At 62.0% G+C, this 54837-nt stretch carries 57 protein-coding genes and 1 tRNA gene (2 of these 58 running past the window's edge); 35 read left to right on the forward strand and 23 right to left on the reverse strand.

Going from position 1 to position 54837, the window contains the following annotated elements:
- Nucleotides 1-912: the 3' portion of a deoxyguanosinetriphosphate triphosphohydrolase gene (locus ACQ4MM_RS17580; protein ID WP_431478545.1), read on the forward strand. The gene continues 219 nt to the left of window position 1, outside the view; only the last 912 of its 1131 coding nucleotides appear in the window; its start codon lies off the left edge, out of view; its stop codon occupies nt 910-912.
- A gap of 60 nt (nt 913-972) precedes the next feature.
- Complete coding sequence (locus ACQ4MM_RS17585; RefSeq protein ID WP_431478546.1) at nt 973-1602, forward strand: TMEM175 family protein; 630 nt, start codon at nt 973-975, stop codon at nt 1600-1602.
- Between the two features lie 84 nt (nt 1603-1686).
- Here the strand turns inward: ACQ4MM_RS17585 and mutY are convergent, their stop codons facing one another.
- Genes mutY through mutM form a run of 3 tightly spaced genes read right to left on the reverse strand, consistent with a single transcriptional unit; the run spans nt 1687 to nt 5554 of the window.
- Nucleotides 1687-2781, reverse strand: a complete 1095-nt coding sequence (gene mutY, locus ACQ4MM_RS17590) for an A/G-specific adenine glycosylase (protein ID WP_431478547.1) — start codon at nt 2779-2781, stop codon at nt 1687-1689.
- Complete coding sequence (locus ACQ4MM_RS17595) at nt 2782-4710, reverse strand: dynamin family protein (RefSeq protein WP_431478548.1); 1929 nt, start codon at nt 4708-4710, stop codon at nt 2782-2784.
- Nucleotides 4711-4720: 10 nt separating this feature from the next.
- Complete coding sequence (mutM, locus tag ACQ4MM_RS17600) at nt 4721-5554, reverse strand: bifunctional DNA-formamidopyrimidine glycosylase/DNA-(apurinic or apyrimidinic site) lyase (RefSeq protein WP_431478549.1); 834 nt, start codon at nt 5552-5554, stop codon at nt 4721-4723.
- 63 nt (nt 5555-5617) lie between these two features.
- Between mutM and ACQ4MM_RS17605 the strand changes: the two genes are divergently transcribed.
- From ACQ4MM_RS17605 to ACQ4MM_RS17630, 6 genes are all read left to right on the forward strand, one after another.
- Nucleotides 5618-7399 (forward strand): tetratricopeptide repeat protein, encoded by a 1782-nt coding sequence (locus ACQ4MM_RS17605; protein ID WP_431478550.1) that lies wholly within the window; start codon nt 5618-5620, stop codon nt 7397-7399.
- Entirely contained in the window at nt 7399-7992 is a 594-nt protein-coding gene (locus ACQ4MM_RS17610; protein WP_431478551.1) for a lipoprotein insertase outer membrane protein LolB, read from the forward strand. Before ACQ4MM_RS17605 ends, ACQ4MM_RS17610 begins: the two co-directional genes overlap by 1 nt.
- Before the next feature lies 1 nt (nt 7993).
- Nucleotides 7994-8872 carry a 4-(cytidine 5'-diphospho)-2-C-methyl-D-erythritol kinase gene (gene ispE, locus ACQ4MM_RS17615; RefSeq protein WP_431478552.1) on the forward strand — a complete coding sequence of 293 codons (879 nt, stop codon included), beginning with the start codon at nt 7994-7996 and terminating at the stop codon, nt 8870-8872.
- 77 nt (nt 8873-8949) lie between these two features.
- A tRNA-Gln gene (locus ACQ4MM_RS17620) sits at nt 8950-9026 on the forward strand.
- A gap of 109 nt (nt 9027-9135) precedes the next feature.
- Complete coding sequence (locus ACQ4MM_RS17625) at nt 9136-10086, forward strand: ribose-phosphate pyrophosphokinase (protein ID WP_431478553.1); 951 nt, start codon at nt 9136-9138, stop codon at nt 10084-10086.
- A gap of 113 nt (nt 10087-10199) precedes the next feature.
- Nucleotides 10200-10793, forward strand: a complete 594-nt coding sequence (locus ACQ4MM_RS17630) for a 50S ribosomal protein L25/general stress protein Ctc (protein WP_431478554.1) — start codon at nt 10200-10202, stop codon at nt 10791-10793.
- A gap of 50 nt (nt 10794-10843) precedes the next feature.
- On the opposite strand, the gene ACQ4MM_RS17635 is transcribed toward ACQ4MM_RS17630, so the two are convergent.
- The 5 genes from ACQ4MM_RS17635 to ACQ4MM_RS17655 are packed head-to-tail and all read right to left on the reverse strand — an operon-like array spanning nt 10844 to nt 13295.
- Nucleotides 10844-11680 carry an N-acetylmuramoyl-L-alanine amidase-like domain-containing protein gene (locus ACQ4MM_RS17635; RefSeq protein ID WP_431478555.1) on the reverse strand — a complete coding sequence of 279 codons (837 nt, stop codon included), beginning with the start codon at nt 11678-11680 and terminating at the stop codon, nt 10844-10846.
- Nucleotides 11681-11682: 2 nt separating this feature from the next.
- On the reverse strand, nt 11683-12123 hold the full coding sequence (locus ACQ4MM_RS17640; RefSeq protein WP_431478556.1) for a hypothetical protein: 441 nt from the start codon (nt 12121-12123) through the stop codon (nt 11683-11685).
- Complete coding sequence (locus ACQ4MM_RS17645; protein ID WP_431478557.1) at nt 12123-12380, reverse strand: hypothetical protein; 258 nt, start codon at nt 12378-12380, stop codon at nt 12123-12125. The genes ACQ4MM_RS17640 and ACQ4MM_RS17645 overlap by 1 nt, the downstream gene beginning before the upstream one ends.
- A gap of 4 nt (nt 12381-12384) precedes the next feature.
- A complete protein-coding gene (locus ACQ4MM_RS17650; protein WP_431478558.1) occupies nt 12385-12687 on the reverse strand; it encodes an ArsR/SmtB family transcription factor in 303 nt (100 codons plus the stop codon).
- A 5-nt stretch (nt 12688-12692) separates the two neighbouring features.
- Complete coding sequence (locus ACQ4MM_RS17655; RefSeq protein ID WP_431478559.1) at nt 12693-13295, reverse strand: hypothetical protein; 603 nt, start codon at nt 13293-13295, stop codon at nt 12693-12695.
- A 39-nt stretch (nt 13296-13334) separates the two neighbouring features.
- On the opposite strand from ACQ4MM_RS17655, the gene pth reads away from it, so the two are divergent.
- Entirely contained in the window at nt 13335-13919 is a 585-nt protein-coding gene (pth, locus tag ACQ4MM_RS17660; protein WP_431478560.1) for an aminoacyl-tRNA hydrolase, read from the forward strand.
- Here the strand turns inward: pth and ACQ4MM_RS17665 are convergent.
- The 3 genes from ACQ4MM_RS17665 to ACQ4MM_RS17675 form a co-directional block, all read right to left on the reverse strand.
- Nucleotides 13916-15307 (reverse strand): DUF3999 family protein, encoded by a 1392-nt coding sequence (locus ACQ4MM_RS17665; RefSeq protein WP_431478561.1) that lies wholly within the window; start codon nt 15305-15307, stop codon nt 13916-13918. The two genes, pth and ACQ4MM_RS17665, sit on opposite strands and share 4 nt — an antisense overlap.
- Nucleotides 15304-18513 carry a DUF2339 domain-containing protein gene (locus tag ACQ4MM_RS17670; RefSeq protein WP_431478562.1) on the reverse strand — a complete coding sequence of 1070 codons (3210 nt, stop codon included), beginning with the start codon at nt 18511-18513 and terminating at the stop codon, nt 15304-15306. Before ACQ4MM_RS17670 ends, ACQ4MM_RS17665 begins: the two co-directional genes overlap by 4 nt.
- 112 nt (nt 18514-18625) lie before the next feature.
- Nucleotides 18626-19165: a DinB family protein gene (locus ACQ4MM_RS17675; RefSeq protein WP_431478563.1), complete on the reverse strand. Its 540-nt coding sequence runs from the start codon at nt 19163-19165 to the stop codon at nt 18626-18628.
- Nucleotides 19166-19235: 70 nt separating this feature from the next.
- On the opposite strand from ACQ4MM_RS17675, the gene ychF reads away from it, so the two are divergent.
- Together ychF and ACQ4MM_RS17685 are read left to right on the forward strand one after the other, a co-directional pair.
- Nucleotides 19236-20327, forward strand: coding sequence for a redox-regulated ATPase YchF (gene ychF / locus ACQ4MM_RS17680; protein ID WP_431478564.1), 1092 nt, complete (start codon nt 19236-19238; stop codon nt 20325-20327).
- A 149-nt stretch (nt 20328-20476) separates the two neighbouring features.
- Nucleotides 20477-23047 carry a BACON domain-containing protein gene (locus tag ACQ4MM_RS17685; protein ID WP_431478565.1) on the forward strand — a complete coding sequence of 857 codons (2571 nt, stop codon included), beginning with the start codon at nt 20477-20479 and terminating at the stop codon, nt 23045-23047.
- Nucleotides 23048-23099: 52 nt separating this feature from the next.
- Here the strand turns inward: ACQ4MM_RS17685 and ACQ4MM_RS17690 are convergent, their stop codons facing one another.
- Nucleotides 23100-23585, reverse strand: a complete 486-nt coding sequence (locus ACQ4MM_RS17690) for a nuclear transport factor 2 family protein (protein ID WP_431478566.1) — start codon at nt 23583-23585, stop codon at nt 23100-23102.
- 72 nt (nt 23586-23657) lie between these two features.
- Between ACQ4MM_RS17690 and ACQ4MM_RS17695 the strand changes: the two genes are divergently transcribed.
- The 3 genes from ACQ4MM_RS17695 to ACQ4MM_RS17705 are packed head-to-tail and all read left to right on the forward strand — an operon-like array spanning nt 23658 to nt 27149.
- The gene (locus tag ACQ4MM_RS17695; RefSeq protein WP_431478567.1) at nt 23658-25079 is read left to right on the forward strand and encodes an NYN domain-containing protein; all 1422 of its coding nucleotides are present in this window, start codon (nt 23658-23660) and stop codon (nt 25077-25079) included.
- A 59-nt stretch (nt 25080-25138) separates the two neighbouring features.
- Complete coding sequence (locus ACQ4MM_RS17700; RefSeq protein WP_431478568.1) at nt 25139-25990, forward strand: MOSC domain-containing protein; 852 nt, start codon at nt 25139-25141, stop codon at nt 25988-25990.
- A 19-nt stretch (nt 25991-26009) separates the two neighbouring features.
- A complete protein-coding gene (locus ACQ4MM_RS17705; RefSeq protein WP_431478569.1) occupies nt 26010-27149 on the forward strand; it encodes a DUF484 family protein in 1140 nt (379 codons plus the stop codon).
- A 37-nt stretch (nt 27150-27186) separates the two neighbouring features.
- Here the strand turns inward: ACQ4MM_RS17705 and ACQ4MM_RS17710 are convergent, their stop codons facing one another.
- Nucleotides 27187-29166: a cation:proton antiporter gene (locus tag ACQ4MM_RS17710; protein WP_431478570.1), complete on the reverse strand. Its 1980-nt coding sequence runs from the start codon at nt 29164-29166 to the stop codon at nt 27187-27189.
- Between the two features lie 82 nt (nt 29167-29248).
- On the opposite strand from ACQ4MM_RS17710, the gene ACQ4MM_RS17715 reads away from it, so the two are divergent.
- From ACQ4MM_RS17715 to ACQ4MM_RS17755, 9 genes are all read left to right on the forward strand, one after another.
- On the forward strand, nt 29249-30247 hold the full coding sequence (locus ACQ4MM_RS17715) for a KpsF/GutQ family sugar-phosphate isomerase (RefSeq protein WP_431478571.1): 999 nt from the start codon (nt 29249-29251) through the stop codon (nt 30245-30247).
- A complete protein-coding gene (locus ACQ4MM_RS17720) occupies nt 30247-30783 on the forward strand; it encodes a KdsC family phosphatase (RefSeq protein ID WP_431478572.1) in 537 nt (178 codons plus the stop codon). The genes ACQ4MM_RS17715 and ACQ4MM_RS17720 overlap by 1 nt, the downstream gene beginning before the upstream one ends.
- A gap of 11 nt (nt 30784-30794) precedes the next feature.
- On the forward strand, nt 30795-31394 hold the full coding sequence (lptC, locus tag ACQ4MM_RS17725; protein ID WP_431478573.1) for an LPS export ABC transporter periplasmic protein LptC: 600 nt from the start codon (nt 30795-30797) through the stop codon (nt 31392-31394).
- Nucleotides 31395-31407: 13 nt separating this feature from the next.
- The gene (lptA, locus tag ACQ4MM_RS17730; RefSeq protein WP_431478574.1) at nt 31408-32001 is read left to right on the forward strand and encodes a lipopolysaccharide transport periplasmic protein LptA; all 594 of its coding nucleotides are present in this window, start codon (nt 31408-31410) and stop codon (nt 31999-32001) included.
- A gap of 2 nt (nt 32002-32003) precedes the next feature.
- Nucleotides 32004-32759: an LPS export ABC transporter ATP-binding protein gene (gene lptB / locus ACQ4MM_RS17735; RefSeq protein WP_431478575.1), complete on the forward strand. Its 756-nt coding sequence runs from the start codon at nt 32004-32006 to the stop codon at nt 32757-32759.
- A 9-nt stretch (nt 32760-32768) separates the two neighbouring features.
- Nucleotides 32769-34268 carry an RNA polymerase factor sigma-54 gene (locus tag ACQ4MM_RS17740; RefSeq protein WP_431478576.1) on the forward strand — a complete coding sequence of 500 codons (1500 nt, stop codon included), beginning with the start codon at nt 32769-32771 and terminating at the stop codon, nt 34266-34268.
- Between the two features lie 72 nt (nt 34269-34340).
- Nucleotides 34341-34700 carry a ribosome hibernation-promoting factor, HPF/YfiA family gene (hpf, locus tag ACQ4MM_RS17745; RefSeq protein WP_431478577.1) on the forward strand — a complete coding sequence of 120 codons (360 nt, stop codon included), beginning with the start codon at nt 34341-34343 and terminating at the stop codon, nt 34698-34700.
- 75 nt (nt 34701-34775) lie between these two features.
- A complete protein-coding gene (locus ACQ4MM_RS17750; protein ID WP_431478578.1) occupies nt 34776-35861 on the forward strand; it encodes an enoyl-CoA hydratase/isomerase family protein in 1086 nt (361 codons plus the stop codon).
- Nucleotides 35858-36319, forward strand: a complete 462-nt coding sequence (locus ACQ4MM_RS17755; RefSeq protein WP_431478579.1) for an Lrp/AsnC family transcriptional regulator — start codon at nt 35858-35860, stop codon at nt 36317-36319. The genes ACQ4MM_RS17750 and ACQ4MM_RS17755 overlap by 4 nt, the downstream gene beginning before the upstream one ends.
- A gap of 97 nt (nt 36320-36416) precedes the next feature.
- Here the strand turns inward: ACQ4MM_RS17755 and ACQ4MM_RS17760 are convergent, their stop codons facing one another.
- The 4 genes from ACQ4MM_RS17760 to ACQ4MM_RS17775 are packed head-to-tail and all read right to left on the reverse strand — an operon-like array spanning nt 36417 to nt 38184.
- Nucleotides 36417-36974 carry a metal-dependent hydrolase gene (locus tag ACQ4MM_RS17760; protein WP_431478580.1) on the reverse strand — a complete coding sequence of 186 codons (558 nt, stop codon included), beginning with the start codon at nt 36972-36974 and terminating at the stop codon, nt 36417-36419.
- A gap of 13 nt (nt 36975-36987) precedes the next feature.
- Complete coding sequence (locus tag ACQ4MM_RS17765) at nt 36988-37368, reverse strand: DUF7674 family protein (protein ID WP_431478581.1); 381 nt, start codon at nt 37366-37368, stop codon at nt 36988-36990.
- Nucleotides 37368-37697: a hypothetical protein gene (locus ACQ4MM_RS17770; protein ID WP_431478582.1), complete on the reverse strand. Its 330-nt coding sequence runs from the start codon at nt 37695-37697 to the stop codon at nt 37368-37370. Before ACQ4MM_RS17770 ends, ACQ4MM_RS17765 begins: the two co-directional genes overlap by 1 nt.
- A gap of 46 nt (nt 37698-37743) precedes the next feature.
- Nucleotides 37744-38184: a hypothetical protein gene (locus ACQ4MM_RS17775; RefSeq protein ID WP_431478583.1), complete on the reverse strand. Its 441-nt coding sequence runs from the start codon at nt 38182-38184 to the stop codon at nt 37744-37746.
- A gap of 113 nt (nt 38185-38297) precedes the next feature.
- Here ACQ4MM_RS17775 and ACQ4MM_RS17780 point away from each other — a divergent pair, with 113 nt between their 5' ends.
- The 4 genes from ACQ4MM_RS17780 to ACQ4MM_RS17795 all read left to right on the forward strand — a co-directional run bounded on the left by ACQ4MM_RS17780 (nt 38298) and on the right by ACQ4MM_RS17795 (nt 40134).
- Nucleotides 38298-38783 carry a hypothetical protein gene (locus ACQ4MM_RS17780; RefSeq protein WP_431478584.1) on the forward strand — a complete coding sequence of 162 codons (486 nt, stop codon included), beginning with the start codon at nt 38298-38300 and terminating at the stop codon, nt 38781-38783.
- Nucleotides 38784-38812: 29 nt separating this feature from the next.
- On the forward strand, nt 38813-39046 hold the full coding sequence (locus tag ACQ4MM_RS17785; RefSeq protein WP_431478585.1) for a hypothetical protein: 234 nt from the start codon (nt 38813-38815) through the stop codon (nt 39044-39046).
- Between the two features lie 140 nt (nt 39047-39186).
- Entirely contained in the window at nt 39187-39561 is a 375-nt protein-coding gene (locus ACQ4MM_RS17790; protein ID WP_431478586.1) for a VOC family protein, read from the forward strand.
- Between the two features lie 78 nt (nt 39562-39639).
- Nucleotides 39640-40134 (forward strand): arsinothricin resistance N-acetyltransferase ArsN1 family B, encoded by a 495-nt coding sequence (locus tag ACQ4MM_RS17795; RefSeq protein ID WP_431478587.1) that lies wholly within the window; start codon nt 39640-39642, stop codon nt 40132-40134.
- A 6-nt stretch (nt 40135-40140) separates the two neighbouring features.
- Here the strand turns inward: ACQ4MM_RS17795 and rapZ are convergent, their stop codons facing one another.
- The 5 genes from rapZ to ilvA form a co-directional block, all read right to left on the reverse strand.
- Nucleotides 40141-41004 (reverse strand): RNase adapter RapZ, encoded by an 864-nt coding sequence (rapZ, locus tag ACQ4MM_RS17800; protein ID WP_431478588.1) that lies wholly within the window; start codon nt 41002-41004, stop codon nt 40141-40143.
- Nucleotides 41005-41029: 25 nt separating this feature from the next.
- Nucleotides 41030-41965: an HPr(Ser) kinase/phosphatase gene (gene hprK, locus ACQ4MM_RS17805; protein ID WP_028101576.1), complete on the reverse strand. Its 936-nt coding sequence runs from the start codon at nt 41963-41965 to the stop codon at nt 41030-41032.
- A gap of 2 nt (nt 41966-41967) precedes the next feature.
- Nucleotides 41968-42450 carry a PTS sugar transporter subunit IIA gene (locus ACQ4MM_RS17810; RefSeq protein WP_028101575.1) on the reverse strand — a complete coding sequence of 161 codons (483 nt, stop codon included), beginning with the start codon at nt 42448-42450 and terminating at the stop codon, nt 41968-41970.
- Nucleotides 42451-42546: 96 nt separating this feature from the next.
- Nucleotides 42547-43380 carry an NADPH-dependent 7-cyano-7-deazaguanine reductase QueF gene (queF, locus tag ACQ4MM_RS17815; protein WP_431478589.1) on the reverse strand — a complete coding sequence of 278 codons (834 nt, stop codon included), beginning with the start codon at nt 43378-43380 and terminating at the stop codon, nt 42547-42549.
- A gap of 190 nt (nt 43381-43570) precedes the next feature.
- Entirely contained in the window at nt 43571-45103 is a 1533-nt protein-coding gene (gene ilvA / locus ACQ4MM_RS17820; RefSeq protein WP_431478590.1) for a threonine ammonia-lyase, biosynthetic, read from the reverse strand.
- A gap of 138 nt (nt 45104-45241) precedes the next feature.
- Here ilvA and ACQ4MM_RS17825 point away from each other — a divergent pair, with 138 nt between their 5' ends.
- From ACQ4MM_RS17825 to ACQ4MM_RS17840, 4 genes are all read left to right on the forward strand, one after another.
- The gene (locus ACQ4MM_RS17825) at nt 45242-45736 is read left to right on the forward strand and encodes a YqaA family protein (RefSeq protein WP_431478591.1); all 495 of its coding nucleotides are present in this window, start codon (nt 45242-45244) and stop codon (nt 45734-45736) included.
- Nucleotides 45737-45944: 208 nt separating this feature from the next.
- The gene (locus ACQ4MM_RS17830; protein ID WP_431478592.1) at nt 45945-49949 is read left to right on the forward strand and encodes a DUF3683 domain-containing protein; all 4005 of its coding nucleotides are present in this window, start codon (nt 45945-45947) and stop codon (nt 49947-49949) included.
- Entirely contained in the window at nt 49946-50380 is a 435-nt protein-coding gene (locus ACQ4MM_RS17835) for an HIT family protein (RefSeq protein WP_431478593.1), read from the forward strand. Before ACQ4MM_RS17830 ends, ACQ4MM_RS17835 begins: the two co-directional genes overlap by 4 nt.
- Complete coding sequence (locus tag ACQ4MM_RS17840) at nt 50377-50796, forward strand: gamma-butyrobetaine hydroxylase-like domain-containing protein (RefSeq protein ID WP_431478594.1); 420 nt, start codon at nt 50377-50379, stop codon at nt 50794-50796. The genes ACQ4MM_RS17835 and ACQ4MM_RS17840 overlap by 4 nt, the downstream gene beginning before the upstream one ends.
- Nucleotides 50797-50952: 156 nt before the next feature.
- On the opposite strand, the gene ACQ4MM_RS17845 is transcribed toward ACQ4MM_RS17840, so the two are convergent.
- A complete protein-coding gene (locus ACQ4MM_RS17845; protein WP_028101568.1) occupies nt 50953-51201 on the reverse strand; it encodes a hypothetical protein in 249 nt (82 codons plus the stop codon).
- Nucleotides 51202-51334: 133 nt separating this feature from the next.
- Between ACQ4MM_RS17845 and ubiE the strand changes: the two genes are divergently transcribed.
- The 4 genes from ubiE to ubiB all read left to right on the forward strand — a co-directional run.
- Complete coding sequence (gene ubiE, locus ACQ4MM_RS17850) at nt 51335-52069, forward strand: bifunctional demethylmenaquinone methyltransferase/2-methoxy-6-polyprenyl-1,4-benzoquinol methylase UbiE (RefSeq protein WP_090438156.1); 735 nt, start codon at nt 51335-51337, stop codon at nt 52067-52069.
- A gap of 11 nt (nt 52070-52080) precedes the next feature.
- Complete coding sequence (locus ACQ4MM_RS17855; RefSeq protein WP_431478595.1) at nt 52081-53022, forward strand: Tim44 domain-containing protein; 942 nt, start codon at nt 52081-52083, stop codon at nt 53020-53022.
- 77 nt (nt 53023-53099) lie between these two features.
- On the forward strand, nt 53100-53708 hold the full coding sequence (locus ACQ4MM_RS17860; RefSeq protein ID WP_431478596.1) for a ubiquinone biosynthesis accessory factor UbiJ: 609 nt from the start codon (nt 53100-53102) through the stop codon (nt 53706-53708).
- Nucleotides 53705-54837, forward strand: the 5' portion of a protein-coding gene (ubiB, locus tag ACQ4MM_RS17865) for a ubiquinone biosynthesis regulatory protein kinase UbiB (RefSeq protein WP_431478597.1). The gene runs 427 nt beyond the window's last position; only the first 1133 of its 1560 coding nucleotides appear in the window; its start codon is at nt 53705-53707; the stop codon falls past the right edge of the window. Before ACQ4MM_RS17860 ends, ubiB begins: the two co-directional genes overlap by 4 nt.

Raw genomic sequence — 54837 nt, forward strand, 5'->3', positions numbered from 1 at the left:
CAGATCGGCCGCTCGCTGGCGCGCAACCTGCGCCTGAACGAAGACCTGGTGGAAGCCATCGCGCTGGCGCACGATCTTGGCCATACGCCGTTCGGCCATGTGGGCCAGGACGTGCTGCACGAATGCATGAAGGAACACGGCGGCTTCGAGCACAACCTGCAAAGCCTGCGCGTGGTGGATGTGCTGGAAGAACAGTACGGCGCTTTCGATGGCCTGAACCTGATGTTTGAAACGCGCGAAGGCATCCTGAAGCACTGCTCGGTCAATAATGCCCGCCTGCTGGGCGATGTGGCGCAGCGCTTCCTCGACAAGACGCAGCCTTCGCTGGAAGCGCAGTTGACCAACCTGGCCGATGAAATCGCCTACAACAGCCACGATATCGACGATGGCCTGCGCTCCGGCCTGATCTCCATCGCGCAGCTGGAGCAGGTGGATTTCTTCGGCCGCCTGTGGCGCGCGGTGCAGGACGCCCATCCCGGGCTGGCCGGCCGCCGCGCCATCTACGAAACCCTGCGCCGCCTGATCACGGCCCTGGCGGATGACCTGATTGCCACGTCGCGGGAGCGCATTGCCGCGCATGCGCCGCAAGACATGGACGCGGTGCGCGCCGCGCCGCCGTTGATCCGCTTCTCTGACCAGATGCGCAAGGATGCCACCGAGCTCAAGCGCTTCCTGCACGAAAACCTGTACCGCCATTACAAGGTCAACCGCATGCGCCTGAAGGCCAGCCGCATGGTGCGCGAACTATACGAAGCGTTCACCGCCGACCCCTCGCTGCTGCCGCCCGATTACCGCACCGGGCGTGGCGACGCGGACGGCCAGGCACGCAGGGTGGCTGACTACATCGCCGGCATGACGGACCGCTACGCGATTGCCGAACACCGCCGCATCTATTCGCTGGAAGACCTCTAGCCTTGCACCCGGGCCCGCGGCGGGTTAATCTTCTCGCAATCCCAACTTGCCAGAAGAATCATGACCGACACCATACTCGCCCACGGCCCACAGCTCAGCAAACACCGTATTGAAGCCCTGGTCGACGGCATCTTCGCCGTCGCCATGACCCTGCTTGTGATCGAGCTGAAGCTGCCCGAACACGTGCAGGCCACCAGCAGCGCCGAACTGCTGCACGTGCTGGGCGAACTGACGCCGACCTTTGGCTCCTGGGTCATCAGTTTCCTGGTGCTGGCGATTTTCTGGGTCGGCAACCACCGCCTGTACAGCTATGTGCGCCACCTGGATGGACCGTTGACCTGGTACACCATCCTGATGCTGGCCGGTGCCAGCCTGCTGCCGTTCGCCTCGGCTGTGAACGGGCGCTTCCTGTCGCAGCTGGCACAAGCGGTGTATGCGATCGTGATGACGCTGATGGCGATCGGTTCGCTGCTGGTGGCCGCGCGCATCTACCGCCATCCTGAATTGTGCTCGCACCCGATGGACAAGGCGACCTTTGTCGGGGTCTGCATCCGCCAGGGCATCCTGATCGCCGTTGCCGCACTGACCGTCGTGCTGGCGGGGCAGGCGCCCGGCATGGCCAATTTCGCCTTCATGCTGCTGTTCCTGGTGCGCCCATTAAGCAATACGTTGACGCGCCGCCTGCACTAAGCCTGTGCTTGCTTGGTGGATGAATGCCGCCACGCGGCGATCAGGCGACGTGGCCTGGCCAAACCGTTCATCTGCTGAACCAGATCAGAACATGCTTGCCTGCGCCCGTTCGCCAAGCAAGTCGAGCAGGAGTTTCTTGATCGGGGCGGGCAGGGCGGCGCCAGGAATGGCGGCGGCATCGAGCCACACATAGCGTTCCTCGCCCGCCATGGCGGCGCGGCTGGCGAGCGTGACCAGCAGCGGGTGGATGTGCAGCTTGTAGTGGGTAAACACGTGCAGCACCGGCCGCAAGCGCTCCAGGGATTCCATGGTACCGAACGGCTGTACTGCGGCGGCCACGGCCGCATCGCCGGGCGCGTCGTCTTGCACGCCATGACCAGCCAGCTCGGGCAGCGATAGCAGGCCGCCCCAGATGCCGCTTGGCGCACGCTGCTCCAGCAGCACCTGGCCGCGATCCACGATCAAAAGCATGCGCGCCGATTTTTCAGGCGTGGCTTTCTTCGGCTTGCGCACCGGCAGTTCGGCGGTGCGGCCGGTAGCGAACGCCACGCAGCGCGGCGCCATCGGGCAGCGTTGGCAGGAAGGGCTGCTGCGCGTGCACAGCGTTGCCCCCATATCCATCAAGCCTTGCGTATACGCCTCGATGCCTTCGGACGGCGCCAGCGCTTCCGCGCGCGCCCACATCGCTTCTTCGGTCTTGCGCTCGCCGGGAAAGGTGTCGATGCCGAACACGCGTGCGAATACGCGCTTCACGTTACCGTCCATGATGGCGGCGCGGCGACCGGCGGAAAACGCCGCAATGGCGGCAGCGGTGGAACGCCCGATGCCAGGCAGCTCGGCCAGCAAGGCAGGATCGGAAGGGAATTCGCCGCCATACTCGGCGATCACGCGCTGCGCGCACTTGTGCAGGTTGCGGGCGCGGGTGTAGTAGCCCAGGCCGGCCCACTGCGCCATCACGTCTTCAACCGGGGCCGCAGCGAGCGAAGCGAGGGTAGGAAAGCGCTCCAGGAAGCGCGCGTAGTAACCCAGCACCGCCGAAACCTGCGTCTGTTGCAGCATGATTTCGGACAGCCACACCAGGTAGGCATCACGGGTGTTCTGCCACGGCAGGTCGTGGCGGCCATGTTCCTTCTGCCACGCAAGCAGCGTGGCAGCAAAGCTTGGGTCTTGGTACTGCAATTACGCCGCTGCCTCCAGTACTACATGCTCGGCCGAGATCGCGTCGCTGATGGCGCTCGCCAGCGCAGCCAGCTTGGCCTTCTGTGCTTCCAGGTCGGCCTGGCTGGCTTCAAAGGCTTCGATCTTCTGTTCCAGCGTATCGGTTGCATCGTGGATGCGGGCGATCGATTGCTGGCGGTGCTTCAGCTGTTCCTTGTGCTGGCGGATCTGCGCTTCCAGCGGCGCCATGATCACCTTCAGCCAGGCATCGGTATCGGCATTGGCCGCCTTGAAGCAGCGCTTGACCGCCGACGCCACGGAATCGAAGAAACGCTCCATCAGCACTACGCGCGAGGTGGTCAGCATCACCGCGGTACCGAACTGCTTCTCGTAGATACCGTGGGCTTCGTTGATTTCATCGCGGTACTTGGCCAGCGAGAAGGCCATCGGCATCGGCAAGGTCAGGCCGTGCTCCGCCGAGAACTTCTTGTACATGGTTTCCATCATGCTGCGGATCTCTTCGATCTTGCGCTCCGACTCATCCAGGTTGGCGTGGATGCTGTCGAAGTAGATCTTGATCGCATCGCGCAGGCCGGTGGTGAAGCGGCTGTTCTGCATTTCAGCGCGCGCCTTGACCAGGTTGTCGCGCAGGATGCCCATGCCCAGGCTGGAATACAGTTCGGTGGACAGGCGGGTGAAGACCGCGCGCGTGGCCTGCAGCTTGAACAGGCTTTCGTCGAACTCTTTCTTTTCCGCTTCCACGCGGCGCGCCATGTGTGCAATCACCGACTGGTTCTTGCCGCGCAGGCCTTTCAGCTCCAGCAGTTGGTCGACGATGCCGCGCGTCTTGGCCGACAGCGCCGCGTACTGGGCACCGCTCAGCGCCGCCAGTTCGTCGCCCAGGCGGCGGCGGATGATGTCCTTGCGGGCCGGGATCAGCTCGTTGAACAGCGCGCTCTCCAGCTGCTTCATGCGGCTCTTCTGCACCAGTTCATGGTCGCCGGTGATCTTGCCCAGCAGCGCCTTTTGCGCCGACACCGGGAACACCTGGCGCGCATCGAGGCCCAGCATATGGGCGGCGTGTTCGCGCTGGCGCGCGATGGCCGATTCGATTTCCTCGTCGGTGCGCAGCGGATCCCACATCGAGTCGATCTTGTTCAGCACCACCATGCGTCCGGCGCCATTGCCGATGTGGGTGCGCCACACTTCGATATCGCTCTTGGTGACGCCGGTATCGGCGGCCAGAATGAACAGCACGGCGTGCGCGTGCGGGATCATGTTCAGCGTCAGTTCCGGCTCGGTACCGATGGCGTTCAGGCCCGGCGTGTCGAGGATCACCAGGCCCTGCTTCAGCAGCGGGTGCGGGAAGTTGATGATGGCGTGGCGCCACTGCGAAATTTCGACCAGGCCGTTGTTGTCCAGCGTGGCGCCCATGTCGGGATCGTTCTCGTCGTACAGGCCGTAGCGCTTGGCTTCTTCCACCGGCACATGGCGGGTCAGGCTGACTTGCTTGAACACTTCCTGCATGTGTTCGGCCGAATCGAGCTGCAGCGGCAGCATGGTCCAGGCATGCGGCTCGTCGCGGTAATCGCTGGTCGACAGGTTCTCGGCGCGCGTTTCGATCGGCAGCAGGCGAATGCAGGCCGGATAGGCCGGGTCGTACATCAGCTCGGTCGGGCACATGGTGGTGCGGCCGGCTGCCGAGGGCAGGATGCGCTGGCCGAAATCGGCAAAGAAGATCGAGTTGATCAGTTCAGATTTGCCACGCGAAAATTCCGCCACGAAGGCCACCGACAGCTTGTCGTCGGCCAGCTTGGAGAGCGTTTGCGCCAGGCGCTGTTCAGTCGCGGCGTCGGACAGATCGGCCTGCACGATCCAGTCCCGGTAGTTTGCGACGGCGCCCATGACACCTTGGCGCCATTGGCTGTATTGTTCGAGGTCCCGTACCATTAGCTTCTCGTTATTTCTGGCAATTTACACAATAAAAAGTAGATCGTTGGCCTTGCTTGATCTGGCGCACAGGCGCGCCGCAACAACGGCAAGGCACACCAGCACGATCATAGACGAAATATGTCTGTTGGAAATACCCTGATTGCCCATTTACACCGATAAAGTCGCGCAAAGTGCTGCCTCCTTGCACAATAGCCTCGGCCAGCACGTCGCGGATGGCCTGCGCCAGGCGATCGTAGCGGGCCGCGCTGATGCGGTTGGCGGCGGTTTTCGGGTTGATTCCGGCCCGGAACAAGCTTTCAGAACAGTAAATATTGCCCACGCCGACCACGATGTCGCCGGCGATCAGCACCTGCTTGATCGCCGCGCTGCGCGTGCGGGTTTGCTCGAACAGCAGCTTGCCGGTAAAGGCCGGCCCCAAAGGCTCCACGCCCAGGCCGCGCAGCAGCGTGTGCTGTTCCAGCGCGCCATCTTGCATTGCATGCCACAACACGGCGCCAAAGCGGCGCGGATCGGTCAGGCGCAGCACGTGCCTGCCATCTGCGCCTTCTACCGTCATGTCGAAATGATCATGTTTTTCCGGCGGGATCCCGCTTGGCAGCACGCGCAGGTGGCCGCTCATGCCAAGGTGGATGATCAGCGTGCCATGCTCGAATTGCAGCAGCAGGTATTTGCCGCGGCGATCAGTGGCCACGATGCGGCGGCCGGCCAGCAGGTCCGGCAGTTCGTCCGGAAAGGGCCAGCGCAAGCCGTCGCGGCGCAGCACCACATCGCGCACGATCCGGCCTTCGATATGAGGGGCAACACCGCGCCGCGTGACTTCTACTTCTGGTAATTCAGGCATGAGGGTGGTTTTCTACAGGTTGGCGTAGAATCAAGTCTTGAGCCCGATTTGCAGGATCTACCTTTGAAAAACGCATTCGCCATTGTAACCCTGTCGGCCCTGGTGTCCGCCTGCGCAGTCGTGCCACCGGAACCGGCGCCGGCCGAGCCCGTAACGCCCGCGGTGGCGCCGCCAACGCCAGCCGCCGACGCCACTGCCAAGGCCGCGCCGCCCGACGCCAAGCTGCCCAATGTCGAATTGACCAGCGACTTGTTCTACAAGTTGACCAAGGCCGAACTCGATTTCAAGCGCGGCCAGTGGCAAAGCGCTTATGTGACGATGATGGTGCTGGCGCAGCAGACGCGCGATGCGCGCCTGGCGCGCCGCGCTTCCGAGATGGCGCTGTCGGCCAAGCAGGGCAATGAGGCGCTGGCGGCGATCCGCCTGTGGCGTGAACTGGCGCCCGAGTCCGACGAAGCGGCGCAATACTTCCTCGGCTTTGCCGTGCTGGGCGACGACCTGGGCGAGGCGGAAACCCTGTTTGCACAGCGCCTGAAAGCGGCGCCGCCCAACGGCCGCCCGCTGCTGATGTTCCAGATGCAGCAGTTCCTGCTGCGCGCAAAAGACAAGGCCGCCGCGTTTGGATTGATGGAGCGCGTGCTGCAGCCCTACCTGAATACGCAGGAAGCGCACCTGGTGCTGGCACAGGGCGCCCATGCCGCCACCGATGCCGAGCGCGCCCGCGCCGAAGCGCAGAAAGCGCTCGCCATCAAGCCCGATTCCGAGCTGGCCACCCTGACCTTGGCGCAAATGCTGGGCGAGCTGGATGGCGCGCAAAAGGTGTTTGCCGACTTTCTGCAAAAATATCCGTCTGCACGCGAAGTGCGCTCGGCCTATGCCCGCCTGCTGGTGGAGCAGAAGCAGTACGAGCCGGCGCGCGAGCAATTCCTGCTGCTGCTGAAAGAGCAGCCGGACCATCCGGGCACCCTGTACGCACTCGGCATCATGGCGCTGCAGGGACAGGACAGCAAGGCGGCGGAAGGCTATCTCAAACGCTATGTGGCGGTGCTGGAAGCGGCGCCCGATCCGGAGCGCGACCCCAACAAGGCGCTGATGCTGCTGGCCCAGATCGCCGAAGAAAAGGGCGACCTCGATGGCGCGCTGGCGTGGCTGGACAAGATCGATGGCGACGATGCCCGCACCATCCTGGCGGCGCGCCTGAAGCGCGCCCACCTCACGGCACGCAAGGGCGACGTCGAGGGCGCACGCGCCCAGCTGAAGGATATCGCGCCGGCCGACCCGGCCGAGCAAGTGCAGATCCTGCAGACCGAGGGCCAGCTCTTGCGCGACTCCGGCCGCGCGCTGGAAGCCTTCAAGACCTTGCAGGATGGCGTGCTGCGCTTTCCCAACAGCCCCGACCTGATGTACGACTACGCGCTGGCGGCGGAAAAGCTGGGCAAGGTGGAAGCGATGGAAACCGCGCTGCGCAAGGTGATCGAATCGGTGCCCGACAACCACCATGCCTACAATGCGCTCGGTTATTCCCTGGCCGACCGCAATGTGCGCCTTGACGAAGCCTATGAGCTGATCGACAAGGCGTTGACGATGGCGCCGGGCGACCCCTACATCATGGACAGCATGGGCTGGGTCCTGTTCCGCATGGGCAAGCTGAAACAAGCCGAGCAATCGCTGCGCCAGGCGTATGCGCTGCGCGGCGACGCCGAGATTGCCGTGCACCTTGGCGAAGTGCTGTGGAAGCAGGGCGACAAGGCTGGCGCTGCCAAACTGTGGCGCGAAGCGCGCGACAAGGATCCGAAAAACGACGCGCTGCGCAGCACGCTGGCGCGCCTCAACGCTGGAATTTAATGAACTTGAAGACACTTGCCGCCATGGCCGGCGCGGCTGCCATCCTGTGCGGCTGCGCCACCACGCCATCGGCCCCGCCATCGAGCGCCGTCGTTGCGCCGTATGCCGACAGCGTGGCCTTGTCGGGCCGCCTGAACGTGCGCTACCTCAAGGACGGCAAGCAGGAATCGAGCACCGTCAAGTTCGACTGGAAGCAGGACGCGCACAGCACCGACGTCGCGCTATTCGACCCCTTCGGTAGCAAGGTCGCCACGATCAATGTGACGCCGCAGGGCGCCACGCTGCGCGAAGGCGGCAACAAGCCGCCGCTGAGCGCGCCGAGCATCGATGCCCTGAGCGCGCGCGCCCTTGGCTGGGCGCTGCCGGTGGACGGCCTGCGCGGCTGGCTGCAAGGCCATGCCACTGCTGCCGACGGCAAGCCGTGGTCGGCCAGCCCTGCCAACAGCGAAGTGACCACGCGCGAAGGCTGGCGCCTGCAATACACCGACTGGCAGCCTGGCAGCGCGACGCCGCGCCCGAAACGGATTGATGCCGAGCATCCGGGCGGAGGGGACGTGCAGCAAATGGCCTTGCGGATCGTGATCTCTGAATAAAATGAAAAGCCTGTTGAACTGCCCGGCCCCGGCCAAGCTGAACCTGTTCCTGCACGTGAATGGCCGCCGTGCCGATGGCTACCACCTGTTGCAATCGGTATTCCAGATCATCGACCGCTGCGATACCCTGCACTTTTCGCTGCGCGCCGATGGCGAGCTGCACCGCACCAATGACATCGCCGGCGTTCCCGCCGAACAGGACCTGGCGATCCGCGCCGCGCGCATCCTGCAGGCGGAAGTCCTGCGCCGCACTGGCGCGCTGCCGCCCGGCGTCAATATCACGATCGACAAGCTGCTGCCCATGGGCGGCGGCCTGGGCGGCGGCTCCTCCGATGCAGCCACCACGTTGCTGGCGCTGAACAAGCTGTGGAGCGCCGGGCTGCAGCGCGAAGAGCTGATGGCACTGGCCTTGCCGCTGGGCGCCGATGTACCATTCTTTATCTTCGGCCAGACCGGCTTTGCCGAAGGCGTCGGTGCAGACCTGCGGCCGGTCGATGCGCCGGACTGTTGGTATGTTGTCATCGAGCCAGGCGTGGCTTGCCCGACGGCGCAGATTTTTACCTCCGAGCATTTGACAAGGAATACTGCGCCCGTTAAGATGTCGGACTTTTCCAGCTACCACGCAAATCGACAAGATCTGCGCCAGTTTGGGAAGAACGATTTGCAACAAGTGGCGTGCCGCTTATTCCCGCAAGTAGCAGAAGCGGTAGAATGGCTGGGCGCTTACGGTGATGCCAGGATGACTGGCTCCGGAGCTTGTGTGTTCGTCGCAGTCCAAAGCGAAGAACAGGCCGATGCGGTGCTTGCAAAAGTGCCCGGCGCCTGGACCGGATGGAAAGCGAAGGCACTGAAACAGCATCCACTCATCGCAAAGTTGTGAAGCGTAAAAAGATTTTGTTTTTCGCGAAATAGGCTATATAATGTCGGCCTACTGACCGAAGACAGTCAGTTAAGAGTAGGGGAATCGCCAAGCTGGTTAAGGCACCGGATTTTGATTCCGGCATACCAAGGTTCGAATCCTTGTTCCCCTGCCACCGTTTTCCCTGGGTCTGTCGAGGCAGCAGTCTCCAGCCAGGGTTAAGACAAAAGCTCCTGCACCGCAGGAGTGCCTCAAGAATTCAACACTATCTCTCGGGACTCCCAATGGCTTTCGAAAACCTGATGGTTTTTACCGGCAACGCTAATCCAGCCTTAGCAGAAGGGGTCGCAAAAAATCTCGGCATCCCACTCGGCAAAGCAGTCGTTTCCAAGTTCTCGGACGGCGAAGTCATGGTCGAAATCAACGAAAACGTCCGTGGTAAAGACGTCTTCGTGCTGCAATCGACCTGCGCGCCGACCAATGACAGCCTGATGGAACTGATCCTGATGGTCGATGCCCTGAAACGTGCGTCCGCTGGCCGTATCACCGCGGCAATTCCTTACTTTGGTTATGCCCGCCAGGATCGCCGCCCGCGTTCCGCCCGTGTGGCAATTTCGGCAAAAGTCGTTGCCAATATGCTGGAAGAAGCCGGCGTCGAGCGCGTCCTGATCATGGACTTGCACGCAGACCAGATCCAAGGCTTCTTCGATATCCCGGTTGACAATATTTACGCTTCGCCAATCCTGCTGGGCGACCTGCAGAAGAAGGCAGAGCAAGACCTGCTGGTGGTGTCGCCTGACGTCGGCGGCGTGGTGCGTGCCCGTGCACTGGCCAAGCGCCTCGGTTGCGACCTGGCCATCATCGACAAGCGTCGTCCAAAGGCCAACGTGTCGGAAGTGATGAACATCATCGGCGACGTGGAAGGCCGTAACTGCGTGATCATGGACGACATGGTTGACACCGCAGGTACCCTGGTCAAGGCTGCCGAAGTGCTGAAAGAGCGCGGCGCCAAGAAAGTAACCGCTTACTGCACCCACCCGGTGCTGTCCGGCCCGGCAATCGAACGCATCTCCGGCTCGTCGCTGGATGAGCTGGTGGTGACCGACACCATCCCGCTGTCCGACGCTGCCAAGGCTTGCGGCAAGATCCGCCAACTGACCTGCGCCCCGCTGCTGGCTGAGACCTTCAAGCGCATCATCAAGGGCGACTCGGTGATTTCCCTGTTCGTCGATTAAAATTTTTCCGGCCGTGGCGTCAGCCGCGGCCGATTTGTTGAAGTGCCCTGGTCGCGGGGCACTTCGTTGATCAACAAGGCGCGAGCCTTGTTTTATTTTTTTTGGAGTACTCCATGAAAGTTGTAGCATTCAAACGTGATCTGCAAGGTACGGGTGCGAGCCGCCGCCTGCGTAATTCCGGCCAGACCCCTGGCATCATCTACGGTGGCACCGAAGCCCCTGTGACCATCGCCCTGGACCACAACGCACTGTTCCACGCGCTGAAAAAAGAAGCTTTCCACTCGTCCATCCTGGACATGGAAATCGACGGCGCGGTACAGAAAGTGCTGCTGCGTGACTTCCAGATGCACGCGTTCAAGCAACTGGTTCTGCACGCTGACTTCCAGCGCGTTGACGCCAACCAGCCACTGCACGTGAAAGTTGCACTGCACTTCGAAAACGCTGACGTGTCGCCAGCTGTGAAACTGCACGCTGCCACCATCAGCCACGTAGCCAACGAGATCGAAATCTCCTGCCTGCCAGCTGACCTGCCAGAGTTCCTGGCCGTTGACCTGTCGAAGATGGATGTCGGCCAGTCGATCCACGCTTCCGAACTGAAGCTGCCGAAAGGCGTGACCATCGTCACCCACGGTTCCGATGCCACCATCGCTACCGCATCCGTGCCAGCCGGCGCTGTTGCTGCTGAAGCCGCTGCTGCTAAAGAGTAATCCTCTTTCGCGCCGCATGAAGAACCCCGCCCCGGCGGGGTTTTTTGTTTTCAGGTTCCGGGGCGCGGCTGTGGCGCCGCCGGCGGCACTACGATGGCGTCGTTCAATCGCATAAACTTGAAGCCTGCCAGGCCGTTGTTGGCGCGCGCCTGGGTGCGTGCGATGAAGGCTTCGAACGTTTCTTCACGCACTTCCGGCGCCGCTGAGTGCAGGAAGCGGCGTGCGCCCTGCGCATCGAGCACCACCAGGCCGACGTGGGTCACCATGTGCTGGCCCTTGCGTACCGACACCACTTCCACCATATCGCCTTCGGCCAGCGTGCCGAATTCCTGCAGCGCACGCGCAACCGGCAAGAACGCTTCCACTGTGTCCTGCACCGGGATAGCGCGCTGTATATGGTGCTGGGACCACAGAAATTGCGTGCGGTCGACACGCATGGCGTAGCTGGCGCCGCTGCTTGCGTCGGAGAGAAGCCAGCGGTTGTTGATGTTCCAGTCCACTTCCATGTAGTGGTTGCGGCTGGCGACGCCGATCACGCCATCCTTGTAGCGGATGCGCTGCAGTGTCCAGAAGAACTCCTCCCACGAAGAACTGAGCGCCATGGCATAGGTATGCTCGGCGAACACCAGGCAGTCGCTGGCGGACAGGCTATACATTGGCAGCGTGTCGTGCAGCTCGTAGGGAAATTCGCCGAGCAGGTTCAGCTTGTAGGGCTGGCCGATATTGCGGCGGCCAATGGCGGCGATGCGCTTGCGCAGGTCCGGTTCGGCCTGCTGCACCTCGGCGATGAAGGCGCCCGCTTCCTGGGGCGACATCTGGTAAATCTGTTTCGGTTCGGCCGCCGCGGTGAGCGCGGCGGCGAGTACCAGGCTGGCAAGAAAGGGCATGTTCAGGCAGGTTTGGTTTGCGATGGCCAGGTGAAGTAAGACTTCGCGATATAGCCCCAGGGTACGGCAATGATGGCCAGCAGCACGCCGAGGAACGCATACGCCGTGCTTTCCGCCGGCGAGCCCGCCAGTTCGCCGCGCGACCAGAGCGGATAGGCGACGATTGCCAGCCACATCACCTTGTAGAGGATTTCCAGCAAGATGATCGGCAGCATCTTCACCGGCCGCAGCAGGCCAAGGCCGGCCAGCGTGGCGAAGGCAGTCCACACCGTCCATGCCACCGCTTTGTTCGGTTCCCACTGGCCCTGGTGGGTCAGGATTTCGGTCCAGGTAGTCTGGCCCAGCATGAAGAACATCAGCGCGTAGAGCAGGCGCAGCAAGTAGATGTTGATGCGCATGACGCCTTCATGCCGCGCATCGCGCTGCCACAGGCGGGCCAGCATCAGCCCACCTCTTTCAGCATGGTTTCGACTTCGGCCAGGCGGCCGTTCATGTTTGCCAGCGTGGCTTGCATCGCTGCCAGTGCGGCGGCATTGTCGGCCTGGGCCGCCGCCGCTTTGGCGGCCAGTTCGCGGTAGGCATCGGCGCTGGCAGCTTCGGCGCTGGCCTTGTGTGCAGCGGACCAGTATTTCATCCCAAAGACGACCAGCACCGTGGCCAGCGGCAGGCCCAGGGTCAGCAAGTAGATGTGTTCGGACATACGGTTATTCCTCTTCCAGGTTGAGATGCTTGGCGGCTGCCACGATCGCTGCGGGATCGAGCGTCAGGCGGAAATCCGCCACTTCGAAGTAGTTCAGCGCCTTGCCGTCGCTCGATAGTTCGTGCTTGCTGGTGACCAGGCCAGCCGCCTCCAGCTTGGCAAGGTGCAGGTGCAGCAGCGGACGGCTGATACCTACGTCGCGCGCCAGTTGGCTGACGTAGTTGCGGCCGTCCGTTTTCAATGCAGCGATGATGCGCAGGCGATGCGGATTGGCGAGCGCTTCGAGCACTGGTAGCAGTTTTTGCATTCCACTCACTTCAACAGCAAGCGGCAGTTCGAACCGACCGATTCAGTTGCCATCGCGCCCTTTTCGCCGCGTGCAGCTTGCATGCATTGGGCGAAAGCTTCCTCCTTGGTTTTGGGGCGCTCGCATTGTTCGGCCAGCAGGGTGTTCTGGGCGAGCAGCATCTTGTTCTGCTGGATCAACTGGTCGATCCTTTCCTTGTCCGTCATAGGGGTGTCGGCGGCAAATGCCGGCGCGGAGAAGCTTGCTGCTAGCAGCAGGGTGATCAGGTATTGCATGGCACGTCCTTTCTGTTTTAAATTGAAGACACGTGTAATAAATATCTTACAGGTGGCACTCGGTGTCAAGCAAGAAATTCGCGTGGCACTGATTTTTTGTAACTTGACGAGGATGCGGACCTGCTGTGAGCAGGCATCGTCCAAAAAGTTCCCCGGCTTCCTGTGCGCCGGCTCCGCGATGAGATCGCTAAGGCGGTTGCGCCGCTGCAGGCGCAGATCGACGCGCTGCGGGAACATGTCGACCGGATCAGCCGCTGGGGATTTTGCATGATGGCGATGATCCTGCTCGGCGAGGTCGCCTTGCTTGCGCGCGGGATGTTGGGCTGAGGGCAAGGGTATAATCTGCGGTTTTGCACTCGCAACCGCAAGACCATGCCCATTCGCTTGATTGTTGGCCTCGGCAACCCCGGCGCCGAATACGAACAAACCCGCCACAACGCCGGCTTCTGGCTGGTGGACAATCTCGCCAATTCGCTGCCGAATGCGCGCCTGCAGCGCGAGTCGGGCTATAACGCGATGGTGGCCAAGACCATCATCGGCGGCAACCAGCTCTGGCTGCTCGAGCCGCAAACCTATATGAACCGCTCCGGCCAGTCGGTTGGCGCGATTGCGCGCTTCTACAAGATCCAGCCGGACGAAGTGCTGGTGGTGCACGATGAACTGGACCTGCCGCCCGGCGCCGCCAAGCTGAAAAAGGGCGGTTCATCGGGCGGCCACAATGGCCTGAAGGACATCACCGCCGCGCTCGGCACCCAGGACTACTGGCGCCTGCGTATCGGCATCGGCCACCCGCGCACCCTGAACCTGAACCAGCCGGTGGCTGATTTCGTGCTGCACCGCCCGCGCCGCGAAGAGCAATTGCTGATCGAAGAAGCGATCGAAAAAGCCCTGCGCATCATTCCCACCGCCGTCGCCGGCGACTTCACCAAGGCGACGATGGAACTGCACACCAATTAAGTGTTGCCGGTGCCTGCCTGACGCAGCAGGCGCCACACCATCCCCGCTACCACTGCCACGCCCAGCACCAGTACGCCCCACAGGATCATGAGGCGTTTCTGGGCCGCGCTGTTGTCGGCGCTCGCGCGCTTGGCGGCGTTGGCCAATGCTGCCAGCTGCTCTTGCGCCGCACCTGCGGTAGCGCGCTCGAGCGTGCGCAATTCAGCCGGTGTAAAGCCTGGTGCCACCTCGCTGATGTCGCGTGCGGCCGGTGCCGCTTTATCGCGCCCGACGGCCAGCGTATAAGGCGGCGTGCCGCCCGCTACGAAGACCAGCGTGGCCGGCTCCCAGCTGATGCGCAGGGCAGGCTTGACTGGCGGCGGCTGGTCGAAGCGCAGCACCCAGCGCTCGCCGATCCAGGCCGGGACCGCGATGTCGCCCGACAAGCGCGTCTTGCCGTCTTGTTCCAGGCGGTAGAACGTGGTGCGCACGGCGGGCTCAAAGCGGAATTGGCCGGTGCGCCGCACTTCCACGTAGCTGCCCAGCATGGCCGGCAGCACCATATTGCCGCTCTCGACTTGCAGGCCGACACCCAGTGGCGTGACGCCTGCCGGTTTGCTGTATTGCAGGTCGCGCGGGTCGCGGCCCGGCTGCGCTGGCAACAGCAGCGATTCGGTGGGCGCTGCCGCCGGCCTGTGCACCGGTGATTGCGCGCTGATGGCGGCGAATGGCAGCGGTTCACCACTGCGCCAGCTCAGGCGCGCGTAGCGCATCGGGCGGGCCGGAAATTCCAGCTTGTCGTTGGCCAGAGTTTCGTCGCTGGCATTGGCCAGCCAGCTCAATTCCGCGACACCGATGGCATCCCAATGTTTCAGGTCGTCGCTGGCCTCCAGCCAGACCTGGCCGGTATAGGTGGTGCGCCCGGGCGGCAGCGTGAAGTGCAGGGCATCGACCTGCGGCGGCTCTTGCGAACCTTCCTGCCGCAAGTCGAGTACCAGTCCGGCCAGTCGTTCCTGCGCGAGGCCGGCCGGCGCCGTGCCTTGTGGCGCAGGCAGGCGCACGGAGAGCACGCGGCCGTCGGTGGCGGTGCTGACCTCCAGCCCCGCCAACGGGGCATCGGCGCGCTCCGCCATCAGCGGAAAGATGCGCACCGGCAGGGCGCGATGCGTGGTGCTGGAAGCGGCATCCGGCTGGCGCAGCGCAAAAGGCTGCGGCACGCCGTGCGCATCGAACACGCGCAAGTCGTTGAGCGATGCCGAGCGCGCGTTCAGGTAAGCGTCGCGCGGCAACTGCAGCTGGACCACGCTTGGCTTGCCATTGACCGACAGCGGCATCACGTGGGTGTAATCCTGCGGCAAATCGCTTACCGCCGTGGTGGCGACGGCAGCCGCCAGGAGCAGCGCGCTCATGCTGCTTCCTTCTCAGTTTCACCGCCACGCGAGGACGGGTAGGGAGCGAGGTAGCCGATACCGACCATCAGCGCGCCAACGCCGAGGAAGGACACAATGCGTTCAACGCCGCCGACATTGGACAGGTCGACCAGGAACAGCTTGGCGACCACGACGCCGAGCAGCACCGCGCCGGCAATCCACAGCTTGCGCTCCTGCTTGCGCGTCGCAAAGCGCATCAGCAGCAGCGCGGTCACGCTCCACACCAGCGACAGCATGGCTTGCACGAACTGCGATGCAAACAGGTCGTCGAACTGGTAAGGCACGCCGACGTAGTGCGAGACAGTGCGCAGCAGCGCCAGGTTGAACCAGGCATAGGCCACCAGTGCGGCGCCGGACAGCAATTGCGGACGGTATGGCGCGGGCTTATCCTGCAGCAGGCGGTAGGCGGCAATCGACAGCAGCAGCGCGAAGATGCTGGTCAGGTCGAGCGGGTTCGCCAGAGGAACGTAAGGCAGCGGCGCCATCGCGCCGTCCTGCGTCAGATTCCACACCGCTACCAGCAACAGCGACCAGCCGCAGCCCAGCGGCAGCAGCACATCGCGGTACCAGGCGGCTACCGGCTGCACCGGCCAGGCGTCGGCGCGCACGCGGCGCATCACCCATGCCAGCCCGCCCATCATCAGCCAGGCCGGCAGGAAGTTGGCCCAGGCAGGATCGGCGCCGCTGCCCTCCAGCCCACGCGAAATCCAGTAGGCGCCGACAGGCCAGATCATCAGCCATGGACCGGTGCTGCGCAGCGTGTGCAGCAAGACCAGCGGCGCATTGCCAAGCTTGGTGCCGCGCATCAGCCACTCTGACAGCAGCCACAGTGCGGCGTAGGCGAACCATACTTCGCCGGCGGGCACCGTGATGCTGCTATACAGTGCGCCCAGCATCCCGAGCGTGGTGAGGCCGAACAGCAGCCAGGCGGGCAGCACGGCGGCGCGCAGGGCCGGCCAGGAAAGGCGTTGCGCCAGCTTGATCAACACTGGCGTGGTAGCGACAATCATCAGGTTGTAGGCGCTGGCACGCAATGGGCTGTGCGGCTCGAAATTGCCGCTGGTCGCTAGTTCGTAATGGGCCAGCAGCCAGTTGGCGATGGTGGGCACGATCACGAACAGCCACCATATCCCGGAATATGCCAGTACCGCGTTCGACCAGGACGGTGGATATTCCGTGCCGTAGCGCTTCAGGGTCCAGGCGCTGAATACGGCGCCGGCCAGCAGCATCACACTGCCGAGGAATGGGGTGGCGAACAAGTCCGGCGAGACCGGGGCGACTTGCCAGTTCAATGCCAGCAGGCCGGCCAGCACCAGGCCAGCCAGCAGTTGCGTGGCCATGGCCAGCCCGCGCGCCATCGGCCATGCCAGGCGGCGCCCGATCAGGGCCATCACGACGGCGGCGCCGAGGGCGCTGGCCACCAGCAGGTTGGCTTGCAGTTTGCCGCTGGTGCGCAGGATGACTTCGGTCCAGGCACCGCCGACCAGCCAGATGGCGGCGCCGGCGAGGAACAGCGCGCCCGGCAGCTGCAGGCCGCCCAACCCTTCATCGCTGGCATGGTGGCGGAAGCGCATCGCCATGATGCAGGCGCTGACCGCCAGCAGCAGGAAGCCCAGCCACAGGTTGGAGTGCATTGCCGCTTCCTGGTCCAGGCCGGACACCGAGCCGATGAAGCTGACCCATGCGCCCAATTGCACCAGCAGCCCGAAGCCCCAGGCCAGCGGCTGGCGCTGGCGCAGGCCGATCCAGACGATGCCGGCGCCTTCCAGCGCCCAGGCGGCGGAAGTCCAGCGTCCGTCGAGCGCCGTCGGGATGGCGAGCGTGCCGAACACCACGGCGAGCGCGGTGAACGCATCCACCAGCAGGCCGTAAGTGGCACGGCGGCGCGCCAGCGCGATCGCCAGCCCGCCATAGAACAGGCCGAGCGCGAGGGCGGAATACGCCATGCCGAATTCGAAGCCTTTCACCAGGCCGAATTGCAGGCTGGCCGCCAGCATCGGCGTGCCGAATACCAGGGTGCCGTCGACATAGCTTTTCAGCTTGGGCGCCTCGAGGTGGGCATACGCGATGGCGATACCGACGTAGTAGAGGAAGAACAGAGCGAGGAAGCCTTGCACCGACAGGTAGAACTGCGGCTCATAGCGCAGCACGCCCCAGGCGGTGCCGATGACAAAGGTGAAGGCGAAGCCGAGCAGGTTCAGCGCGCGCCAGGAGCGCTTGAGCGCGATGGCCAGGATGCCGGCGTTGAGCAGGGCGTAGTAGCTGAACAGGGCGACGTGGCTGCCCTGTCCGGTGGCGGCCAGGATCGGCGCCGCGAAGCCGCCGGTAATGCCGAAGATGGCCAGCCATTGGGCGTTCTGCAGCACGGCCAGCAGGCAGGTGCCAAGCGTCAGCAGGAACAACATGGCGAAAGCCATGCCGCCGGGGATCAGGTGGTAGATGCGGAAGGCGCCGAATACCACCAGCATCAGCACGGCCATGCAGGTGCCCTGTAGCGGCAGGCTGACGCCTTTGTTGCTGACGCGGATACGCCAGGCCCAGGCCAGCGCGGCCAGGTCGGCGAGGACGATGCCGGCCAGGCGCAATTCGATCGGCACCGTGACGCGGGCGGCAGCGTATTTCAGGAGGAAGCTGACGCCGATGAAGAGGATCAGGAGACCGATTTTCGCTACCAGGTTGCCTTCAAACAGCCAGTTGCGCGCGGCAGTGAACCAGGCCGGAGGTTGGCTTGGCGGCAGGCTTGGCTGCGCTGCGGGGCGGGCCGGTACGTCGGTGTCCCGGGCGGCTTCCTTCGCGGCAGCCCAGGCCCGTTCGGCTTCATCGAATGGATTGGCGGGCGGTTCCGCTCGCGGCCCGGCGGGCGGTACGGCCGGTGCCGGCGCTGGTGGCACCGGCGGCGGTGGGAGGGCTGCCGTACGCGCTACCAGCGGCTCGCGCTCGGCTGGTTTGGGCGGTACGGCTGGTGCCGCTGGGGTGGCGGGCGCTGCCGGCGTGGCGGGCGCTTCCGGTGCGACAGCAGCCGCTTGTGTCGCGGCGCTGGGCTTGAAGCTGGCAAGTGTGATCTCCAGCGCAGCAAAGTCACGCTGCAACTGGAGCGCATGCTCGCGTGCCTGGCGCGCGTCGCGACGGGCCAGCCAGGCCCAGCGCGATACCACCGCCAGCACGATAAACCAAAGCAAATCCATGGATGCTCCCTAATTGTTCTAATGGCATTGTTTTCCATTGGTAACAATATTGCAAGCGCCAGCGATACCCGTATCGCCGTTTGTCCACAGGCGTATCGGGAATTGATCCTGCTTAATCTTCCGCTTCTGGCACCAGCATCAGCAAGTCTGTCACCCCCAGGTCGACACCGGCCTGGGACAGCAAGGTGCTGGCCTGGCCGCGGTGATGGGTCTGGTGGTTGAAGAAATGCAGCAGCAAAAGCCCGAGTTGGCGCTTATTGGCTTCGCCGTTCATACGGCGATAGGTGATGACGGCGTCCAGGTCGGAATCGGCCAGGCCTGCGGTCCAGCCCAGGATCAGGTGGTCGAGCCAGGCGCGGCGCTCGCGCAGGGCGGCGAGTGAATCGAACAGCGGCTGGTCCAGTGCGGCGGGCTGCGCCAGGGTCGCGACAGGTGCCAGCGCCGCGCCAAAGCACGGGTGGCTGGCGATGCGCTTGAGCCAGATGGTGTCGGCCACGGCTATATGGTTGAGGGTCGCCAGCAGCGAACCAAAGAACGCCCCGCGCTCAGCCGTCAGCTCGTCAGCCGGCAGGCTGGCTGCCGCCTCATACAGCTTGTCGTTCATCCACTCGTTGTAGCGGGCCAGCAGGGTGATATGGGCGGTTCTCGACATGTTCTGGGGTACAATCTCGGTCTATTTGCGGAAAATTCCGTAGCAGAACAATATCATTTAAAGGTTTTCCATGAGTCTCAAATGCGGCATCGTCGGCCTGCCTAACGTCGGCAAGTCCACCCTTTTCAATGCACTGACCAAGGCTGGCATCGCCGCCGAGAACTATCCATTCTGCACCATTGAGCCGAACGTCGGCGTGGTGGAAGTGCCGGACCCGCGCCTCAATCAATTGTCCGCGATCGTCAAGCCTGAGCGCATCGTGCCGGCCATCGTGGAATTCGTCGATATCGCCGGCCTGGTGGCCGGTGCGTCCAAGGGCGAAGGCCTGGGCAACCAGTTCCTGTCCCACATCCGCGAAACCGACGCCATCGTCAACGTGGTGCGCTGCTTCGAAGACGAGAATGTGATCCACGTTGCCGGCCGCGTTTCGCCGCTGGACGATATCGAAGTGATCCAGACCGAACTGGCGCTGGCGGACTTGGGTACCGTCGAGAAAGCGATCCACCGCGAACAGAAGAAAGCCCGCTCCGGCGATAAGGATGCCGCCAAGCTGGTGGCCCTGCTGGAAATCCTGGTGCCGCACCTGAACGAAGCCAAGCCAGTGCGCGCAATGGGCCTGGGCGCCGAGGACATGGCCCTGATCAAGCCGCTGTGCCTGATCACCGCCAAACCAGCCATGTACGTGGCCAACGTATCCGACAGCGGCTTCACCAACAATCCGCTGCTGGACCAGCTGACCAAGTACGCTGAAGCGCAAAACGCACCGATCGTCGCCATCTGCGCCGCGATCGAAGCGGAAATCGCCGAGCTGGACGACGCCGACAAGGCCGCCTTCCTGGCCGACATGGGGATGGCGGAACCGGGCCTGGATCGCCTGATCCGCGCCGGCTTCAAGCTGCTCGGCCTGCAAACTTACTTCACCGCAGGCGTGAAGGAAGTGCGCGCCTGGACCATCCACGTGGGCGACACCGCGCCGCAAGCGGCAGGCGTGATCCACACCGACTTCGAGCGTGGCTTCATTCGCGCCCAGACCATTTCCTTCGACGACTTCATCGCGTTCAAAGGTGAATCCGGCGCCAAGGAAGCGGGCAAGATGCGCGCCGAAGGCAAGGAATACGTGGTCAAGGATGGCGACGTGCTGAACTTCCTGTTCAACGTCTGATTCCGAAAATTTCTGAAAAAGCCGCGCAGTGCGCGGTTTTTTTTTGGTTCCGGGAATTTTTGTTGCTTTTTCATCAAGGTTATATTTGGTTAGAATTAAAATGATAGTGTTTTAGTAAAGTGGCGTCCTTTGTATATTTAGGGCTCCTTGTGCTGAAACACTTCCTATCCACCCGGGCGGCGGTCTGCCTACTGGCATCCACGCTGCTAACCGCTTGCGGCGGTGGCGGCTCCAGCCCTGCCACCGGCGGCAGCAATGGCCCATCGACTGCGGCCGCGTTGACCTTCAGTCCCGGTATTGCCACAGCATCGATGCCGTCGGGTACCTCCACTACGGTAGCGGTCAGTGCAAGCGTCAACCGCCCGGCAGATTTCAATAGCACGGTCTATGCCAAAATTGTCGATACCACGGGCGTATTGCTGCCATCGGCAAACATTGTCAGTCAGACCGCGACCCAATACACTGCAGTTCTGCAGACCAACGCAGCGCTGCAACCAGGCAATTACAAGGGTAATTTCGCCATCAATTTATGCCGCGACCAGGCCTGCAGCCAGCACTTCCCTGGCTCGCCAATGCAACTGCCATACGATTTCACCGTGGTGGCAGCAGCAGCGAAACTGCTGGCGCAGGCTGGCGGTTCGCTGACCCCGACCATCAACCTAGGCGCTGCAGCGCCATCGCCTGTGACCGTCACGGTGCAGGCCGGGCAGCTCAAATGGACTGCCGTGACTGCCGTCCCCTGGCTGACCCTGAAGAACGCGAGTGGGAGCGGCAATGGCAGCTTCACCGTCGAATTCGACAGCAGCAAGGCGACCGAAGGCGTGCAGTCGGGCGCCATTACGGTGGCTTCCACCGATGGCCAGCAAGTAACGCTGAACGCCAGCCTGACGACCATTGCGCGGAACTTTACGGTGGGCCAGTCCGGCTTCACGTTCACCGCCATCAACGGCGTTCCGATCAATACGCAACAGGTCAGCTTCGATCTGGACGGTGGCGGTAGTTGGACGGCAAGTAGCGATGCCGCATGGCTGACCGCGACACCGACCAGCGGCATTTTGCCGGGTCAGCTCGGCCTGACGGTCGATCCGATGAAAGGGGCTTTGGCGAGCGGCCAGTACAACGGCAATTTGACGCTGAAATCGCCGAACGGGAAAGACCGTAGCCTGAGCGTGCAACTGAACCTTATTAAGCCGGATTTTCACGTCCCGTCGAGCCCGATCTACCTGGGCGGCGAAAACGGCCGTGAGGCGCGCATGGTTCAGGTTATTTTGCAAACCAATACCAAAGGCGTTAGTTGGCCTTGGACGCTTGGCGCCTTGCCGCCGTGGATCAATGTCTCGGCGCGCAGCGGCTTCGCTAACGAGACCGGGACCTCATTCGAAATTACCCCGGTTCTGGAAAAGGCACCGCCAGGTAGTTCCACTGCAGTGGTTAATGTGACGTTGCAGGTGAACGGCGATACCATTGTGAAGCCTATCACGCTGACCATTCTCCGCGACCAGGAAAAGATCTTGCCGTCGGAAACCGGACTTGCAATGGTTTCGGTGCCAGGATGGTCGCGCTTGATTCGCACCGTGACCGTACGTGACAACTTCGGTGCAAACCCAGATTGGACTGCAAGTTCCGACCAAGCTTGGTTGAATGTGATCCGCAACGGCAGCCAGCTGACCTTCACTGGTGATCCATCTTCGCTTCCGAATGACACTACCAGCCATGCCACCGTGACGCTGACTTCCAATACAGCCGGTGTCGCGGCTCCGGAAGTGATTCGTGTGGCCTTGTGGAAGGGGAGCGCAGCACCTGCCGCACGAGTCGATTTCCAGACTGCTTACAAGCAGGTCATTGCCGACGCTATCCGCCCTCTCGTCTATGCCCACAATGGCGGTAACGTGCTGGATGTCTATAACGTCTACACCGGCCAGAAGGTTGCCAGCACCGCGTTGAGTGGGGCGCTGGGCAGCATGACGGTAAACCAGAACGGTGACCGCCTGTATGTTTATGACATGGCCAACCGTAATGTCGTCATGCTGAATCCGCAAACCCTGGCAAAAGTGGGCACCTGGACCCCACGCAACGACTTGGCCGATTTCGGACATTTGCTGTCGGTCCGTCCCAATGGGGAAGAACTTTTGTTGACTAGCAAAGGCGACGTTCTGAGGATTGCCAATGCGCAGACCCTTTCGGCGCAGTCACAGCTGGGCGAAATGTTTATGGCGGCAACGCGTGACGGTAAGCGCCTCTATGTGCAGAACCAGGGGGCCAGCCCGTCCACGGCTATGGTCTATGACATTGATTTCACCTCGGTGGCAGGAGGGGGCCTGCGCATGACTTATGCGGGCAGCTTCAGCGGCGGCCAAAACAGCCAGGACATTGCGCCTGGGCTGGACGGAAGCCGCTTCTATACTGCCAATGGGTGGCCTTACCGTTGCGCGATAGGCGACGCGGTCAATTTCGGCAATCTGGGTACTCTGCCGGGCGGCGATTCTTACCCCAACAACGTTGAGGTAGACAGCTTTGGCCGCGTGTATTGCGGCGCCGCCAGTTGGAGTGCTTTCGACGTATGGTTGCATGACAGCAGCGGCGTCCAGTTGAAGCAATTTAAGTTCGCCGGCAACGGCCATGATCTGAAGCCACACAGCTTGGTGGTGTCAGCCGATGGCATGATGTTGATCGGTTTGACCAACGACCCGTTGATGTCAATCATGGCGGTAGGCCCCTGATTGACCCGGCCCCTTCGCCCGGAAGCCCGGCGGGGGCGTTTCGCCCGGCGACTTAAGGCTTTTTAGCTTCGAATTCACGGATGGTTTTACTGAAGCTGTCCATCAGGGGATTGGGCACTGCCAGCGACAACTGGTAGTGCTCGATCTTGAATCCCTTGCCGGTGTGGAGCAGCACTCCGCTGGCCTGGCAAGTCCCCATCTGTGTGGTCAGCTGTTCATCGAACCACACATATTTCTTATCCGGCGAGAAGTAGACATTGCGCTTTTGCGCGGTGAAGCTCCACGCCTTCTTGCGGTCCCAGAAGCGCTTGGCCCAGGCTTTGAACTCCTGGTAGCGCCACACTTCGCTCTTGTCGGTGCCGATGAAAACGGCGTCCGGCGTGAACTTGTCCCAGTAGTCGGGGCGGGTGTTGGCAGCGTCGTCGTGCCAGCTGTCGACGAAGGCGTTGACCTGCTGGCGGAATTCGGTGTCCGGCTCGGCCGCCAGGGCGCTGTGCATCATGAGGACGGTGGCGGCAGCGATCAGCAGGTGTTTCATTCGGTTGTCTCCCGGGTCAATGTTGGCGAAATAGTATAATCGCCGGATTGTGCACAGCTTCTCATAAAAAACATGGCTTCATTCAACGATAACGCCAGCATGGCGCTGTTCTGCGACTTTGAAAACGTCGCACTGGGCGTCCGCGACGCCAACTACGAGAAATTCGACATCAAGCCGGTGCTTGAGCGCCTGCTGCTGAAGGGCAGTATCGTGGTCAAGAAGGCGTACTGCGACTGGGACCGCTACAAGGCATTCAAGGCCCCGATGCATGAGGCGAATTTCGAGCTGATTGAGATCCCGCACGTGCGCCTGTCCGGCAAGAACTCGGCCGACATCCGCATGGTGGTCGATGCGCTGGACCTGTGCTACACCAAGGCGCACGTCAACACCTTCGTCATCATTTCCGGCGACTCCGATTTCTCGCCCCTGGTATCCAAGCTGCGCGAGAACGCCAAGCGTGTGATCGGCGTGGGCGTTAAGGACTCGACCTCCGACCTGCTGGTGGCCAACTGCGACGAGTTCATTTTCTACGACGACCTGGTACGCGAGTCGCGCCGCCAGCGCCAGGCAACGCGCAATGACCGCGAGCAGCAGCCAAAGCGTTCGCCGGAAGAGGAGAAGCGCCGCCGTGAAGAAATGGACAAGCGCCGCAACCAATGCGTGGAAATCGCCTATACCACTTTCGATGCGCTGGCTGCCGAACGCGGCGAGGGCAAGATCTGGGCCTCCGTGCTGAAAGAAGCGATCAAGCGCCGCAAGCCGGACTTCAGCGAGTCGTATTACGGTTTCCGTACCTTCGGCAACCTGCTGGAAGAAATGAAGGTGCGCGGCCTGCTGGAATTCGGCCGCGACGAGAAGTCGGGCGCATATGTGTACCGTAGCAGCCAGCCGGCCGTGTTGCCTGCCGGCGATGCATCGAACGAAGCCGATGCCGGAGCGGTGGCGGAGGCCGTTCCTGGCGAGGCGCAGGAAGGTACCGAGGAAGCGGCCGCTGGCGGCGAGGCAGGCGAAGCGCGCCGCGATCGCGAGGGACGCGACAGCCGCCGCAATCGTGGCAACCGTGGTGGGCGTGGCCGTCGCGGCGAGGGCGAAGCTGTCCCTGCTGCTGGCGCTGCTGAAGTGCCTGCCGCTGCCGAAGCTGCTGCCGTGGCGGTTCTGGAAGCGGCTGCGCCGGCGCTCGAGGCGCCCGCTGAAGTATCGGCCGAAGCACCGCCAGCCAAGCGCACGCGCGCTGCTGCCAAGAAGCCGGCAGCCAAGAAAACCAGCTCGCGCGGCAGCAAGGTGGCGCAGGCTGCGGCCGATGCCGCGCAGGCGGTGCAGCATGCGGAGCCTGTGCAGGCCGTAGCCGCTGAAGCTGCGGTGGTGGCCGAAGCGGCGGCGGTGGAAGCGCCGGCCGAAGGCAAGCCTGCGGCGGCGAAGCGCGCCAGGAAGCCGGGCGTGCACAAGCCGTCCGCGCGCAGCAAGCTGCCGAAGAAACCGAAAGCGGAAGCTTAACGTTCGAAATTCGCCGCGCCCCGCGCGGCGATATTTTTTCTGCCATACTCACGGGCACTATGCCCTTCATCTCCGAACTTACCCTGTACCCGATCAAGTCCTGCGCGGGGGTGTCGCTGCAGCAGGCGACCCTGACCCGCGCCGGCCTGATGACCGGGCAAATCTACGACCGCGAGTGGATGCTGGTAGACGCCAGCGGTGTGGCGCTGACGCAGCGCGAGCATCCGCGCATGGCGCTGATCGTGCCGCGCCTGAAAGCGGAAACCATGGAGCTGCGCGCGCCCGGCATGCTGCAGCTGGAAATCCCGCTCGGCCTGCCGGACCCGGAAACGGCGCCGGCGCTGCAGGTGCAGGTCTGGGAAGACACCGTGCTGGCCTACGATTGCGACGACACCACCGCCACCTGGTTCAGCAAGTTCCTCGGCATTGAGTGCCGCCTGGCGCGATTCCACGCCAATGCCAAGCGCCTGACCAGCGGCAAATGGACCAATGGCGAGCAGCATCCGACCCTGTTCTCGGACGGCTACCCGATCCTGGTGATTGGCACCGGTTCGCTGCAGGACCTCAACGAAAAACTCCTGCAGCAGGGCCGCCAGCCGCTGCCGATGAACCGCTTCCGCGCCAACCTGGTGGTGGGCGACCTGGATGCCTTCGAAGAGGACTACACCGAGCAATTCCGCATCGGCCAGGCGACCCTGAAGCCGGTCAAGCCTTGCGCGCGCTGCCCGATGCCATCGGTCGACCAGTCCACCGGTGAATTCGGCCCCGACCCGCTGGATATCCTGCAAAGCTACCGCGCCAAGGCGGAACTCGATGGCGGCATCTGTTTCGGCATGAATGCAATCGTAGCAACAGGTGATGGTATAAAACTATCGGTTGGCGACCCAATCGAGGTTACACTGTCGTTTTAGTAGTGAATATCGGCAGGCGATGGAGATCACGCAGAAAATCACGGGCCAGCAGCCCACCCAGGCGGAACTGGCGGCGGAAAACCAGTCCCTGCGCGCCCGCCTTGCCTACCTGATCGAGCAGGCCGAACGCAATCATTCGATCATGACGCGGCACCAGGCGTTCGACCTGGAAATCGTCGGCGCGGCCAGTTTCCCCGAATTGATCGGCACCATATTCCGCTCCTTGCCGGTGATTTCCGACCTGGATGCGGTGACGTTGTCGCTGGTCGACGTGGACGACGATATCCGCACCGTGATGGAAAAGCTGGGCGTCGATTTCTCCGGCTTCCCCAACCTGGTGTTCGTGCCGCAGGTTGAAAGCCTGGCCTTCGAGCTCGACCCGGGTCAGGCGCCCAAGCCATACCTTGGCATGTTCGACCCGCGCAAGCACGGCCCCCAGTTCCCGCAGCCGGGCATGCGCCTGCAAAGCGTGGGCGTGGTCCCGCTGCTGCGCAATAAGCGGCTGATTGGCTCGCTGAACCTGGGCAGTGCCGATCCGGCGCGCTTCTCGCCCAGCCTGGGCACCGATTTCGTCGAGCACATGGCGTCCATCATCGCCATCTGCCTGGAGAACGTGATCTCCAACGAAATGCTGAAGTACATGGGCTTGACCGATGCGCTGACCGGTGTGTTCAACCGCCGCTACGTGGACCGCCGCCTGCTGGAAGAGATCGCGCGCGCGCGCCGGCAGGCGTATCCGGTGTCGTTCATGTACATTGACATCGACCACTTCAAGCGCGTCAACGATACGGTCGGCCACGGCGGCGGCGATGAGGTGCTGCGCGAAGTGGCCAACCGCATCAAGGCCGAACTGCGCCTGTCGGACGCGCTGGCGCGTTTCGGCGGCGAAGAATTCGTGGTGCTGCTGATCGATGCGGACCTGGAGAGCGCGACCTATGTCGGCGAGCGCATCCGCGCCGGCATCGCGGCCAGCATGATCGAGCTGTCGCATGGAGTGAAGGTGTCGATCACGGCCTCAGTGGGCGTGTCCAGCCTGGCGCTGGTGCCCGGCGACGCCTCGCCGGAAGAGCAGGCGACGCTATTGATCGAACAGGCCGACGAAGCGTTGTACCAGGCCAAGGAAGGCGGCCGCAATCGGGTGATCCGCTACGCTGCCTGAAACCGGTAAGTCCGGGTCTGACACTGGTTCACCGGTTTCAGGCCAGCAGATCGTTTTCGGCGCGCGCCACTTCTTCAGCTGTACCACGCAACACCACCACGTCGCCCGCTTCCAGCGTGGTCCCGGCTTCCGCATCGAGGCGCTGCTTGCCGCGGCGGATGGCGGAGATCGCCGCGCCGGTTTCCTCCAGCGCCAGGTCCTTCACGCATTTGCCGATGCACGAGGCTTGTTCGCCGAGCGGCACGGAATGCAGCCGCACCATTTCCGATTCTTCGCCGCTGTCGCTGGCGCCGTGGAAGTAGCCGCGCAGCGAGGCGTAGCGCTCTTCGCGTGCGCGCTGAACGCGGTGCACCACACGCCGCAGCGGCACGCCCAGCATCACCAGTGCGTGGGAGGCCAACATCAGCGAGCCTTCCATCAATTCCGGCACCACTTCGGCGGCGCCGGCTTCCTTCAGCCGGTCCAGGTCGGAATCGTCGTGCGAACGCACGATGACAGGCAGTTCCGGCGCCAGTTCGTGCACCAGGTGCAGTACCCGCAGCGCGGAAGGGGTCGAGGCGTAAGTGATCACTACCGCCGAAGCGCGCTTGATGCCGACTGCCACCAGCGATTCGCGCCGAGCCGCGTCGCCGTAGGAGACGTTGGCGCCGCCGGCTTGCGCCTCCTGCACCCGCAGCGGGTCCAGGTCCAGCGCCTGGTAAGGAATCTTCTCTTCGGTCAGCAGGGTGGCCAGCGACTGGCCCGAACGGCCGAAGCCCGCCACGATCACGTGTTTCTGCGCCGACATCGTGCGCGCCGCGATATTGGTCAGGTTCAGCGACTGCATCATCCACTCGTTGGCGGAGAACTTCAGCACGATCTTGTCCGACTGCGCGATCAGGAACGGCGCCAGCAGCATCGACAGCACCATCGAGGCCAGCACCACCTGCACCACGAACGGGTCGACCAGCTTCATGCCGCCCACCACGTTCAGCAGCACGAAGCCGAATTCGCCGGCCTGGGCCAGCGCCAGGCCGGTGCGCATGGCCGTCGAGGTGGAGGCACCGAACAGGCGCGCCAGGCCGGCAATCAGGGCGAACTTGAGCAGCACCGGCCCGGTCAGAAGCACCAGCACCAGCCACCAGTTTTCCAGCACCACGCGGGCGTTCAGCAGCATGCCGACGGTGATGAAGAACAGGCCAAGCAGCACGTCGCGGAAGGGCTTGATGTCCTCCTCCACCTGGTGCTTGTACTCGGTTTCGGAAATCAGCATGCCGGCCACGAAGGCGCCCAGCGCCATCGACAGGCCGGCCTGCTCGGTAATCCAGGCCGCGCCCAGCGTCACCAGCAGCAGGTTGAGCATGAACAGCTCCTGCGAACGGCGCAGCACGACGATGGTAAACCACTTGCGCATCACCTTCTGGCCGACGAACAGCAGCAGCAGCAGCACCACGGCAGCCTTCAGGCCGGCCAGGCCCAGGGTCTTGGGCAGGTCGGCCGGATTCTGCGCCAGCGCCGGGATCAGGATCAGCAGCGGCACCACCGCCAGGTCCTGGAACAGCAGGATGCCGATGATCTTGCGCCCATGCTCGCTTTCCAGTTCCAGCCGCTCCGTCAGCAATTTGACCACGATGGCGGTGGACGACATGGCCAGTGCGCCGCCCAGGGCAAACGACGCTTGCCAGCCGAGCTGGATCGAGGGCGGCAGCAGGAAATGGATGATCCAGCCGAACAGCATGGTAGCGACAATGGTCAGCCCCACCTGCGCCATGCCCAGCCCGAACACGATCGAGCGCATGGCCATCAGCTTGGGCAGGGAGAATTCCAGGCCGATCGAGAACATCAGGAACACCACCCCGAATTCGCCCAGCAGTTCGGTGGCATGGCTTTGTTCAGCCAGCCCCATGGCATGCGGGCCGAGCAGGATGCCGACGGCCAGGTAGCCCAGCATTGGCGGCAGGTGCATCATACGGAAAGCAACCACGCCGAGGACGGCGCTGCCGAGCAGGAGGAGGGTCAGTTCAAGGGGGGAGAACATCCGTTGTTTGTTTTGTCTGGCAAGTTTTTTGCTTATCTAATTCGGCTATACTTCGGGCATGAGTGTACCCTATGAAAAAACAATGCTGAAATCTTTTGATGCCAAGACCGCAACACGTGCCCTGGCACTGGCGCGTGAGGCCCTGCAGATCGAAACGGACGCCTTGGCAGCGCTGCATGCGCGCCTGGCCACCGACGAGACCGTAGGCCAGGCGGTGTCGCTGTTGCTGCAATGCAAGGGTCGCGTCGTGGTGTCAGGCATTGGCAAGTCGGGCCATATCGGCCGCAAGATTGCGGCGACGCTGGCGTCCACCGGCACCCCGGCCCTGTTCGTGCATCCGGCCGAAGCCGCGCACGGCGACCTGGGCATGGTGACCCCGGAAGACGTGGTGATCGCCATTTCCTATTCCGGCGAAGCGGCAGAACTGATGGCCATCTTGCCGGTGGTCAAGCGCATGGGCGGCCACGTGATCGCCATGACGGGCAAGCCGCAATCGAGCCTGGCCAAGCTGGCCGACGTGCACCTGGACGTCTCCGTGGCCAAGGAAGCCTGCCCGATGAACCTGGCGCCGACCGCCTCCACCACCGTCACCCTGGCGCTGGGCGACGCGATCGCCGTTGCGCTGCTGGACCTGCGCGGCTTCAAGGAAGAAGATTTCGCCCGTTCCCATCCCGGCGGCGCGCTCGGCCGCCGCCTGCTGACGCATGTGCGCGACGTGATGCGCAAGGATGGCGCCATCCCGGCCGTGGGCCTGGAAACGCGCCTGCCGGACGCGCTGCTGGAAATCACCCAAAAGGGCATGGGCATGACGGCCATCGTCGATGCCGCCAACCAGCCGGTCGGCGTGTTCACCGATGGCGACCTGCGGCGCATGATCGAGAAGGTGCAGGACTTCACCAAGGTCGTCATCAAGGACGTGATGCACCTGAACCCGCGCACCATCGGCCCCGACCAGCTGGCGGTCGACGCCGTGGCCGTGATGGAAGAATTCCGCATCAACCAGATGCTGGTGGTGGATCCGGACGGCACGCTGGTCGGCGCGCTGCACATCCACGACCTGACCCGCGCCAAGGTGATCTGATGATGTCCAAACGCGAAGACCTGGTTGGCCGTGCCGCCAAGGTGCGCCTGTTCATCTTCGACGTGGACGGCGTGCTGACCGACGGCAGCCTGACCTACGGCGCCGACGGCGAAATGGTCAAGACCTTCAATGTGCACGACGGCCTGGGCATCAAGCTGCTGCAGGAAGCCGGCATCAAGACCGCGATCATCAGTGCCCGGCGCACGCCGATCGTATTGGCGCGCGCCAAGGACCTGGGCATCGACTACGTGCACCAGGGCGGCCACGACAAGCTGACCCCGTTCAAGGCGCTGCTGGCCGAACTGGGTTTGGCCGAAGAGCAGGTCGCTTTCATCGGCGACGACGTGGTCGACCTGCCGCTGTTGAGCCGTGTCGGCTTTGCGGTCAGCGTGCCGAATGGCCGCCAGGAAGCGCAGCAGCGTTCCCATTACATCACGGAAGCCGCGGGCGGCCGCGGCGCGGTGCGCGAGGCCTGCGAGTTCGTGCTGCGTGCCACGGGCAGTTATGACCGCGTGATGGCGCAGTTCCTGGTGTAAGGGAGCCGGCAATGCGTAACCAGAGGACCGCCCACCGCTTCCGCCTTTCGCTCGGCATGATCTTCGTGCTGCTGGCGGCGCTCGGCAGCTTTTACCTGCTCGAGCTGCTGAACCGCGCGGACGAACAGATGCAGGCCGATAAACGCTTGAACGAGCCGGACTATATCATCGAGAATTTCTCCTTCGTGCGCATGACCAAGGAAGGCAAGCCAAGCTACATCATTGGCGGCGACAAGCTGACCCATCGCCCGATCGACGATTCTTCCGAGATCGACAACCCGCGCGTGCACAGCCTGGCCGGCGACAAGCCGCCGATGGAAATCGTGGCGGACACCGCGCGCGTGGAGGATGCCAACAGCCGTGTCACCCTGAACGGCAACGTGACGATTGACCGTGCCGCCGCGCCGGACGCGCAACTGCTGCACCTGGAATCTGACAAGCTGGTGATCTTCCCGGACGAAGACCGGATGGAAACCGATCATCCGGTGAAGCTGCGACTTGGCAATACGACTGCTTCGGCCAACAACATGCGCGCCAATAATGCGACGCGCGAGATGCACCTGGCCGGCAATGGCACGCTGCAGCTTCCGCCCAAGGCAGCAGACCAATAACTGAGGAATGACTATGAAACGACTACTCTTGTCGGCAGCCTTGCTGCTGGGAGTCGCGGCTCCGGCGCTGGCCGAGAAAGCCGACTCTTACAAGCCGACCAACATCAGCTATGGCTCGATGGACATCGACGACGTCAAGCAGGTCACCATCCTGCTGGGCGGCGTCAAGCTGACCCGCGGCACGCTGACCATGACGGCCGAACGCGCCTACGTCAAGCAGACGCCGGAAGGCTTCCAGCAGGTGACCCTGTTCGGCGATGGCAAGAAAGCCACCTTCCGCCAGAAGCGTGACGGCGCCGGCGACCAGTGGGTGGAAGGCGATGCCGACCGCATCGAATACGAAGAGCAGGTTGAACTGGTGAAGATGTTCAACAAGGCCACCATCCGCCGCCTGGAAGGCGGCAAGCAGAACGATGAAGTGCAGGGCGAGTTCATCTCCTACGACAGCCGCAAGGAATTCTTCAGCGTGCGCAATACCTCCAGCGGCGAAAGCAAGCCAGGCGGTGGCCGCGGCACCATGGTGATCCAGCCGACCCGTACCGAGCCGCCTGCCACGCCGCCAGCCGCGCAGCCCGCGGCGCCTGCCGCCACTACGGAGAAGAAGTAAGCATGCAAGCAAATACCTGCGCCAGCACGCTGGTCGTGCGCGGCCTCCAGAAAACCTATGGCAAGCGCCAGGTGGTGCACGACGTTTCGCTGCAAGTCGAGTGCGGCGAAGTGGTCGGCCTGCTCGGCCCTAACGGCGCCGGCAAGACCACGTCCTTCTACATGATCGTCGGCCTGGTGGCCTCCGATGCCGGCACCATCGATATCGGCGGCACCGATGTATCGAGCCTGCCGATCCACAAGCGCGCCATGCTGGGCCTGTCCTACCTGCCGCAGGAAGCTTCGGTGTTCCGCAAGATGACTGTGGAAGAGAATATCCGCGCCGTGCTGGAAATCCAGAAGGTCGGAGGCAAGCCGCTTTCCAAGGCCGAGATCGAGCAGCGCCTGGAAGCACTGCTGGCTGACTTGCAGATCGAGAAGCTGCGCGAGAACCCGGCCCTGTCCCTGTCCGGTGGCGAGCGCCGCCGGGTTGAAATCGCGCGCGCCCTGGCCACCAACCCGCGCTTCGTGCTGCTGGACGAACCGTTCGCCGGCGTCGACCCGATCGCCGTGATCGAAATCCAACGTATCGTGCGTTTCCTGAAGGAGCGCAATATCGGTGTCCTGATCACCGACCATAATGTGCGTGAGACCCTCGGCATTTGCGACCGCGCCTACATCATCAACCAGGGCGCCGTGCTGGCCTCGGGCCGCCCGGACGACATCATCGCCAACGAATCCGTACGCCGAGTCTACCTCGGCGAACACTTCCGCATGTAAGCGAAGGCCATGAAACAAACACTGCAACTGCGAACCTCGCAACACCTGGCGCTGACGCCGCAGCTGCAACAATCCATCCGCCTGCTGCAGCTGTCCACGCTGGAGCTGCACCAGGAGTTGGAACAGCTGCTGGGCGACAATCCCATGCTGGAGCGCCTGGACGACCCGCTCGACCACTCGGTACGCCTGCTGGCCGACGGCGCCATCAGCCAGGGCAACGGCAACGGCGCGGACGGCCCTGCTGCGCCCGCCACTGAAGGCGCGCAAGGCGAGGGCGGCGACGCCCCGGCTGCCGCGGCCGAAGGCGAAGGCTACGAAGCCGGCAACAGCGAAAGCGCCGGCAATGGCAGCGACGACGCCGACTGGAGCGCCAGCTCCGGCAGCAAATCCGCCGACGACGAAGACAGCCGCCCGCAGCTGGAAGCTTCCGGCTGCACCCTGCGCGAACACCTGCTGGAGCAGATGCGCGTCACCGTGCAGGAGCCGCGCGACCGCGCGCTGATGGAACTGATCATCGACGCGCTGGACGACAACGGCTACCTGGAAGAAGCGCTGGAAGAAATCCACGAACGCCTGCCGGCCGAGCTGGAAATCGAGCTGGACGAGCTGCGCTGCAGCCTGGTGCTGCTGCAAAGCTTCGACCCGCCCGGCGTCGCCGCACGCAATGCTTCCGAATGCCTGGCGCTGCAGATCAAGCGCATGCCCGGCGTGCCGCTGGTGACGCGGCGCATGGCGCTGACCATCGTCGAAAAGTACCTGACCTGGTTCGCCCAGCGCGAATTCACCAAGCTGAAGAAAGCGCTCGACTGCGACGATGAAGACCTGCGCGAAGCGCAGTGCGTGATCCGCCAGTGCAACCCGCATCCGGGCGCCGAATTTGCGTCAGGCGAGTCAGACTATGTGGTGCCGGACGTGATCGTGAAAAAGGGCCGCGGCGGCTGGCTGGTCACCCTGAACAACGACGTGGTGCCGCGCCTGCGCGTGAATGCCCTGTACGCCAACCTGCTCAAGCAGGGAAAGAGCGAGTCGCAGATGAATGGCCAGCTGCAGGAAGCCAAGTGGCTGATCAAGAATATGCGCCAGCGCTTCGACACCATCCTGCGCGTCGCGGAGGCGATAGTAGAAAGACAAAAGAACTTTTTCAGCCATGGCGCGGTGGCCATGAGACCCCTTGTGTTGCGTGAAATTGCTGATACACTGGGACTACACGAGAGCACTATTTCTCGCGTAACAACTCAAAAATATATGCTCACCCCGCATGGCATGTTTGAGTTGAAATATTTCTTTGGTAGCCACGTCGCGACCGAAGCTGGGGGTGAGGCTTCCTCGACTGCGATACGGGCACTGATCGTGCAATTGACAGGAGCAGAAGACCCGAAAAATCCTTTATCCGACAGTAAGATTGCGGACATGCTGGGAGAACAAGGCATGGTGATTGCGCGACGGACTGTTGCCAAATATCGAGAAGCGTTGAAAATCCCTCCGGTAAGCCTCCGCAAATCTTTGTAGTGCAGTGCATGGGTTCCTCTGTGCGTTTCGGCGTGCACGAACTCGAGAGCGACATCATCTTTAGGAGTGTGTATGAATCTCACCATCAGTGGACATCATGTCGAAGTGACCCCAGCCATCCGCGAGTATGTGCAGAACAAGCTGGAAAGAGTCAAACGTCATTTCGATCAAGTAATTGATATTGCTGTCATCCTGACTGTAGATAACCTCACCGAGAAAGAGAAGCGCCAGAAAGCGGAAATCAACCTGCGCATGTCTGGCAAAACCGTGTACGTCGAAAGCCTGTCGCAAGACCTCTACGCCGCCATCGACACCCTGATTGATAAACTGGATCGCCAGGTCATGAAGTACAAAGACCGTGTGCAGAACCACACTCATGCGGCCATCAAGCATTTCCCGGATACGTACGAAGCACCACCCACCGCCGGGTAAAGGACCGGTCGTGTAGCACACCAAAGGGCGCAATTGGCGCCCTTTTTTGCGACCAGTGTGCGTTAGAATATTTGCATGAGCGAACACGTCCACACCCATATCTCCAACGGCACCGGCTTCATCACGCTGGACCGCCCCAAAGCCCTCAATTCACTGTCCCTCGGCATGGTGCGTGCGATGACGCAGGCACTGCTGGCGTGGCGCGACGATACGTCCGTGGCGGCCGTCGTGCTGCGCAGCAGCAGCGAACGCGCGCTGTGCGCAGGCGGCGATATCCGCTTCTTCTACGACGTCGGCCGCGCCAATCCGCAAGGCGACAGCGCCTTGCTGGAGGACTTCTTCACCGAAGAATATGCGCTGAACCATTTGATCCATTTCTATCCCAAGCCGTATGTGGCACTGATGGATGGCGTGGTGATGGGCGGCGGCATGGGTGTCGCCCAGGGCGGGCCCGACTGCGGCGTGCGCATCGTCACCGGCCGCACCAAGATGGCGATGCCGGAAGTGAATATCGGCCTGTTTCCGGACGTGGGCGGCAGCCATTTCCTGTCGCATGCGCCCGGGCAGCTTGGCATGTGGCTCGGGCTGACCGGCCTGACGGTCGGCGCAGCCGACGCGCTCTACCTCGACCTGGCCGACTACTTCGTACCTGAGACCGAGCTGGCTGGCCTGGCCGAGCTATTCGAGCGTACGCCGGGCCGCACCCTGCGCGACGCGATCGCCGTGTTCTCCGGCCCGCACAACGCTTTCGCCGGCGACAGCGAACTGGAAGCGCAGCGCCCCCTGATCGATCAGCATTTCTCGGCGGGTTCGGTCGCTGCCATCATGGAATCGCTGCGTGGCGACAGTGCGCCTTTCGCGCAAAAGTCGCTGAAGGCAATGGAGCTGCGCTCGCCATTGATGATGAGCGTGACCCACGAGCTGCTGAAGCGCGGCGCAGCGCTGGGCGTATCTGATTGCCTGCGCATGGAACGTAACCTGGTGCGCCGCAACTTCGAGCATGGAGAAATTTTCGAAGGCGTGCGCGCCCTGGTGATCGACAAGGACAACCAGCCCAAGTGGAATCCCGCGACCCTGGCCGAAGTCACGCCCGCAATGGTGGAGCGCTTCTTCGAACCATGCTGGCCGGCCTGGGCGCATCCATTGCGGCAGCTCGCATGAGGGAATTGGACCGGATCGACCGCAGCATCCTCAATATCCTGCAAGAGGATGCCAGCACGCCCCTGCGCGAGATAGCCGAGCGCGTCCATTCATCGGTCGCCACCTGCCAGCGCCGCATTGAAAAGCTGCGTGCCGACGGCGTGCTGGTGAAAGCGGTTGCGCTGGTGGACCGCGCGCTGGCCGGGCGGCCGCTGACGGTGTTCGTGTCGGTCGAACTGGAGAAGCAGAATACCGACATTCTCAAGCAGTTCGAGCATCGCATGCGCTCGGAGCCTGAGGTGATGTCGTGCTACGAGGTGGCAGGCGAGTTCGACTTCCACCTGATCGTCACGGTGGAATCGATGGAAGAATACAGCGCCTTCACGCGCCGCGTGTTCACCTCCCACCACAACGTCATCAACGTCAAGAGCCTGTTCGCGATGAACTGCTCAAAGTTCGAGACCAAGCTCACCCTTTGACGCTAAGTCGGTGCCAGGTCTGTCATTCGGACAGCTAACGCTATCATTTGAGAAATATCAAAGCGAGAATTTCGTCGATTTCGCGTATTGAGATTAATCAAAGATCCGGTGCCTTTGTCCGAATGACAGACCTGGCACCGACTCTGGTTGCCAGCGTGGCCGCCATCGCGGCAATGCAGGGTAACCAGACCCATAGGAGCTCGGATTTGATTACCGTCAGGCCGGCGGGGCCCAGGAAGCGGCCCATCGTTAATGGCGATACGCGGATAAACTGGACCGGGAAGAAGTGCCGCTGATCGGAGAAGGGCCACCAGATTGCTGCACCAAGACCGCCGGTCGTGAGCATATCGAGCAAAGGATGCGAAACGCAGGCGATGGACACGAACGCCATGGCCACCCAGCGTTTCGCTTGCAACTTCGGCGCAGCAAGCGCTGCCAGCATTCCTAAAGCCAGTGCAAATGCAATCGAATGCGATGCGCCGCGATGGCCTAGCTGGTTCGCGTATTCGATTCCGAGCTTGAACGCGATGACGTCCATGTCGGGCACGATGGATGCAGCCATGCCTGCCAACAGTAGCCTGCGTGAAATGCGGTTTGGACCTAGTACGACGCCAAGTGCCAGCGGAATCGCTGGGTGCGTGAGGATAGTGGGCATGGTGCGGAAGAACTTAAATTGGAGGCTTGTTGTGAAAGCCCAGGTACAGTGTCTGTAGCGGTGGCGGCAGCTTGCTCCAGTACGCCGCTGCCTTGGCTGGTGGCACTTGCCAGAACAGGTTTTCGACAAACGATACGTCGATACACTGCCTGACCTCTTCGCTGGCAGACGCGAAGACATTCGTGACGAACTCGAAGAACTGGGAACACTCGACGAGAGAGTCTTCCCGTTGCATGTCATCGTTCAGGGCATTGGCTGCGCTTTCGAACCAGCTATAGGGTTCTGCTGCGAGAGGCTGCTCGTTCCAGTACTTGAGGTATTTGCGATCGGCCTTCTGGGCTAGTGCAGGGAAGCGCTCGCGGGCCGCCAGGTAAAACGCTGAATTGGTCTGCATTACTCTTTGGGGCAGTCGACCGCAGGTAGCGGGCCGAAGACGACCTCGGAATCAGCCGGACCGGAAGTCTGCAGGATGTAGACGACTTTGGCCGCACTGTCGACGTACATCATGTGCGCGCGGCCGCCAGGCAGCATTCCAGGCGAATTAAGCGTCATGTGACGCGTATCGCGCAGCGCTTCCGGAAGCTTCGGCACGGTAGGCCATTTTTCGCGGGTGCCGGACGGCGACACGAAGCTGGCGTAATGCGCAGCCGTGCAGCGCCAGATTGGTTCCGGCTCGATGGGTGCAGCGCCCAGCGCTGCTGCAAGCAGTAATGAGATCGCCATATGCAGATAATAGATCAAAAATCCGGTGCCGCATTAAATTTCATTGTTACCGGCGGCTGAGCTGGGGCCTGACCGGCGGTGCGCCGCTTTCCATGCGGATGCGCAATTCTCCATCTTCCTTGACCAGCAGGGCAGCATACGAATGGGATGTGGTCTCGGCGCCGGCTTGGTCGCTGCGTGCGACACCGCCAGTGACCATGACCGACTGGTCGCCAAGCTTTTCAAATGCCAGGCCTTGCCAGCGGAATGTGACTGGCGGCTTCCAGCCTTTGGCATATTCGCTGGACAGCTTGTCGAACGTAAGCTCTTCTTTCCATTCGCCGCCAATGAAAATGGTACCGCGCCGGGAATAGCGGTTGACGAGCGCCTTGCGGTCGCCTGCCGTGACGTCTTCCGCGTAGGTGTCCATGAAGAAGTGCGCGAGATCGAGGATGTCGGTGGCTGCGGGATCGACGCAGGCGATCTTTGGCAAAGGGCCGAAGAACACTACCGAATCCAAGGTGCCCGCAGGATTGCTCGATGTAGGCGGTGCCGGACTTTGTATCGGCGTACATCACATGTGATTTGCCGCCGGCATAGGCGCCCGATGTGTTGAGCAGCATGGACCGCTTGTTTGCGCAGATGTTCCGGCAGGGCCTTCAGCACGGGCCATTTGGCCGAGGCGCCGGATGGGGAAACGAAGGCGCCGTAGTGCTTCGCGGTGCAGCGCCAGGCTGGATCGGGATCGGCGGGTGCGGAAGCGACTGCGGCGGCCAGCAAGACGAGCAAGCTCATGTTTCCTCCAACTCTTTCATGCGTTGCGGGATCAATTCCATCTTGTCTTCAGCGTTGAAACTCGTCGCAGCTATCGGCGATTTTTTGCTCTGGCCCAAGCTCTTTCGTAAAGTACAGCTTCTCGCAGTCGCACCGCAGGCGGGCCTTGAGTTTCTTGCCCTTCCTGAGTTCCGCAGTCCAGCAGGAGTCGGCGCAGCCGCAGGACCGATAGGTCAGGACTTCGCCCGCGCGCGGCCAATCCAGATTGTATTTGTGATGCTGCCCGGCTGCCTGCACTGCAGGAAGCAGGACCAGCATCGCAATCAGAAATAGCTGGTGTATTTTCATTCGGGAAAAATGGATTGGAAACTTACGCCGCAGGACTTGAATGTAAGCACCTTCAGTTGATGCGGCTCGACCTTGAATTTGACCTTGGCGAAGTTGTTTTCGCTGACGCCATCGCATGGAATATTCAACGCGTGCTCGCCGACTTGAACCTGGACGGTTTGACCGGCGTGGTCGATCGCATCTTTCAGCGTGGTGGTTTCGATCCGTTCCATGAAGTCGGCTCGGACACCTTCAGGCAGCTGCGGTGAGACCGAAATCAATTTCTGCATAATGGCGGATGTTAGTATATCGGCAATTGAAAAAAATTCCCACTGTCATATGCGTAATCGGGAAATCGTTTCGCGCGGACTGCCTAAGATGAGCGCTCGTTGTTTGACAGGAGAGCATCATGATTGACCACGTATCCATCGCCACCCACGACCTGCCGCGCGCGGTGGAATTTTATACAGCCTGCCTGGAGCCGCTTGGCTACAGCGTCCAGCACCAGGACGACAAGCAGGCCATCTTCGGCGCCGACGGCCATTGGGCCTTCGCCATCTATCCTGCGCAAGGCGACGCGCCGCTGGTCGGCCAGCGCGGCCACATCGCCATCAAGTCGCCATCGCAACTGGCGACGCATGCCTTCCACGCCAACGCCATGGCGCAAGGCGCTGCATCCTTGCGTACGCCGGGCCTGCGTCCTGATGTCAACGAGCGCTATTTTGGGACGATGATCACCGATCCGGACCAGCATACGATCGAAGTGGTGCACTGGCTGGACTAATTTGGTGCACGGGGCTGGCCGGCGGCTGGCCCGCATCTTGCAGTAATGCTTGGGTCATCCACTTTATCCAAGCGCTCAATGACCACCATACGCTCAGCCCATCCGGCCGATGCCGCAGCCATCGCTGCAATCTACAACTACTACGTCGCAACTACCACCATCACGTTCGAAGAGTCCGAAGTCGGCATCGACGATATGGCCAACCGCATCACGAAAGTGATTTCATCCAAGCTGCCATGGCTGGTGCTGGAGCAGGATGGAAAAATCCTCGGGTACGCGTATGCCAGCAAATGGAAGGAACGCTCGGCCTATCGTTTCTCGGTCGAGAGTTCGATATACCTGCATCAGGAGGTGCGTGGAAAAGGCTTCGCGCGCAAGCTGTACCAGCATTTGTTCAACCTGCTGCGCCAGAGCGGAGTGCACCTGGTGATTGGCGGCGTCGCACTGCCCAACGAGGCCAGTGTTGGACTGCATGAGAAGATGGGTTTCCAGTCGGTCGGCGCCTTCAAGGAGGTCGGCCGCAAGTTCGGCCGCTGGATCGACGTCAGCTACTGGCAGCTAAGGCTGGAATAATCGGGCTTACGACTGCTCGCGGTGACGCAGCACCACCGTCTCGGTCGGTGCGAAGTGGCGCGCGAGTCGTTCGGCCATATATACCGAGCGGTGCTGGCCGCCGGTGCAGCCGACTGCTACCGTCAGGTACGATCGGTTGTCGCGCCTGAAGTGCGGCAGCCATTTGGCGACGAAGCCCTTGATATCCTGGAACATCTCTTCCGCACTTTCCTGGGCATCGAGGAAGGCGATCACCGGCGCGTCGCGCCCGTTCAATGGGCGCAGGGTGAGGTCGTAGTACGGATTGGGAATCGCGCGCACGTCGAACACGAAGTCGGCATCGAGCGGCACGCCGACTTTGAAGGCGAAGGATTCGAAGAACAGCGTGAGCGGCGCGTTCTCGCTATGCTCCAGGTCTTTGATCCAGGCGCGTAGTTTGTTGGCGTTCATCTCCGACGTATCGATCACGTGGCCAAGCTGCTGGATGGCCGACAGGCGTTCGCGTTCTTCGGCGATGCATTCGATCAGGGTGCGGCGTGCCGCTGGATTCTGGCCCGGGGCCAGTTCGTGCGACAGCGGGTGGCTGCGACGGGTTTCGGAGAAGCGTGCCACCAGCGAATGCGTATTCGCGGTGAGGAAGATCACCTTTACCTCGTGCCCGTCTTCTTTCAGCTTGCGGTATTCGCCCGGCAGGCTGGCAAGGCTGGAGGCACTGCGCGCGTCGACTGCGACAGCCAATGCATCGGTTCCCTCAATTGCGAGACGATTGATCAGGTCCGGCAGTAGTGCAGGTGGCAGGTTGTCGACGCAGTAGTAGCCGATGTCTTCAAGAACATTCAGCGCAACGGATTTGCCAGAGCCGGAGATCCCGGTGAGTAGGATGATTCGCATGTGGCGATAGTACCATTAGTCGGCATCAGTCACCTGACATGGCCTGGCGTTGCCGCTCCATGAATTCCTGCAGCGTGTCGATGCCGCGCAATTGCAGGATGGTGTTGCGTACCGCGGCTTCCAGCAGAACTGCGATGTTGCGGCCGGCCGCAACGGGAATCACGACCTTGCGGATTGGAAGCCCCAGCACGTCTTCGGTTGGGAACTGGAACGGCAGGCGTTCCACTTCTTCTTCCAGCGCCGAGCGGCGCACCAGGTGTACGATCAGTTTCAGGCGCATCTTGCGGCGCACTGCGGTCTCGCCGAAGATCGCCTTGATATCGAGCAGTCCCAGGCCGCGCACTTCCAGCAGGTTTTGCAGCAGCGGAGGGCAGCGGCCTTCGATCATGTTCGGTGCGATACGCGCGAATTCCACCGCATCATCCGCCACCAGGCCGTGCGAACGTGAAATCAATTCAAGTCCAAGCTCGGATTTGCCGAGGCCGGAGTCGCCGGTAATCAATACGCCCACGCCCAGCACGTCCATGAACACGCCGTGCATGATGATGCGTTGCGCCAGCTTCTTCGACAGGTAGACGCGCAGGAAGTCGATCACCTGCGCCGCCGGCAGCGGCGTGGAAAACAGCGGGATATTCTTTTCGTCGCAGATCGCCAGGATGTCGGGCGGAGTTTCGAGGCCCTGAGCGATGATCAGCGCCGGCGGGCCGCCTGCAATCAGCTCGCCGATCACATGGGCGCGCGTCAGCGATTTGAGGCGCTGGTAGTAATTGATTTCCTGGTGGCCGAACACCTGGATGCGTCCAGGGTGAATCGTATTCAAGTGGCCAACCTGGTCGGCCGCGGAAGCTACGTCACCGGAGATCAGTCGCTCGCCGCCTGGAAAGCCGGCGAACCATCCCAGTTGCAGGGTTTCGCGATTGTCGTCGTACAGTCTCTGGATCGTCAGCGGCGTTTGCAGCATGTTCAACCCGCCGCTTGCAGGCTGGGCTGCCAGTTGACGATGCGGCTGTAGACCGATTTCGGGTCCGGGTCTTCCGTCAGGGCCTGGCGGAAGGCGTCGTCCGAAAACATTTCTGCGATTTCGGACAGGATTTCGAGGTGCTGCTGCGTCACGTGGTCTGGAATGAGCAGGAAAAACAGCAGGTTCACAGGTTTGCCGTCCGGCGATTCGAAAGGAATCGGTTCGGCCAGGCGAACGAAGGCAGCCAACGGCGCCTTCAGGCTCTTGGAACCCTTGATGCGCCCGTGCGGTACAGCGACGCCGTGACCGAGACCGGTGGAGCCCAGTCGTTCACGCGCGAACAGGTTGTCCGATACGGTTGAGCGAGCGATGCCGCAGTTGTTCTCAAAGATCAGGCCGGCTTGCTCGAAGGCGCGTTTTTTGCTGGAGACTTCCAGGTCGAGCTGGACGTTCTCTAGCGAAAGGATTTTGCTCAGGTTATTCATGACGCGACATTATGTGCAGTAGCGAGCGCATTATAGGCTTGTTTCTCAGCCGTGTAACTCGAAATTCACGCAATGTTTCCACGTGGAAAAAAGCTTTTACTGGCGGGCGTTGCGCAGATTGGACGGCCGCTGTGCACTACTAAAGTTGGTGCGCCATGGGTTGATATCAAGGCCGCCTCGACGGGTATAGCGCGCATATACCGTTAAATGTTGTGGCTTGCACTGGCGCAGGATGTCCGTGAAGATGCGTTCGACGCATTGCTCGTGGAATTCATTATGCTCCCGAAAACCGATCAGGTATCTGAGCAGGCTTTCCTGGTCGATCTGCGGGCCGTAGTAGCTGATCTGCACGCTGCCCCAGTCGGGCTGGCCGGTCACCAGGCAGTTCGACTTCAGCAGGTGGGATAAGAGGGTTTCCTCTACTGGCAGTTCGTCAAAGTTGGCTTTCAGGGTTTCCGGCTGTGGCGAGTAATTGTCGACGTCGATGTCGAGGCGATCCAGCAGTTGGCCTTCCAGTTCACCCATTCCCAGCTTTTCGAAGTCTTCCTGCATGGTCAGGGTGACCTGCACGCTGGCACCGGCGGCGGCGGACAGGTCTTGCTGCAGCAGCATTTTCAGCGCGTCGGGGCCGGCCAGTTTGGTCTGGTTGAAGGAATTGAGGTAAAGCTTGAAAGATTTAGATTCGATCAAGTTTGGCGAATCGGCAGGGATGGTGAAGCGGGCCACCGCCACTTGCGGCTTGCCGCGCATGTTCAACCAGGACAGCTCGTAGCCGTTCCAGATATCCACGCCGAAGAAGGGCAGGGTGCCCTTCAGGCCCAGCTCATCACGCTTGGCCTGGCGCGGGATCGGGAACAGCAGCTCCGGCGCGTAGTCGGTACGGTAGGCGGAGGTTTTGCCGAGAGGGGATTGTTCTGGGAGGTTGGACATTGGCGTGCTGGCTTTTCTTGATACGGCCTGCCAGTTTACCAAAAACCGGTAAGGCGGGGTCTGACCCGCAGGGTCAGACCCCCCAACGGTCTTGCGGCTGCGGGGTGGTTTCAGGTTTTTGATTTATTGAAAAGATCAACAGCGCACAACCAGAACAGTTGGCCGCGCCGCAGACCCCGGTTTACCGGTTTCAGAGGAACAGCTTATAAACCGGATTCTGCGACTCATCCCAATAGCGATACCCAAGCGTCGCCAGGAACTGCGCAAACTTGTCCGCGTCCTGCGCCGGCACCTGCAAGCCGATCAGGATCCGCCCCACATCGCCGCCCTGCGAGCGGTAATGGCACAAGGAGATATTCCATTCCGGCGCCATCGAATCCAGGAAGCGCATCAGCGCACCCGGACGCTCAGGGAATTCAAAGCGGTACAGCAGTTCATCCTTGGCCAGCACGCTCTTGCCGCCAACCAGGTGGCGCAGGTGCGACTTGGCCAGTTCATCATGCGTCAAATCCAGCGTCTTGAAGTTGTTCTCTTCAAAGCGCCGCGCAATCGTCGATGACTCGCTGCGATCGGCTATCTGCACGCCCACGAACACATGTGCCTGTTCCTGGTCGCTGATGCGGTAGTTGAACTCGGTCACATTGCGCGGGCCGACCAGGCTGCAGAAGCGCTTGAACGAGCCACGCTGTTCAGGCATGGTCACTGCGAATACCGCTTCGCGCGACTCGCCCAGTTCCGCGCGTTCCGCCACGAAGCGCAAGCGGTCGAAGTTCATATTGGCGCCGCTGCAAATGGTGACCAGCGCTTCGTCGCGCACCGGGTACTTGCCCATCTCGGCGCGTTCGACATAAGCCTTGGCGCCGGCAACCGCCAGTGCGCCTGAGGGTTCCAGGATCGAGCGCGTATCGGTGAACACGTCCTTGATCGCCGCGCAGATCGCGTCGGTATCGACCACGATCACTTCATCGACAAACTGCTGCGCGAGGCGGAAGGTCTCTTCGCCCACCAGGCGTACCGCAGTCCCGTCGGCGAACAGGCCCACATCGGACAAGGTCACGCGCTCGCCCGCCTTGATGGAGCGGCCCATCGCATCCGAATCCATGGTCTGCACGCCAATCACCTTGATATCCGGGCGAAGCTGCTTCACGTAGGCAGCGACACCGGCAATCAGGCCGCCGCCGCCGATTGGAACGAAGATCGCGTGGATCGGGCCGGAATGCTGGCGCAGGATTTCCATGGCAATCGTGCCTTGGCCTGCGATCACTTCCGGATCGTCGAACGGGTGCACGAAGGTCAGCTTCTGCTCTTTCTCAAGCTGCAGCGCGTGATTGTAGGCGTCGGTATAGGACTCGCCATGCAGCACCACTTCCACGCTGGCGCCGCCGCGGCGACGCACGGATTCGATTTTCAGCATAGGGGTGGTGGCCGGCATGACAATCAGTGCGCGGCAACCGAGTTTGGCTGCGGACAGGGCGACGCCCTGCGCATGGTTGCCGGCCGAGGCGCAAATGACGCCGCGCTTCAGTTGCGCGTCGCTCAGATTCGCCATCTTGTTGTAAGCGCCGCGTACCTTGAAGCTAAAGACGTCCTGCATGTCCTCGCGCTTGAAGTAAATCTGGTTGCCAATTCGTTGCGAGAGAATCGGGGCCAGTTCGAGCGGAGTTTCATTGGCCACGTCATAGACGCGGGAGGTCAGGATTTTCTTCAGGTAGTCGATAGTCATGATTTGCAAAAGTAAAGGTGTGGTGCAAAGACTGACAACGGCGGGTAACCGGAGGAGGCGCACGCCTGCCATGCGGGTATGCGGGTGGCAGGATGTCTAACGTGCTTTGAGCTTGGTACGGATGATTATAATTGACCCATGATTGAAAACGCTATTCGCTGGCTGCTGGACCTGATTGCGGCGCCAGAAGTGGGGCTGACGTCGGTGTTCATCATCAGTTTCGTCTCGGCCACATTGGTACCTCTGGGCTCGGAGCCTGCCGTCTTTGCCGTCTGTAAAGCCAACCCTCAAATGTTCTGGCCGGCCATTGCGGTGGCCACCGTGGGCAATACGCTGGGCGGGATCGTTGATTACTGGATCGGTTATTACGCCAAGAAAGCCTTCACCAAGGAACGTTCGAGCCGCTGGTTCGGCTGGCTTGCGCACCATGGGGCCAAGACCATGCTGCTGTCCTGGGTGCCGGGCATCGGGGATCCCCTGTGCACGCTGGGTGGCTGGCTGAAGCTGCCGTTCTGGCCGTCCGTCATGTACATGGCGCTCGGCAAACTGGCGCGCTACCTGACCATGACCTCCTTGCTGCTCTATGTGCCGGATGGGTTCTGGCGCTCATTGGCCAACGCGCTGGGCGGATAAACATTCCGCATAGCAGCACGGAGGCAAAATTTCGGGGCAAAAGGGGCTTATCGTCTCGAATGAATGGCGGAGTTTGTTAGTTGAAACAATATAATGTTCTGTCGATTGACGTTAACGGAACCCCGTTAGCCTCTAAGGCTGTTTTCATCTTGTGCGCCGCAATAAGATAGAATGGCCTGTCCTAGCGTCAGCCCCCCGTCCACGCAATATGAACGCACCAGCTCAAATCCAGGCATTGCTCGCAGAATCGCCCGATGGTCACGCCCCAACCCGCTTGCGGGAAATTCCGTACAACTACACCTCCTTCTCCGATCGCGAAATTGTGATCCGCCTGCTGGGCGAAGAGTCCTGGGTGTTGCTGGACGAACTGAGGGCATCTCGCCAAACCGGCCGTTCCGCACGCATGCTGTACGAAGTGCTGGGCGATATCTGGGTGGTGCGCCGCAACCCTTACCTGCAGGACGACCTGCTGGATAACCCGAAGCGCCGCCAAGCCCTGATCGATGCGCTGCACCACCGCCTGGTCGAAGTGGACAAGCGCCGCAATACGGTCGATGCCGCGGATGCCGAAACGCAGAAGCGCAGCGGCAACGTGGAGAAGCTGCTGCGCGCCGCCAGCAAGGCTGTCGCCGACTTCGGTGAAGAATTCCGCCAGACTTATGACCTGCGCAAGCGCACGCAGAAAGTGTTGGGCAAGTACACCGAGAAGCACAATATCTGCTTCGACGGCATGAAGCGCATTTCCCATGTGACCGATGCCACCGACTGGCGCGTCGAGTATCCATTCGTGGTGCTGACCCCGGACAGCGAAGATGAAATGGCCGGCCTGGTGAAAGGCTGTATCGAACTTGGCCTGACCATCATCCCGCGCGGCGGCGGCACCGGCTACACCGGCGGCGCGATTCCGCTGACGCCGCTGTCGGCCGTCATCAACACCGAGAAGCTGCTCAAGCTGGGCGCCGTTGAAATGAAGGTGCTGCCGGGCCTGGAGCGCGAATACGCGACCGTCCATTCGGAAGCGGGCGTCATCACCAACAAGGTCAGCGAAGCGGCCGAGAGAGCGGGCTTCGTGTTCGCGGTCGACCCGACTTCGGCCCACGCGTCCTGCATCGGCGGCAATATCGCGATGAATGCGGGCGGCAAGAAGGCCGTGCTGTGGGGCACCGCGCTGGACAACCTGGCCTCGTGGCGCATGGTCGATCCGAACGGCGACTGGCTGGAAGTCACGCGCCTGGACCACAACCTGTCCAAGATCCACGATACGCCGCTGGCGCGCTTCAAGCTTGAATGGACGCATCCTAACGGTCGCGGCGAGTCGAAAGGCGAGCCATTCAGGACCGAGATCCTGGAGATCGAGGGCCGCAAGTTCCGCAAGGAGGGCTTGGGCAAGGACGTCACCGACAAATTCCTGGCCGGCCTGCCTGGCGTGCAGAAAGAGGGTACCGATGGCCTGATCACGTCGGCGCGCTGGATCCTGCACAAGATGCCGAAGTTCACGCGCACCGTCTGCCTGGAGTTCTTCGGCCAGGCGCGTGACGCGATCCCGTCGATCGTTGAAATCAAGGATTACCTGGACGGCCTGCCGGCACAGGGCGAACAGTTCAATACCATCCGCCTGGCCGGCCTGGAGCACCTGGACGAGCGCTACCTGCGCGCTGTCGGTTACGCCACCAAGTCCAAGCGCGGCGTGCTGCCGAAGATGGCGTTGTTTGGCGACATCGTGGGTGACGATGAAGGCGCCGTGGCGCTGGCCGCATCCGAAGTGGTGCGTCTGGCGAACACCCGTGTCGGCGAAGGCTTCGTGGCTGTGAGCCCGGAAGCGCGCAAGAAGTTCTGGCTGGACCGCGCTCGCACCGCGGCAATCGCGAAGCACACCAACGCCTTCAAGATCAATGAAGACGTGGTGATCCCGCTGAACCGCATGGGCGAGTACACCGACGGTATCGAGCGCATCAACATCGAGCTGTCGATCAAGAACAAGCTGCAACTGGCGGAAGAACTGCGCGCATTCCTGGGCGCCGACAAGCTCCCGATCGGCAAGAGCGATGACGCCTCCGACGACAAGGTCGGCTACGACGAAATGCTGGGCGACCGCCAGGCGCAAGCGCTGGCGCTGCTGGAGCAGGTGCATGCACGCTGGACCTTCATCCTGGCCAACCTGGACAAACCACTGGCCGAGGTGCGCGTCGAATTGCTGGCGCTGGGCCTGGAACAGCTAGCTGGCGCACTGGACGACCGCCTGCAGCACCAGTCGCATGCGACCCTGTTCGACGTGGCGCAAGACCGCACGGTGCGCGTCAGCTGGAAGCAGGAGATCCGCGCGCAACTGCGCCAGATTTTCAACGGCGGCGCCTACAAGCAGATCCTGGACGAAGCGAGCGCGATCCACAAGCGCGTACTGCATGGCCGCGTCTTCGTGGCGCTGCACATGCACGCGGGCGACGGCAATGTGCACACCAACCTGCCGGTCAACTCGGACCACTATGAGATGCTGCAGGATGCGCACAAGGCTGTGGCGCGTATCATGAAGCTGGCCCGTTCTCTGAACGGCGTGATCTCGGGCGAGCACGGCATCGGCATCACCAAGCTGGAATTCCTGACCGAGGACGAGATCGGCGAATTCCGCGAGTACAAGAAACGGGTCGACCCGGAAGGCCGCTTCAACAAGGGCAAGCTGCTCAACCTGCCGGGCATGGAAGCGACGCTGCTGAACGCCTACACGCCGTCCTTCGGGCTGATGGGCCACGAATCGCTGATCATGCAGCAAAGCGATATCGGCGACATCGCCAACAGCGTCAAGGACTGCCTGCGCTGCGGCAAGTGCAAGCCGGTGTGCTCGACCCACGTGCCGCGCGCCAACCTGCTGTATTCGCCGCGCGACAAGATCCTGGCGACGTCGTCGCTGATCGAGGCTTTCCTGTACGAAGAGCAGACCCGCCGCGGCATTTCGATCCGCCATTGGGAGGAGTTCGAAGACGTTGCCGACCACTGCACCGTATGCCACAAATGCGAATCGCCGTGCCCGGTCAATATCGACTTCGGCGACGTGTCGATGAATATGCGCAATCTGCTGCGCAAGATGGACAAGCGCTCCTTCAATCCGGGCAAGCGTGCGGCCATGTTCTTCCTGAATGCGACCGACCCGTCGACTATCCGCGCCACGCGCGAGGTGATGATGGGCTGGGGCTACAAGGCGCAGCGCATGGGGCATGAAGTGTTCAAGGCCGTGGCGCGCAAGCAGGCCAAGGCGCCGCCGCCTACCGTCGGCAAACCGGCCGTGCGCGAGCAGGTGATTCACTTCGTGAACAAGAAAATGCCGGGCAACCTGCCGAAGAGGACCGCGCGGGCGCTGCTGGACATTGAAGATAACAAGATGATCCCGATCATTCGCGATCCGAAGAAGACCAACGCCAATAGTGAGGCGGTGTTCTACTTCCCGGGTTGCGGGTCGGAGCGGCTGTTCTCGCAGGTCGGCCTGGCCACGCAAGCCATGCTGTGGGATGTGGGGGTGCAGACCGTGCTGCCACCGGGCTACCTGTGCTGCGGCTATCCACAGCGCGGCGCAGGCGATTACGACAAGGCGGAGAAAATGGTGACGGACAATCGTGTCCTGTTCCACCGCATGGCGAATACGCTGAACTACCTGGATATCAAAACCGTGGTGGTGTCTTGCGGCACCTGCTACGACCAGTTGGCTGGCTACGAGTTCGAAAAAATCTTCCCTGGCTGCCGCATCATGGACATCCACGAGTACCTGCTGGAGAAGAACGTCAAGCTGGAAGGCGTGACCGGCACGCGCTACATGTATCACGACCCGTGCCACTCGCCGATGAAGATGCAGGATCCGCTGAAGACGGTGAACGCGCTTGTCTCCACAATCGACAATGTGAAGATTGAAAAGAACGACCGCTGCTGCGGCGAGTCCGGCACGCTGGCCGCCGCCCGTCCGGATATTTCGACGCAGGTGCGCTTCCGCAAGGAGCAGGAAATGGTGGCCGGCGCCGACAAACTGCGCCAGGACTTCGACGGCGACGTGAAGATCCTGACCAGCTGCCCCGCATGCCTGCAAGGCCTGACCCGCTATAACGACGATTCCGGCACCACTGCCGACTACATCGTGGTCGAAATGGCCAAGCACAAGCTGGGCGACAACTGGCTGGTGGATTACGTGGCGCGCGCCAATGACGGCGGCATCGAAAGGGTGCTGGTATGACGCTCAACTGCGACCTGTGCAAGCTGCTGGCCGATCCGTCGGCGGACGTGCTGGTGTGGCGTGACGAGCGCCTGGCGGTGATCCTGGTCGACGAGCCTGGTTACCCTGGCTTCGCGCGCGTGGTGTGGCACGACCATGTACGTGAAATGACCGACCTGTCGGCGGCGGACCGCGACCATGTCATGCAGACCGTGTGGGCGGTCGAGCAGGCGCAGCGTGCGACCATGTCGCCGCACAAGGTCAACGTCGCCAGCTTCGGCAATATGACGCCGCACGTGCATTGGCACGTGATCCCGCGTTACACTGGCGATGCGCACTTCCCGAACCCGACCTGGGGCGCGAAGCAGCGCGAGCACGACGACGCGGCGATCGCGGCGCGTACGGCTTTGCTGCCGGCCTTGCGGGCGGCAATCATCGAGAACCTGAAATGAAGAACCCTACCGGCCTGACCGTCCACAGCAAATCGCGCTATCTCGAAATTTCCTTCGACGATGGCGCGAGCTTCAATATTCCCTTCGAGCTGCTGCGGGTGTATTCGCCATCGGCGGAAGTGAAGGGCCATGGACCAGGCCAGGAAGTACTGCAAGTCGGCAAGCGCGAGGTCGCCATGATCAATCTCGAGCCGGTCGGCAATTACGCCGTCAAGCCAACCTTCGATGATGGCCACAATTCCGGCTTGTACACCTGGGATTACCTGTACGACCTGGGCGCGCGCATGGAGCAGCACTGGGCCGACTACCTGAAACGCCTGGAAGCCGCCGGCTTCGCTGGCGACGCCGGCCGCGAACCCGGCACCGTGCTGCCAGGCGCTGCCGCCAAAGCGCACGGCTGTGGACACCACCACTGAGTCAGTCCCGTAGGCGCGGAAGATGGAAGTGTCGAGGTAGAGCTTGCTGGGCGCTGGGCCGGCTTTTGCTTGGCCCAGCCGCCTGCTTTCGGATAAAGCAAGAAATAGCAAGAAATAGCAAGAAATGGCGGCATGTTGCCGCCATTGAAAGAATGCTTAGTTGACCATCATTTTGCGACGCTGGAACTCTTCGTAGCGTTGCTGCTCGCGTTCCCAGATATAGCGGAATGCGGCGCGGGCTTCCGGAGTCAGCCGACGGATGGCCTCTACATTGAAGGTCATCGGGTGCGGCTCTGCGGACGCCAGGGCGCGCGATTGGGCGCGGGTGGCATCAATGAACTGCTTGGTGGCTTCGTCGATATCCGGGAAAAAAATGTCCGCGGGCAATTTTTGCTGAAGCTCCATCTGAAAATCTCCTAGTAAGACAAATCGTCTGAGCCATAAAACGACTCGTTGAGCATTCTGGTTGACAACCATCTGCAAAATCTGTGCGCCACCCCACAAATGTATAATGCGGCAATTACAAGGCACCCTCAAAATGACCAATACCACCCATTTCGGTTATAAAACCGTCAACGAAGACGAGAAAGTCAAGGAAGTCGCCAAGGTCTTCCACTCCGTCGCCGCCAAGTACGACATCATGAATGACCTGCTGTCCGGCGGCCTGCACCGGATCTGGAAGGCTTTCACAATTGCTAACGCGGCTGTGCGCCCCGGCATGAAGGTGCTCGACATCGCCGGCGGTACCGGCGACCTGGCCAAGGCCTTTGCCAAGGCTGCGGGGTCGACCGGCGAAGTCTGGCTGACCGACATCAACGAGTCGATGCTGCGCGTTGGGCGCGATCGTCTCTTGAATAAAGGGCTGGTGACCCCCACCTTGATTTGCGATGCGGAGAAGTTGCCGTTCCCGGACAATTACTTCGACCGCGTCAGCGTGGCGTTCGGCCTGCGCAATATGACGCACAAGGATGTTGCTCTTTCTGAAATGCGTCGCGTGTTGAAGCCGGGCGGCAAATTGCTGGTGCTGGAATTCTCGAAAGTGGATCCGGTCTTGCAAAAACCGTATGATTTTTATTCCTTCACGGTGTTGCCGTGGATGGGCCAGAAAGTGGCCAACGATTCGGAGAGCTATCGCTACCTGGCCGAATCGATCCGCATGCACCCGGACCAGGAAACGTTGAAGACCATGATGCAGGCTGCGGGTCTCGAGCGCGTGCAGTACTACAACCTGACGGCAGGTGTGGCCGCTTTACACACTGGTATCAAAATGTGAGACATCCAACGATGAAAATGAAAAAATTCCTGGCTGGCGCAATGATTGCGCTGTCCGCAGTGAGCATGATGAGCGAGTTGTCCGCGCGCCCGATGGGCGGTGGCAAGTCCTTTGGCCGCCAGTCGTCGAGCGTGAACAGCATGCCGAGGCAGGCCGCGCCTGCGCCGGCACCAAGCGCCCCGAGCGCGGCGCCGACTGCCAACCGTCCTGCTGCCGCACCGGCGCCTGCCGCGCCGGCACCGGCTGCCAAGCCAAGCATGTGGAAGGGCATCCTCGGCGGTGCGCTGCTGGGCCTCGGCCTGGGCGCGCTGCTGTCGCACTTTGGCCTGGGCGGCGCCATGGCGTCGGCCATCGGCTCGATCCTGATGATCGCCCTGATCGGCGGCGTGATCTTCTTCATCGTTCGCATGCTGCGCCGTAAATCGCAGCCGGCGGCCCAGCCAGCATTCAGCGGTGGCTACAACGGTGGCAACGTGCACCAGATGCAGCCAGCGGCTTTCGAGCCGGTGGCGCCTGCTGCCGGTGCAGCGCTGGCGGCGCCTGCCGCGGCGGAAGCGGTGGCGCATGCTCCTTGGGGCGTGCCGGCCGATTTCGACAGCGCTGGCTTCCTGCGTGCCGCCAAGTCCAACTACATCCGCCTGCAAGCGGCATGGGACAAGGCGGACGTGGAAGATATCCGCACCTTCACCACGCCTGAAGTGTTTGCTGAGCTGCGCATGCAGATCCAGGAACGCGGCGCGCAAGCCGAGTACACCGACGTGGTGGCGATCGAGGCTGAACTGCTGGGGATTGAAAACGACGGCAACGAATCGCTGGCCAGCGTGAAGTTCTGGGGCAAGATGAAACCTGCTGCCGATGCGCTGCCGGAACCGTTCCAGGAAGTATGGAACATGAGCAAACCGCATAGCGGCAAAACCGGCTGGATGCTGGCGGGTATCCAGCAGCTTGCGTGACCTCGCGCAGTAACTGGTAAGATCGAGACCGCCCTGGTATTCCGGGGCGGTTTTGTTTTATTTGGACCGACCTGAATATGTTTCCATTCCCTCCCAGGCTGCCCGGCCTGAGCATGCCGGCGGCAGCCACCGTCAACCACCTGCTGGCGCAGGAACCTTGGGCGCGTACTGAGCTCAAGCTGCACGCCGGCAAGGTCGCCGTGATCGACGCCAGCCCGGCAGTGCTGCGCCTGCGCGTGGCGCCGGACGGCATGGTGGAGGCGGCGGGCAGCGAAGCGGGAGCGGCGGTGACGATTCGCCTGAAGCTGGGCGACCTGCCGCTGATCGCGCAAAACCGCGAGCGCGCCTTCTCTTACGTGAAGATCGAAGGCGACGCCGAATTCGCCAACGCCATTTCGCGCCTGTCGCAATCGCTGCGTTGGGAGGCCGAGTACGACCTGGAAAAGCTGGTGGGGCCGATTGCCGCCGTGCGCCTGGTGCAGGGGGCGAAAGCGGTGGTGCAGGGCGCCCGCAACGGGCAGCGCAAAGCGGCCGAGAACGTCGCCGAGTATTTCCTCGACGAGAACCCGCTGTTGATCCGCCCGCTGGTGGCGGAAAGCTTTGCGGCCGATGTGACCCGCTTCCGCGACGACGTGGAACGTGCCAGCAAGCGGCTGGAAAAACTCGAACAAAAACTGGCTAAATGATTCGCAAATTCCTCCGGCTGTTCAAGATTGTCCGCGTCTCCGTCCGTTATGGATTGGATGAAATCGCCATTTCCGGCTTCGACAAGCCGCGCATCAGCAAATTCCTCGATACCGTTTTCTTCTGGCGCGACCTGTCGACGCCGCGTGCCGTGCGCCTGCGCCGCGCACTGGAGGAGCTGGGCCCGATCTTCGTGAAGTTCGGCCAGGTGCTGTCGACCCGCAGCGACCTGTTCCCGCTCGATATCGTGGCCGAATTGTCCAAGCTGCAGGACCGCGTGCCTCCGTTCGACTCCGACCTGGCGATCGCGATGATCGAAGAGTCGCTGGGCGCCCACCCTGACGAATTGTTTGCGCGCTTCGAGCGCGTGCCGGTGGCCTCGGCCTCGATTGCACAGGTGCACTTCGCCGCGCTGAAGGACGGCACCCAGGTGGCGGTCAAGGTGCTGCGCCCGGGCATGAAGAAACTGATCGATGAAGACGTGGCGCTGATGCATATCGCGGCCAACTTCATCAACCGCGTGTGGGCCGATTCCAAGCGCCTGAAGATCCAGGAAGTGGTGCAGGAGTTTGATAAATACCTGCACGATGAGCTGGACCTGATGCGCGAGGCGGCCAATGCCAGCCAGCTGCGCCGCAATTTCGCCGAATCCAAGCTGCTGCTGGTGCCGGAAATGTATTGGGATTACTGCTCCAGCAATGTGATCGTCATGGAGCGCATGCACGGCATTCCGGTGTCGCAGATCGAGCGCTTGATCGAGGCGGGCGTGGACCTGAAAAAGCTGTCATCGGATGGCGTGGAGATCTTTTTCACGCAGGTATTCCGCGACGGCTTCTTCCACGCCGATATGCATCCGGGGAATATCCTGGTGTCGATCGAGCCGGAGTCGTTTGGCCGCTATATCGCGCTGGACTTCGGCATCGTCGGCACGCTGACCGATTACGACAAGGATTACCTGTCGCAGAATTTCCTGGCGTTCTTCCGCCGCGATTACAAGCGGGTGGCAGAGGCGCACATCGAGTCGGGCTGGGCGCCGAAGGAGACCCGTGTCGATGAGCTGGAGGCGGCGGTGCGCGCATGCTGCGAACCGATCTTCGATCGCCCGTTGAAGGACATCTCGTTTGGCCAGGT

The sequence above is a fragment of the Massilia eburnea genome (assembly GCF_050709955.1).
Taxonomy (GTDB): Bacteria; Pseudomonadota; Gammaproteobacteria; order Burkholderiales; family Burkholderiaceae_D; genus Rugamonas; species Rugamonas eburnea_A.

Excerpts from the sequence above, each read along its gene's own strand:
- ACQ4MM_RS17585 (WP_431478546.1), top strand. The coding sequence starts at position 973 with ATGACCGACACCATACTCGCCCACGGCCCACAGCTCAGCAAACACCGT.
- ACQ4MM_RS17595 (WP_431478548.1), bottom strand. The coding sequence starts at position 4,710 with ATGGTACGGGACCTCGAACAATACAGCCAATGGCGCCAAGGTGTCATG.
- mutM (WP_431478549.1), bottom strand. The coding sequence starts at position 5,554 with ATGCCTGAATTACCAGAAGTAGAAGTCACGCGGCGCGGTGTTGCCCCT.
- ACQ4MM_RS17610 (WP_431478551.1), top strand. The coding sequence starts at position 7,399 with ATGAACTTGAAGACACTTGCCGCCATGGCCGGCGCGGCTGCCATCCTG.
- ispE (WP_431478552.1), top strand. The coding sequence starts at position 7,994 with ATGAAAAGCCTGTTGAACTGCCCGGCCCCGGCCAAGCTGAACCTGTTC.
- ACQ4MM_RS17625 (WP_431478553.1), top strand. The coding sequence starts at position 9,136 with ATGGCTTTCGAAAACCTGATGGTTTTTACCGGCAACGCTAATCCAGCC.
- ACQ4MM_RS17630 (WP_431478554.1), top strand. The coding sequence starts at position 10,200 with ATGAAAGTTGTAGCATTCAAACGTGATCTGCAAGGTACGGGTGCGAGC.
- ACQ4MM_RS17635 (WP_431478555.1), bottom strand. The coding sequence starts at position 11,680 with ATGCCCTTTCTTGCCAGCCTGGTACTCGCCGCCGCGCTCACCGCGGCG.
- ACQ4MM_RS17640 (WP_431478556.1), bottom strand. The coding sequence starts at position 12,123 with ATGCTGGCCCGCCTGTGGCAGCGCGATGCGCGGCATGAAGGCGTCATG.
- ACQ4MM_RS17645 (WP_431478557.1), bottom strand. The coding sequence starts at position 12,380 with ATGTCCGAACACATCTACTTGCTGACCCTGGGCCTGCCGCTGGCCACG.
- ACQ4MM_RS17650 (WP_431478558.1), bottom strand. The coding sequence starts at position 12,687 with ATGCAAAAACTGCTACCAGTGCTCGAAGCGCTCGCCAATCCGCATCGC.
- pth (WP_431478560.1), top strand. The coding sequence starts at position 13,335 with ATGCCCATTCGCTTGATTGTTGGCCTCGGCAACCCCGGCGCCGAATAC.
- ACQ4MM_RS17665 (WP_431478561.1), bottom strand. The coding sequence starts at position 15,307 with ATGAGCGCGCTGCTCCTGGCGGCTGCCGTCGCCACCACGGCGGTAAGC.
- ACQ4MM_RS17670 (WP_431478562.1), bottom strand. The coding sequence starts at position 18,513 with ATGGATTTGCTTTGGTTTATCGTGCTGGCGGTGGTATCGCGCTGGGCC.
- ACQ4MM_RS17675 (WP_431478563.1), bottom strand. The coding sequence starts at position 19,165 with ATGTCGAGAACCGCCCATATCACCCTGCTGGCCCGCTACAACGAGTGG.
- ychF (WP_431478564.1), top strand. The coding sequence starts at position 19,236 with ATGAGTCTCAAATGCGGCATCGTCGGCCTGCCTAACGTCGGCAAGTCC.
- ACQ4MM_RS17690 (WP_431478566.1), bottom strand. The coding sequence starts at position 23,585 with ATGAAACACCTGCTGATCGCTGCCGCCACCGTCCTCATGATGCACAGC.
- ACQ4MM_RS17695 (WP_431478567.1), top strand. The coding sequence starts at position 23,658 with ATGGCTTCATTCAACGATAACGCCAGCATGGCGCTGTTCTGCGACTTT.
- ACQ4MM_RS17700 (WP_431478568.1), top strand. The coding sequence starts at position 25,139 with ATGCCCTTCATCTCCGAACTTACCCTGTACCCGATCAAGTCCTGCGCG.
- ACQ4MM_RS17705 (WP_431478569.1), top strand. The coding sequence starts at position 26,010 with ATGGAGATCACGCAGAAAATCACGGGCCAGCAGCCCACCCAGGCGGAA.
- ACQ4MM_RS17710 (WP_431478570.1), bottom strand. The coding sequence starts at position 29,166 with ATGTTCTCCCCCCTTGAACTGACCCTCCTCCTGCTCGGCAGCGCCGTC.
- ACQ4MM_RS17715 (WP_431478571.1), top strand. The coding sequence starts at position 29,249 with ATGCTGAAATCTTTTGATGCCAAGACCGCAACACGTGCCCTGGCACTG.
- ACQ4MM_RS17720 (WP_431478572.1), top strand. The coding sequence starts at position 30,247 with ATGATGTCCAAACGCGAAGACCTGGTTGGCCGTGCCGCCAAGGTGCGC.
- lptC (WP_431478573.1), top strand. The coding sequence starts at position 30,795 with ATGCGTAACCAGAGGACCGCCCACCGCTTCCGCCTTTCGCTCGGCATG.
- lptA (WP_431478574.1), top strand. The coding sequence starts at position 31,408 with ATGAAACGACTACTCTTGTCGGCAGCCTTGCTGCTGGGAGTCGCGGCT.
- lptB (WP_431478575.1), top strand. The coding sequence starts at position 32,004 with ATGCAAGCAAATACCTGCGCCAGCACGCTGGTCGTGCGCGGCCTCCAG.
- ACQ4MM_RS17740 (WP_431478576.1), top strand. The coding sequence starts at position 32,769 with ATGAAACAAACACTGCAACTGCGAACCTCGCAACACCTGGCGCTGACG.
- hpf (WP_431478577.1), top strand. The coding sequence starts at position 34,341 with ATGAATCTCACCATCAGTGGACATCATGTCGAAGTGACCCCAGCCATC.
- ACQ4MM_RS17750 (WP_431478578.1), top strand. The coding sequence starts at position 34,776 with ATGAGCGAACACGTCCACACCCATATCTCCAACGGCACCGGCTTCATC.
- ACQ4MM_RS17755 (WP_431478579.1), top strand. The coding sequence starts at position 35,858 with ATGAGGGAATTGGACCGGATCGACCGCAGCATCCTCAATATCCTGCAA.
- ACQ4MM_RS17760 (WP_431478580.1), bottom strand. The coding sequence starts at position 36,974 with ATGCCCACTATCCTCACGCACCCAGCGATTCCGCTGGCACTTGGCGTC.
- ACQ4MM_RS17765 (WP_431478581.1), bottom strand. The coding sequence starts at position 37,368 with ATGCAGACCAATTCAGCGTTTTACCTGGCGGCCCGCGAGCGCTTCCCT.
- ACQ4MM_RS17770 (WP_431478582.1), bottom strand. The coding sequence starts at position 37,697 with ATGGCGATCTCATTACTGCTTGCAGCAGCGCTGGGCGCTGCACCCATC.
- ACQ4MM_RS17780 (WP_431478584.1), top strand. The coding sequence starts at position 38,298 with ATGGACCGCTTGTTTGCGCAGATGTTCCGGCAGGGCCTTCAGCACGGG.
- ACQ4MM_RS17790 (WP_431478586.1), top strand. The coding sequence starts at position 39,187 with ATGATTGACCACGTATCCATCGCCACCCACGACCTGCCGCGCGCGGTG.
- ACQ4MM_RS17795 (WP_431478587.1), top strand. The coding sequence starts at position 39,640 with ATGACCACCATACGCTCAGCCCATCCGGCCGATGCCGCAGCCATCGCT.
- rapZ (WP_431478588.1), bottom strand. The coding sequence starts at position 41,004 with ATGCGAATCATCCTACTCACCGGGATCTCCGGCTCTGGCAAATCCGTT.
- hprK (WP_028101576.1), bottom strand. The coding sequence starts at position 41,965 with ATGCTGCAAACGCCGCTGACGATCCAGAGACTGTACGACGACAATCGC.
- ACQ4MM_RS17810 (WP_028101575.1), bottom strand. The coding sequence starts at position 42,450 with ATGAATAACCTGAGCAAAATCCTTTCGCTAGAGAACGTCCAGCTCGAC.
- queF (WP_431478589.1), bottom strand. The coding sequence starts at position 43,380 with ATGTCCAACCTCCCAGAACAATCCCCTCTCGGCAAAACCTCCGCCTAC.
- ilvA (WP_431478590.1), bottom strand. The coding sequence starts at position 45,103 with ATGACTATCGACTACCTGAAGAAAATCCTGACCTCCCGCGTCTATGAC.
- ACQ4MM_RS17825 (WP_431478591.1), top strand. The coding sequence starts at position 45,242 with ATGATTGAAAACGCTATTCGCTGGCTGCTGGACCTGATTGCGGCGCCA.
- ACQ4MM_RS17830 (WP_431478592.1), top strand. The coding sequence starts at position 45,945 with ATGAACGCACCAGCTCAAATCCAGGCATTGCTCGCAGAATCGCCCGAT.
- ACQ4MM_RS17835 (WP_431478593.1), top strand. The coding sequence starts at position 49,946 with ATGACGCTCAACTGCGACCTGTGCAAGCTGCTGGCCGATCCGTCGGCG.
- ACQ4MM_RS17840 (WP_431478594.1), top strand. The coding sequence starts at position 50,377 with ATGAAGAACCCTACCGGCCTGACCGTCCACAGCAAATCGCGCTATCTC.
- ACQ4MM_RS17845 (WP_028101568.1), bottom strand. The coding sequence starts at position 51,201 with ATGGAGCTTCAGCAAAAATTGCCCGCGGACATTTTTTTCCCGGATATC.
- ubiE (WP_090438156.1), top strand. The coding sequence starts at position 51,335 with ATGACCAATACCACCCATTTCGGTTATAAAACCGTCAACGAAGACGAG.
- ACQ4MM_RS17855 (WP_431478595.1), top strand. The coding sequence starts at position 52,081 with ATGAAAATGAAAAAATTCCTGGCTGGCGCAATGATTGCGCTGTCCGCA.
- ACQ4MM_RS17860 (WP_431478596.1), top strand. The coding sequence starts at position 53,100 with ATGTTTCCATTCCCTCCCAGGCTGCCCGGCCTGAGCATGCCGGCGGCA.